The organism is Georgenia sp. Z2081 (genome assembly GCF_055326445.1).
In genome coordinates this window covers 1-56,931 of the sequence record NZ_JBUZNK010000011.1, presented here as the reverse complement: position 1 = coordinate 56,931, position 56,931 = coordinate 1, and the positions used below count along the sequence as shown (strand labels likewise).

Below are 56,931 nucleotides of genomic sequence, written 5' to 3'. Positions count from 1 at the left end.
GCCGACCGGCGCGGCCCCGCCCGGCAGCGGGCCACCGGCCGGTGCGGGACTGCCGACCGGCGAGCCCACCGGGCCGCCGACCTCGCCGCCGATCGGGCCGCCGGACGGTGATCCTGCGGCCGCGGGAGCGGCCGACGCACCCGCGGGAGGAGCCGCCGACCCACCCGCCGGGGGAGCGGCCGACGCACCCGCCGGGGGAGCGGCGGGATCGGCCCGTCGCAGCCCGACGAGGATCTCGACGTCGGTGCCCTCCGGCGTGTGCCGCACCGCGTTGCCGACGAGGTTGGCGAAGACCTGGCGCAGCTGGTCGGCGTCGGCCCGTGCGACCGTCGGTCCGGAGGCTCCCGGGAGCGGCAGGAGCGTGGCCCTGCGGGTCGGGTCGAGCGCACGCAGGTCGCGCACGGCGTCGCGGGCGAGGTCCGTGACGTCGACGTCGGACAGCGTGAGGCGCCGGTCCTCGTCGATCCGGGCGAGCGTGAGCAGATCCTCGACGAGGGTGCCCATGCGCCGCGCCTCCGCCTCGATCCGACCCATCGCCGCCGGCACCTCGCTCTCCGGCACGCCGCCCATCCGGTGGAGCTCGGCGTAGCCCCGGACCGTGGCAAGGGGGGTGCGCAGCTCGTGGGAGGCGTCGGCGACGAACCGGCGCATGCGCCGCTCGGACGCGGAGCGTGCCGAGAACGCCCGCTCGATCTGGGCGAGCATCGCGTTCAGCGACGCGGACAGGCTGCCGATCTCGGTGCCCGGCGCCCCGGGGGCCACGCGGCGCGTGAGATCGCCCGCCGCGATCGCTCCCGCCGTCCGCTCGATGGCCCGCAGGTCGCGCAGCTCGTGCCGGATGAGCAGGTACCCGCCGGTCGCGCCCAGCACCACGAGCGAGACGGAGATGAGCACGACGTACTTGCCCGTCTGCTGCACGGTGGCGGACAGCTCGTCCATCGGGGTGGAGATCGTCAGCACCCCGACCTGGTCGCCGGCGGTGTTGACGAGCGGCAGGGCGAGCGCCCGCCAGGTGACGTCCGGATCGGTGCCGCGCAGCGACGTCGGGTGGGTCGTGGGCTCGTCGGGCAGGACGGGCAGACCCACCACCGACGACGTGCGGGGGTGGGCGACCGTCTGCGTGCTCTCGCCCTCGAGGGCGATGCTGACGACGTACCGGGTGGGGACCACCTGGTCGCCGCCCGAGCGGAGGTCCTCGAGATCCTGCTGGGCGATCGTGTCCACCGTGTCGTGCAGGTTGTCGTCGAGCTGGTCGACGAGCTGGCTGCGCAGCACCGCGATCACGGTGGCGCCGGCGAGGCCGAGCCCGAGCCCGAGCAGGAGGACCGTGGCCACGACGAGCCGTGCCGACAGGGACAGGCCCTCCCTGGGCGTGGGCGTGCCCCGGCGCCGTCCGAGCGAGTGCATCAGCCGGCCGGGCGGCGCAGCACGTAGCCGAAGTTGCGCCGGGTGTGGATGAGCGGCACGAGATCCTCGGCCGCCTCACCCTCGAGCCCGAGGAACTCGGCCGAGTCGATCTTCCGCCGCAGGTAGGAGATGTAGGACTCGACGATCGTCGCCTCCCCGTGCCAGTCGTACTCCCAGACGTGGTCGAGGATCTGCGCCTTGGACACCACCCGCTCGGCGTTGACGAGGAGGTAGCGCAGCAGCTTGAACTCGGTGGGCGCGAGGTTGACGAGCACCCCGGCCCGGCGGACCTCGTAGGCGTCCTGGTCGATCTCGAGGTCCGCGTAGCGCAGCATCGGGTCCTGCTCGGGGCCCGTGATGCCGACCCGGCGCAGGACCGTGCGGATCCGTGCGACGACCTCCTCGAGGCTGAACGGCTTGGTGATGTAGTCGTCCCCGCCGACGGTCAGCCCGTGCACCTTGTCGGAGAGGTCGTCGCGAGCGGTGAGGAACAGCACGGGGAGGGACTCGTCGTGGGCGCGTAGCCGGCGCAGCACGGTGAACCCGTCCATGTCGGGGAGCATGACGTCGAGGACCACGAGGTCGGGCCGGTTCTCGCCCGCCCTGCGCAGCGCCTCGTTGCCGTCGGCAGCGGGAGTGACCTCGAAGCCGGCGAACCTCAGGGACGCCGTGAGGAGCTCGCGGATGTTCGGCTCGTCGTCGACGACGAGCAGGTGGGCCTCCGTCGGAGCGGGACCGGAGCCGGGCAGGGTGGGCATGCCACCCATGATCCCCCCTGAGCCTGGACGGCACCTGGGAACCCCGGCCCGCGGTGACGGGAGGAACTGCTGCGGTGCCTAGAGGAACTGGCTCGCGTCGAACGAGACGAGGGGGATGACCCGGACCCGGGGCAGCGCCGTCGTGAAGGCCCGGACGTCGTCCTCGAGGTCGAAGATCTCCAGTCCGCGGCCCGTCAGCGCGGTGAGCTCGTGGTTGAGGAACTCGCGGAAGGCCAGCACACCGACCCGGTGCCCGGCGTCGAGCAGGTCCGCCATCTGCGGGAGGAAGTCGCCGTCGTGGGAGACGAGCAGCACGTTGCCGTGCCCCTGGGCGAGGATCGCCTCGAGCATCCGCTGCACGCCGATGTCGACGACCTTCTCGGTGGTCGTTCCCGACAGCGGGATCGGCCGGTAGTCCATGGCGAGCAGCGCCTGGATGAACGAGGTCGGGAGGTTGCCCGACGTCGCGTTGAGGAAGAACAGGCCCTTGGTCTCGGCGCCCCACGCGTCCGTGGCGTGGGTGAGCACGCGGTCCCAGCGCGGCCGCTCCTCCGGGCTCGGCCGGTGGCCGAGGATGCTCACCCCCAGCGTGGCGTCGATGTTCTCGCCGTCGATGACGAGGTACGTGGTGGGGGCGTCGCTCATGAGGACAGGTTAAGCGGCCGGCGCGGTGCCCGGTCGCCCGACCCCTCCCGCCGCCGGGGCAGCGGTGCGGGAGGGGTCGGGCGGACCGGTGCGGCAGAGTCAGTGCACGAACACACGATCGTCGTCGTCGCGTCGGCCGTCGCCGTCGCCACCCCGGCGGTCACCGGCGTCCGACGCCGGATCCGGGGCCGAGCCGTCCGCGGAGTCCGCCCCGCCCCGGTCCTCGTCGTCGCGGAAGAGGTCCTCTGCGTCGGCGGCGTCGTACTGCGCGCGGTCGAGGATGCCCTCGCGGTGCGCGACGACGGTCGGGACGAGGGCCTGTCCGGCGACGTTGACGGCCGTGCGCCCCATGTCGAGGATCGGGTCGACGGCGAGCAGCAGGCCGACGCCCTCGAGCGGCAGGCCCACCGTGGACAGGGTGAGCGTGAGCATGACCGTCGCGCCGGTCATGCCGGCCGTGGCGGCCGAACCGACGACCGAGACGAACACGATGAGCAGGTAGTCGGTGATCCCGAGCGGGACGCCGAAGAACTGGGCGACGAAGATCGCCGAGATCGCCGGGTAGATCGCTGCGCAGCCGTCCATCTTCGTCGTTGCGCCCAGCGGGACGGCGAACGAGGAGTAGCCGCGGGGCACGCCGAGGTTGCGCTCGGTCACGCGCTGGGTGAGCGGCAGGGTGCCGATCGACGAGCGGGAGACGAACGCCAGCTGGATCGCCGGCCAGGCCCCGCGGAAGTAGCGCGAGACCGACAGGCCGTGGGACTTCAGCACGACCGGGTAGACGACGAGCAGGACGATCGCCAGCCCGATGTAGATGGCGAGCACGAAGGTGCCGAGCGAGGAGATCGAGCTCCAGCCGTACGTGGCGATCGCGTTGCCGATGAGTCCGACCGTGCCGATCGGGGCGAGGCGGATGACCCACCACAGCACCTTCTGGACGACGGCGAGCACGGAGGCGGACACCGACAGGAACGGGTCGGCCTTCTCGCCCACCTTGAGCGCCGCGATCCCGACCACGAGAGCGACGACGATGATCTGCAGGACGTTGAAGCCCGGCGACGCGCTCACGCCCTCGACCGCGCCGTCGGCGGCCGTCTGGACGCCGGCGTTGATCTCGAGGCCGAGGAAGTTCGCCGGGACGATGCCCTCGAGGAAGCCGAGCCAGCTGCCCTGGCGGCCGGGGGCCTCGGCCTGCGAGGCGTCGACGCCGGCGTTGCTGCCGGGCTGGAGCGCGAGGCCGAGGCCGATGGCGATGAGCACCGAGACCAGGGCGGTGATCGCGAACCAGACGAGGGTCTGGGCGGCGAGCCGGGCGGCGTTGGCGATGCCGCGCAGGTTGGCGATCGACGTGATGATCGCGAGGAAGACCAGCGGCGGGACGATCGCGCGCAGCAGCCCGATGAAGACCGAGCCGATCGTGTCGAGCGTCGTGGTCAGCGCGTTGGGCTCCTCCTCGGCGCCCGTGCCGATCTCGAGGGCGAGCCAGCCGAGCAGGACGCCGGCGACGAGGCCGATGAGGATCTGCGTGCCGAACGACGGCAGCCGGAGCCGGCGCCGGGCAGTCGTGGTGGAGGTGGTGGACACCGATGTGCCTTTCATGGGGAGTGGTGGCGCGACGTCGCGCGGGCGCACGCCGCCAGGGCGCTGCGTCGGAGGAGAGGGGGGCCGGGGTGGGCCCGGGCCCTCGGGCAGGTCTGCGGGTGGCCGCGCACCTGCGGGTCGGCGCCGTCGTGCGGCGCGGTGCGGTCAGCGGCGGGTCAGGCTACCGGCCGGGAGGGCGCGGGCCGACACGAGCAGGTCGAGCGTCGCACGAGGTCGACGTCGAGCCGCGACGTGAGGTGCCAGAGGTTGCCCACCGATGCTCCCGGGTCGGGCCCGCGAGGCGGACCGAGAAAGTTGACGTTTCAATAGGAGCACACATCCGCGCAGGTGGGAAGCGCTCCGTGGGCCGTCTCACATGGTGGGCGGCCCGTGCGGCCGTGTGCTGCGCGCGGCTCCCCGCCGACCGCAGCGGGCTACGTGGTGGTCGGGTCCTCGCCGCGCACGTCGGGCTCGGTAGCGCCTGGGTGGTCCGCGCCCCCGTCGCCGAGGTAGTAGGGGGAGAGCACCGAGGACCGCTCCTCGCGCAGCGCGGAGCAGTGCTCGGTCCGCACGATCCGGCCCCGGTGCATGACGTGGGCGACCGACCCCACGCCGAGGGCGATCTCGACGAACTGCTCGACGAGCAGGATCCCCATGCCGGAGACGGCGAGCTCGACGAGGGCATCCACGAGCGTGCGGACGGTCTGCGGGGCCAGGCCGAGCGAGAGCTCGTCGACCATGAGGATCGTCGGGCGGGTCGCGAGGGCCCGAGCGACGACGAGCATCTGCTGCTCGCCGCCGGAGAGCTGGCCGGCCCGGACGTCGCGCCGTCGCGCGAGCCGGGGGAACAGGTCGAAGGCCCGCTCGAGGGTGCGCCTCGACCGGTCCGCGACGACGAGGTTCTGCGTCACCGTGAGCCGGGAGAACACGCTGCGGCCCTGCTCGACGTAGGCGAGCCCCGCCGCCGCCCGGCGGTGGACCGGGAACGAGTCGATCCGCCGGCCGCCGAGCGAGATCGTGCCGGAGGCCGAGGGGAGCACGCCGGCGATCCCGTCGAGCAGGGTGGACCGGCCGGCGCCGTTCGGGCCGAGCAGCACGGTGATCTCGCCGCGGGGGACGACGAGGTCGACGTCCCGGCAGATGGTGAGGTCGCCGCGGCGCACGGTGAGCGACTCGATCCTCAGCTCGTCGGTCATGTCGTCGTCCCCAGGTAGGCGGCGACCACCCGCGGGTCGTCCAGCACGTCGGCCACTGGGCCTGAGGCGATGAGGCGCCCGTCGTCGAGCGCGGTGGCGGTGCTCGCCGCCGCCCGCACGAACCCCATGTCGTGCTCGATGAGCAGCGTGGCGCATCCGAGCTCGGCCGGGATGCGTCGTACCCGCTCGGCGAGCGCGCGGCTCTCGGTCTCGCCGAGGCCGGCGGCGGGCTCGTCCAGGAGCAGCACGCGGGGGCCGGAGGCCAGCGCCCCGCCGATCTCGAGGATGCGGCGCGAGCCGGCGTCCATCAGCCGGATGGGCACCGCGGCATCGGGAAGTCCGAGGAGTTCCGCGACGTCGGAGATCCGGTCCGTGGCCCGCCCCCGGGCGGCGAGCCGCAGGTACTCGCCGACCGTGAGACCGTCGATCGCGTGGCCGTGCTGGAAGGTTCGCCGGATGCCGAGCCGCGCCCGGGCGCGGGCCGACGCGTCGTCGACCCGCTCGCCGTCGAGGCGGACCTCGCCCCGGTAGGCGGCCAGGAAGCCGGTGACGGCGTCGACGAGCGTGGATTTCCCCGCGCCGTTCGAACCGATGAGCGCGTGGACGCCGGCGCCGGCGCCGGCGCCGGCGACTTCGAGGTCGACGTCGTCGAGGACCCGGGCCGTACCGAGGGTGACGGTGAGCCCCCGGACCTCCAGGTGGGGGGCGACGTCGGCCGCGGTGGGCACGCGGGGCGCCGGGGAGGTGGCGTCGTCGGTCGGGCCGGCCGTGTGCGCAGAGGCGTCGGGAGTCGGCGCATCCTCCCCGGCAGCGGGCGCGGGATCGTCTGCAGGCGGGAGGTCGCACGTGAGGCGCATGCCGCGCACGGCGCGGGCGCCGAGGCGGTCGTCCAGCTGCTCCATCAGGCCGCCGCCGCCCTTGCGCAGGACCTCGAAGGCGCCGAGCGCGAGGAGGGCGTTCGCGGTGTCGAGCGGGAGGCCCGCGCGCCGAAGGAGCTCGGGGATGAACACCGAGAACACCCCCGCGAGGACCGCGCCGCCGAAGATCGACGCGCCGCAGAGCACGGCGGTCACCAGGTGGACCATCGAGGTCATCGGCGAGAAGACGGCCGTGGTCAGCAGCCCGTACTGCCCGGCGAGCAGCCCGCCCGCCAGGCCCGCGAGCAGGGCGGCCCACATGAAGGCGCTCGCCTTCGCAGCGCCGACCCGCACCCCGAGGGCCGCGGCCGCGCGCTCGCTCTCCCGGACCGCGGACCACCCAAGAGCGTGGGCCGTGCGCCCCACCGCCGAGAGGGCCACCTGCGCGAGGACGAGCAGGGCCCAGCACAGGGCGTAGAACCAGATCGGGTCGTCGAAGGGTGCGGAGGGGAGCACGGGCGTGCCCGAGCCGACGCCGGGGAAGCTCCCCTGCCGCAGCACCAGGTCGAGCGCGGTGGCGAACCCGAGGGTGACGACCGCGAGCTCGACCCCGCGGATGCGGGTGGTGGCCAGCCCGACGACCAGCCCGACCGGCGCGGCGGTGAGGCCGCCGGCGAGCACGAGGAGCGGGAACGGGAGGCCTGGCCAGGACAGGGCGAGCCAGGACGTCACCCAGCCGCCGATCGCCGCGAACGACATCTGGCACAGCGTGAGGAGCCCCGCCTGGTTGGTGAGCACCCCGACGCTGCGCGCGACGAGCGCGGTGATCGCAACGGTGCTCAGCAGGTAGACCCAGTACACGGGCAGGATCAGACCGAGCGTGAACAGGGTGAGGACGAAACCGATCACGGTGAGGGCCCGCGGCTCAGCGAGGCGCATCCCAGACCTCCCTCCTGCGCAGCCACACGAGCGCGACGGCGATGACGACGAACGGGATCGCGCCGCGGTACTCCGCGAGCGCGTCGATCCGGGCGCCGGCCCCCTCGACCGCCCCGACGGCGAGCCCGCCGGCGACGGCGACCCACACCCGGCTGAACGCGCCGAGCAGCGCGGCTGCCAGCGCGGGAACGACGAGGAAGGACATCGACTCGAACGTGGGGTTGCGGGTCGGGGCGACGAGCAGGAGGGCGAGGGTGGAGAGCACCCCGGTGGTGGCCCACACGATCACGGCGAGCCGGCGCGAGTTCACGCCGAGCAGCTGCACGGTCGTCGGGCGTTCGGACATGGCCTCGAGGCGCAGCCCGATCTGCGAGTGGCGCAGCAGCAGGGAGAGCGCCCCGGCGACGAGCACGGTGAGCACCAGCGCGACCACCGTGGTGAGGGAGATCCGCACCCCGGCGACGTCGAACGTGGCGGCCGGGACGATGCTCGGCATCACGCGGGGCGAGTCACCGAACATCCGGAAGCCCGCCGTGAGGAGCACGACGAGGAGCACCACGGTGACGACGGACCGCACGGTCTGGGAGGGCTCGGCGAACCAGCGCGCCATCACCCAGCCGGCGAGACCGGCCACGACGCCCGAGACCGTGAGGCCGCCGAGCGCCGCGAGTGGGAGCGGCACGCCGGTGCCCAGGAGCCCGTAGCAGAGGTAGGCCCCGACGGCGCCGAGGGCCGCCTGCCCGAAGTTCAGCACCCCGACCAGTCGGTACAGCACCACCACGCAGACCGCGAGGATCGCGTAGGCGGAGCCGGACACCAGCCCCGAGACGACGCCGTCGAGCATCAGGCGTTCCGGACCGCCACGGTCTCCCGTGGCCGGGGCGCCGCTGTCACCGGACGCGCACCCAGTCGCTGACGGTCTCCCAGCCCTCCTCGGTGGCCTGGACCATCATGCTCGAGCGGTTGGGGTTGTGCGCGGTCGCGTCGCCGAACGTGAAGGGCATACCCATGAGCGGGTGCTCCACCTCGTCGAGGTCGCGGAAGGCGGCCGTGACCGACTCGTTGGTGATGTCGCCGTCGATGCCCTCGAGCACCTCGACGAGGATCTCCGCGGCCACGTACCCGCCCATGGACAGGGACGTGAGGGGGACGTCGGCGTCGGTGAGCGTCGTGCGCCAGCCCTCGAGGCCCGGGTCGTCGCTCGTGAACGGCAGGAACTCGGAGTTCGCGTAGAGGCCGAGCGTGCCCTGCTCCGCCAGTGCGTCGTGCACGTCCTCGCTGTAGGCCGAGGTCAGCGTCAGCCAGTCGATCTCGTCGAGCAGCCCCTGCTGGTCGACGGTGTTCATGAAGGCGACCGCGACGGGCTCGTTCGAGTTGAACACGACCGCCTCGCAGCCCGCGTCCCGCACGGCGAGGATCGCCGGCGTCGGGTCGTCGCCGAGCACCACCGAGGTGTCGATGTGGGGCGCCTCGGAGCCGGTCTCCTGCTCCCACCGGTCGATGAGCTCGAGGTAGGGCTCGGTCAGTCCGGCGCTCTCCTGGATGACCGGGCAGACGCTGTCGTGCCCGAGGTCCTCGGACGCGAAGTGGAGGAGCGCCTCGTAGCCGCGGATGGTGCCGTTGTTGACCGGCGCGATGTGGGACGACTCGAAGCACGAGGGCTCCACGCCGGTCCCCGAGAGGGCGACGACGTCGCGCTGCGCGTAGAACGCGGCGTTCGCGCTGCACTCGACGAGGCTCGCCGAGCCGGCGAAGGCCACGACCCCGCTCTCGTCGACGAGACGCCTCGCGGCCTGGCTCGCCTGGGCGGGGTCGGCGCCGTCGTCCTCCGAGACGAGCTCGATCATGCGTCCGTCGATGCCGCCCTCGGCGTTGACGCGCTCGAAGACGGCAGCGGCCGCTGCGGGCACCTCCGGGAACGGTGCGGGACCGGTGATCGAGCTGACCGCTCCGACCCGGATCGGGTCCGCCTCGTCGTCGCCGCCCGAGCAGCCGGCCAGCGTGAGCGTCACCGCCGCCGCGACCGTGAGTACCTGGGTGAGTCGGGGCGTGCGGGTCTTCATCGTGCGTCGATCTCCTCGTCGGTCGTCCGTGACTGCGACGGACGGGCCCGCCGCCGAGCGACCGCGCCGGACGGATGCGCACCCCGCGCGCCACTTACGGCGACAGTGTCACAAGAATGAGGACGGTCGACAACCGTTTCGACGATCGGACGCTCCGGCGCCCTCGGACGCCGGAGCGCCCGTGACCATCGCGGTCACGGGCGCTCCGGGAGATCTCGGCCCGCGGTCGAGCGGGAGCAGGATCAGTAGGCCGTGCGGTCCTCGGCGTGCGGGTCCGCGGACGTCTGGCCCGGGACGTACTCGCCGGCGTCGTCGGACTCCGCCGTGATCGCCTGCGGCGACCGGCCGGCCTTGAGTGCGGCGAGGCGCGCGTCGATCTCCATGTCCTTGCTGTGGTCGGCCAGCTCGGCGAACTGGTCCTCCATCGAGCCGGCGTTGATCTCGGCCTGACCGGCGACGTACGCCTCCTCGCGGCGGACCTGGTCCTCGAAGCGGGAGATCTCGCTGGTCGGGTCGAGCACGTTGATCGAGGAGATCGCGCCCTGGACCTGCTTCTGCGCGGCCGCGGACTTCTGGCGCGCCACGAGCTGGTCGCGCTTGCCCTTGAGCTCGTCGAGCTTGCCGCGCATCTGCACGAGGCCCGCCTTGAGCTTCTCGACGACCTCGTTCTGCGAGTCGATCATCGGCTTCGCGGACTGGGCCTCGCCCTCGGCCGTGATCTGCTTGTTGAGCGCGATCTTGGCGAGGTTGTCGAACTTCGCCGCGCCCGCGGAGTCGCCGGAGGACCGCAGCTCCTCGGCCTTGTTCGAGGCGGCCATGGCCTTCTGGCCCCAGTCGCGGGCGTCGCGCACGTCCTCGTCGTAGTCGCGCTCGGCGAGGCGCAGGTTGCCGATGGTCACGGCGACGGCGTCCTCGGCCTCCTTGATGGAGCTCGTGTAGTCGCGCACCATCTGGTCCAGCATCTTCTGCGGGTCCTCGGCGCGGTCCAGCAGCGCGTTGACGTTCGCGCGGGTGAGCTGGGCGATGCGCCCGAGGATGCTTTGCTTCTCAGCCATGTGAACTCCTCAGTTCCTGGTTCTCGCGGTTGTCGTCGTGCCACGCCGCGTGCGCGACGTCGTCTCTTCGGCCGGCCGGGTGCCCGGCTGGCCGTCCATGTGGTCCCGGCGGATCGGTCACGGGCGGGTCAGAAGCGGCCGCCGAAGCTGCCGCCACCACCGCCGCCTCCGCCGAAGCCGCCACCGAAGCCGCCTCCGCCGAAACCGCCCCCGCCCCAGCCGCCGTGGTGATCGTTGCCGCCGCCGAGCAGGCCGCCGATGATCCCGCCGATGACCAGCGAGCCGACGTCGACACCGCCGCGCCGGGGGTGGTAGCCGCGGCCGTACGGGTTGTGCCCGCCGAGGCCGGAGCCCATCTGCAGAGACGCGAGGTCGCGCTCGACGTCCTGCTGCGCCTCGCGCAGCATCGACTGCGCGCGGGCGGCTGCCCGGACCGACTCGTCGGGCGCGGAGTCGAGCAGCGAGCGGGCATGCGCGATCTCGTCCTCCGCGCCGTGCAGCTGGCTGCGGGCGTGCTGACCGACGGCGCCGCGCCGGGTGCTGATCAGCTGGTCGACCGAGCGCCTCAGGTGCTCCGCGGCCTCGATCCGCCCCTCGGCGGTCGCACGGTTGCGGCGGACCACCTCGGCGCGCTCGCGCATCGGGGCGAGCACCTCGTCGATGGCGTTCTCGGCGGTCGAGAGCCGGTCGAGCGCCGCCAGCGGGTCGCCGCCCTGCCGGGCCGCCTCGCCCTGCGCGATCGCGGCGACCGCCTCCTCCCGGGCGGAGCGGACCCCGGGGTTGTCGGGGGCGAGCCGGTCGGCGTCCTCGACGTCGGAGGAGATCGAGGACAGGGCCTTGGCGAGGTTCGCGGACGCGTGCTCGAGCTCCTTGCCGGCACCGATCACGCGGTCGGCGAGCTCGGCGGCCTGGTGGACGGCCTCCTCGGCGACCCGGGCGTGCGTGACGGCCGCCCGGCGGTTGCGCGCGGCGGTCGCGAGCCCCTCGTCGACGCTGCGCAGCGCGGAGTCGATGAGCTGCTCGGCCTGCTCCGGGTCCTCCCTGACCGAGGCCAGGGCGCTCGCCGGGTACCGGTCGGTGAGCGCCCGCAGGTGGATGCGGGAGTTCTCCACGTCGGCCCGGACCTCCTCCGCACGCGTGCGGGTCTCCTCGAGGACCTGCTCGACTCGGGACTCGATGTTGCGCAGCCGCTCGAACTCCTCCTGCTGGGCGCTGAGCGTGGTGCGCACGAGGTCGGTGCGGTCGAGGATGCGCAGCAGCAGCCGACGCTCCTCGCTCTCGGTCTCCGGGTGCTCGTCGTCGAGGGTGCGCCGGGCCTGGAACGCCTGGTCGACGGCCTTCTGCGCGGCGGCGAGCGCCTCGGTGAACTCGTCGGTGCGGCGCAGGCCGAACTGGGCCTTGGCGAACTCGAGCTCCGCGGCGGACGAGCGCACGGCGTCGTCCGCGCCCACCAGCGCGGACCCGGCCTCGTTGCGCAGCTCGGGCAGGGGCAGGCGGGCCGGGTGGCCCTCGGGCAGGTTCTCGAGGGGGTCCTTGACGCCGCTCTTCCCGGTCTTCCGGCGCCAGGCGGCGAACCCGACCGCACCGACGGCCACGACGACGATGCCCCCGACGAGGACGGTCCCGATCCCGATCCCGCCCGTGGCGTCGCCGAGACCCTCGCCCCAGGCGGTGCCGAGCTCGGACCACTGGCCGGCGTTGAAGTGGTCGGCGACGTCGCCGTCGACGACCTGCCGCGCGTCACCCTCGGAGACGGGAGCGTTCGGTCCGACGACGACCCCGTACGCGGACTCGTCGACGGCGACCGCGAGGAGGACCTCGTCGTCGCCCATGTTCGACATCTGCGCGGTCTCCTCCGCCCACCTCTGCGCCTCCAGCCCGCCGAAGTCGGACACGTAGGCGATGAACGGCTGGACGTCGTGCTCGGCCTCGATCTCCTGGTACAGCGCCTCGAGCTCGGCCTCCTCGCCGTCGCTGAGGACGTCCGCCTCGTCGAGCACGCCGTCGGGGAGGTTCGACGGGTCGGTCGCCCCGGCGGGGCTCGCGAGCAGCACGGGGCCGAGGGTGAGCGCGGCGACGCCGAGCGCGGCGGCGAGGGGACGGGGGCGACGAGAGGCAGGTCTCACCAGTCGATCTTGTCGTGCTGCGGCCGCCGTCGCAACGAGCGGACTCCCCGGTCCGCCGCGGGCGGACGGACCCGCGCCGTGACGCGTACCGCTCGGCGCGGCGAAAGGTCGGGGGCCACGGGTATCATCACCACGCCGGGCCGAGGCAGGCCCGACCCCCCGCACGCCGACGCGATCGGCCCCGAGCGACGAATGAGGTTCCGCGGTGCCCACCGGCAAGGTCAAGTTCTACGACCCCGACAAGGGGTTCGGCTTCATCGCCGGAGACGACGGCTCCGAGGTCTTCCTGCATGCCTCCGCCATGCCCGCCGGCGCCAGCCCGCGCGCGGGCGCGCGCGTCGACTACGGCGTGGCCGACGGACGGCGCGGCCCGCAGGCCCTGTCGGTGACGGTTCTCGAGGCGCCGCCGTCGGTCGCCAAGGCGCACCGCCGTCCGGCCGAGGACATGGCGACGATCGTCGAGGACCTCATCCGGACCCTCGACCGGGCCTCGAGCTCGCTCAACCGTGGCCGCTACCCGGACAACGGCGCGAAGCTCGCCGCGATGCTCCGCGCGGTGGCCGACCAGTTCGACGCCTGACGGCGCCGCTCCTGCTCGCCGCCGGACCGGGACCGTCCGGGCTCGTGGCGGCCCGCCGCCGGGCCGGGGGACTCGGCCCCGGTGCTCCGGGGTGACCGACCCCATGCCGGCGGGGCCCGGTCTGCCGGGCCGCGAACCGTGCGCGCGCGGTACGACGCCTAGACTGTCGGGGTGTCTGCTGCCCGCGCGACCCGCGCCCCCGTGAAGGATCAGGTCCTCGCCGGAGCCGTCGAGGTCGCACGATCGGCGGCCGAGGACGTCGCCGTCGGCGGTCACGTGGGCGACCATCTGGGCTTCGAGCTGCTCGCCGACCGGGTGGGCACCCACTACTTCGCCTCCGCCGTCCCGGGCTACCTCGGTTGGCGCTGGTCCGTGACCGTCGCACGCGTGCCGCGCGGTCGTACCCCGAGCGTGAGCGAGGTCGAGCTCGTGCCCGGCGAGGGCGCCCTGCTCGCCCCCGAGTGGGTGCCGTGGGCCGACCGGCTGCGCCCGGGGGACCTCGGGACGAACGACGTCCTGCCGTACGTGGCCGAGGACGACCGTCTCGTCCAGGGCTACGAGTTCACCGGTGACGAGGACGACGCCGACCGGCAGGCCGTCCACGAGCTGGGGCTGGGGCGGGCCAGGGTGCTGTCCCCGCGCGGCCGCGAGGAGGCCATGCAGCGCTGGTACGACGGCGCGTCCGGCCCGAACGCCGCCCCGGCGAAGAACGCCGCGGCGTCGTGCTCCTCGTGCGGGTTCTTCCTGCACCTCGCCGGCTCCGCCCGGACGATGTTCGGCGTCTGCGCGAACGAGTGGTCCCCCGACGACGGCCGGGTCGTCTCCCTCGACCACGGCTGCGGCGCCCACTCCGAGACCACCGAGCAGGCGCCCGCCGCGCTGTGGGACGCGACCCCGCCGGTGCGCGACGAGATGGACCTCATCGTCCTTCCGCCGCTCAACCCGCTCCCCGAGGAGCCGGCGGACGACGCCGAGCCGACGGACGACGACGAGACGGATCCCGACGGCGGGCAGGCGGGGCCGGACCCCCGGTGACGGACTCCCAGGACTGGCAGGCCCAGGAGCAGGAGCGCCAGCGCCTCGCGCTGAAGAACGTCGCCGGCTGGGCCGGCGGCTTCATCCGGCACCGCTGGACCGCCACCGGGCACGAGATCCGCCTCGGCCTGCGCAACGTCGTCGACCGAGACGAGCCGGCGGTGGGCTCCGTACCCGTCGTCGTGTCGATGACCAGCTACGGCAAGCGCCTGCGCCGCACCGCCTACCTCGCCCTGGAGTCCATCGCCCGCGGCTCCGTGCGCCCCGCCCGACTCATCCTGTGGGTCGACGAGCCCGAGGTGCTCCAGGACCCGCCGCAGGCCCTGCGGCGCCTCGTGGCGCGCGGCGTCGAGCTCCTCCCGTGCGAGGACTACGGGCCGCACAAGAAGTACTACCCGTACGTCGCGAGCCGGGAGAGCCACGACCTCCCGCTCGTCACGGCCGACGACGACGTCATCTACCCCTACCGGTGGCTCGAGCAGATCTGGGGCGTCCACTCCCAGCACCCGGACGACGTCATCGCCATGCGCGCCCACCGCGTGCGTCTCCAGGGCCGCATCCTCACGCCGTACCTCACCTGGCACCCGGTGCGCTCCACCCAGGCCTCGCACCGCCACTTCGCCACGGGTGTCTCGGGGGTCCTGCACCCGCCGGCCATGCTGGCCGCGCTCAGGGCCTCGGGCACCGAGTTCACCGAGCGCTGCCCCAAGGCCGACGACATCTGGCTGCACTGGCACTCGCTGCGCACCGGTGTCCGAGTGCGGCAGGTTCACAACCGGCCCCGGGACTTCCGGGAGATCGAGCGGCCGTGGCAGACCGGGCTGTTCGAGTCCAACGGGTACGGCGGCGCCAACGACGCGCAGATCAACGAGCTGTACACGGCGGACGACATCGCCGTCATGGTCGACGACTTCCCGCGGTGAGCACGCCCGCGGCACCGGCCGCCGCGGACGGCCCGATGTTCCCGTTCCGCCCGATCGTCCTCGGCGCGATGGTGCCCACCTTCCTCCTCGAGGTGGGCGTGGGCGCCGCACTGCCGATCATCGTCACGCGCGCCACCGACCTCGGCGCCTCGCTCGGCGTCGCGAGCCTGCTGGCCGCGCTCGTGCCGGTCGGGCAGATCCTCGCCGACCTGCCCGCCGGCGGGCTCACCGCCCGCGTCGGCGACCGGTGGGCGATGGTCGTCGCCGGGCTCGTCGCCGTCGTCGGGTTCGTCCTCGGGGTGGCCGCCGGGTCGGTGGTCGTCCTCGGCGCGGCGGCCCTCCTCCTCGGCGGGGCGCAGTCCGTGTTCGCGATCGCCCGCCACGCGTACCTCACGTCCACGACGGCGCCGCAGCGCCGCGCACGCGTCCTGTCCACGATCGCCGGGGTCTTCCGGGCCGGCCTGTTCGTCGGTCCGTTCGTCGGCGCTGCCGTGCTGCTGGCCGCCTCGACCCGCTGGGCGTTCGCGGTCGGTGCCGTGACGTCGTTGCTCGCCGTCGTCGTCGTCCTCGCCGCCGGCGGGAGCGCCGCCGACCGCCCGAGCCCGGCACCGCACGGCGCCGGACGGCAGTCGATGCGTGCGGTCGTCGGCCGGCACCGGGCGGTGCTGGTCCGCCTCGGCGCGGTCGCGGTGACCATCGCGGCGGTGCGCGGGGCACGGCAGACGGTCCTGCCGATCTGGGCGGAGCACATCGGCCTCGACGGCGCGACCACGTCGGTGATCTTCGGCGTCGCCGCCGGCATGGACATGCTGCTGTTCTACCCGTGCGGGCAGGTGATGGACCGCTTCGGGCGCCTGTGGGTCGGCGTGCCCGGCATGGCGATCATGGGGCTCGCGCTCGCGGCGATCCCGCTGACGGGCACGGCGGGCCAGCTCGGCGCGGCCGGTCTGGTGCTCGGCATCGGTAACGGGATCACGTCGGGGATCCTCATGACCATCGGGTCCGACGCCGCGCCCGCCGACGGCCAGGCCCAGTTCCTCGCGGCGTGGCGGCTCCAGGGCGACCTCGGCGCGGCCGCCAGCCCGCTCGTGCTCGCCGCCGGCCCTGCGCTCGGCTCGCTCGCGGTCGCCGTGTGGGTCACCTCCGCCGTGGCCGCCGTGTCGATCGGTGTGCAGCGGCGGTGGCTGCCGCGCTACTCCGTGCACGCGAACCGGTCGACCCGGCGCGCGGCGGGCCTGCGCCCGGACGGCTCGCTGCCGACCCGCCTCGACGAGTGAGCGGGATTCTGCCGGACGAGTGAGCGGTGGGGGAGGTCAGCGCTCGACGAGGTTGCGCATCCCGCCGAGGTCACCGGCCAGCAGCGCGCCCAGATTGTGCTCGATGAGCTCCTTGCCGCCGTGCGCGCGGTAGCCGGCCACGTGCGGCGTGTAGACGAGGTTCGGCGCGGTCCACAGCCGGGAGTCCGCGGGCAGGGGCTCCTCGGCGCTGACGTCGAGCCCGGCGCCGGCGAGCCTGCCGGCCTCGAGGGCATCGACGAGGGCGTCCTCGTCGAGCGTCGAGCCGCGGCCCACGTTGACGACGATCGCCCGGTCGGGCAGCTGGTCGATCCGACGCGCGTCGAGCGCGCGGTCCGTCGCGTCTGTCGAGGGCAGGATCATCACCAGGACGTCGGTCTCTGTGAGCGCCTCGTCCAGCCCGTCCTCGTCGACCACCGGGAACCCGGCGCGCACGCCCGCCGTGCGCGCCACGCCGCGCACCCGCGCCCCCAGCGCCGCGAGGATGCCGGCGAGGTGCTGACCGATCGACCCGAAGCCCCAGATGAGGACGTGCGCGTCGATGAGGGAGGCGACCCGCTCGGGCGGCTGGATCGCGCGCGGGCGCCTCAGCTCGTCCGCCCAGCGCGACTCCCGCTGGGCCGCGAGCAGCTGCGGCATCCGCCGGACCAGCGTGAGCGCGAGGGTGACGGCGTGCTCGGAGACGGTGGCGTCGTGCAGCCCGCGCCCGGAGGTGAGCGCGACGTCGTCGGGCAGCCCGGCGGCCTCGAACATGTCGGTGCCGGCCGCGAGCGACTGCACCCAGCGCAGCCGCGGCAGGTCGGCGGCGACCGAGGCGAGCAGCGTCGGCGTCCCCCAGGCGACGACCGCCTCGGCGTCCCGGTCCTCGGCCGGGACCTCGCGGCCCTCCCGCAGGGGGACCACGGTGACCCCGTCCGGGACCTCCAGGTCGAGGTCGGAACGGTTCGTGACCAGCATCTTCACGTCGACATCCTCCGTCGGGCTACGGGTGGCCGGGCACCGGACGGCGCCACTCCTGGCACCCACTGTGGGCATGGGCTATGGGGAACGGCCCGCGGCGTCCATAATGACCGACTGTGACCCCCGACGCAGACGCGACCGCCCCGGAGCCCACCTCCGGCCGCGCAGACCCAGTACCGGCGGACAACCTGCTCGAGCGCCTCTTCAGGATCCGGGAGCGTGGCTCGACCCCCTGGCGCGAGGTCCGCGGTGGCCTCGTCACCTTCTTCGCGATGTGCTACATCATCGTGCTCAACCCGATCATCCTGTCGACGCCGGACTCCACCGGCCAGTACCTCGGCGGCGGGACCGAGGGCGCGAACTTCGCCGCGATCGCCGCGGGCACCGCACTGGTGGCCGGCGTGATGTCGATCCTCATGGGGTCGGTCGCGAACTTCCCGCTCGCCGTCGCCGCCGGGCTGGGCATCAACGCGCTGCTCGCCTACACGATCGTCGGCATGGAGGGCATGACCTGGGGCGACGCGATGGGCCTCATCGTCCTCGAGGGCATCGTCATCCTCATCCTCGTGCTCACCGGGTTGCGCGAGGCGATCTTCCGCGCCGTCCCGCCCTCGCTCAAGACCGGCATCTCGGTCGGCATCGGCCTGTTCATCGCGCTCATCGGCGTGGTCAACGCGGGCATCGTCCGACCCGGCGCCGGGACGCCCCTGGAGTTCGGCATCGGCGGCTCGATCGCCTCCTGGCCGCTGGTGGTCTTCGTCCTCGGGCTCGTCCTCATCCTCGTCCTCATGGCTCGCAAGGTGCGCGGCGCGCTCCTCATCGGCATCGTGGTCGCCACCGCGGTGGCAGCGATCGTCGAGGCGATCTCGAGCCAGGGCACGCAGACGCCCGACGGCGCCAACCCCGGCGGCTGGGGACTGACGGTCCCGTCGATCGAGGGCAGCATCGTCCAGGTCCCCGACTTCGCCACGCTCGGCGAGTTCTCCCTGTTCGGCGCCTTCGAGAAGATCGGCATCGTCGCCGTCCTCGTCCTCATCTTCTCGATCATGCTCGCCGACTTCTTCGACACGATGGGCACGATGGTCGCCGTCGCGGCCGAGGGCGACCTGCTCGACGAGCAGGGCAACCCGCCCGCCACGCGCCGGATCCTCGTCATCGACTCGATCGCCGCCGCGGCCGGCGGCGCGGGCGGCGTCTCCTCGAACACCTCGTTCGTCGAGTCCGCGGCGGGCGTCGGCGACGGTGCCCGCACCGGCCTGGCCTCGGTCGTCACGGGTGTGTGCTTCTTGCTGGCCACGTTCCTGTCGCCGCTCGCCGAGGCGGTCCCGTACGAGGCGGCCACCCCGGCGCTCGTCGTCGTCGGCTTCCTCATGATGCAGCAGGTCGTCGAGATCCCCTGGAAGAACCTGTCGCTCGCGATCCCGGCGTTCCTCACGATCATCTTCATGCCGTTCTCCTACTCGATCGCGGTCGGCATCGGCGTCGGCGTCGTCGCGTACGCGATCCTCATGACGACCACGGGGCAGGTGCGGAAGGTGCACCCGCTCATGTGGGGCGTCGTCGTCGCGTTCGCGATCTACTTCGCCCTCGGCCCCATCCAGGACGCGCTGGGGATCTGATCGATAGATGACGGCAGCGTCCACGGGCCCGAGGCGCGGGTTCCTCGGCTCGACGTTCCACTCGCTCGGCTACTTCAACTACCGGCTGTGGTTCTTCGGGTCGATGGTCGCCAACACGGGCACGTGGGCGCAGCGCGTCGCGCAGGGCTGGCTCGTCCTCACCGAGCTGACCGACGACTCCGGCATCGCCATGGGCATCGTTACCGGGCTGCAGTTCCTCCCGGCGCTCCTGCTCAGCCCGATCGCGGGGGTGACCGCCGACCGGGTCGACCGGCGCCGGATGCTCATGGTCACGCAGGGCTCGATGGGCATCCTCGCGCTCTGTCTCGGCGCTCTCGTCCTCACCGGGGCGGTCGAGCTGTGGATGGTGTACGGGTTCGCGTTCGCGCTCGGCTGTGCCTCGGCGTTCGACGGCCCCGTGCGGCAGACGTTCGTCTCGGACATGGTCCAGCCGGCGGACCTGCCGAACGCGGTGGGCCTGAACTCGACGTCGTTCAACCTCGCCCGCATGGCCGGCCCCGCCCTCGCGGGACTCGCGATCGCGTGGGTCGGGACCGGCTGGGTGTTCATCGCGAACGGCGTGCTCTTCGGCGCGACCATCCTCGCGCTGACGTTCATGAGGGTCGACGAGCTCGTGCCGCGCGTGGTGGTGCCGCGGGCGCGCGGCCAGTTCCGCGAGGGCCTGGCCTACGTCCGGCACCGATCCGACCTCGTCATCGTGCTCGTCACGGTCGGCGTCGTGTCCAGCCTCGGCATGAACCAGGCGGTCACCCAGGGGGTGATGGCCCGGCAGATCTTCGGCCGGGGCCCCGAGGAGTTCGGCGTCCTCGGCTCGATCATGGCCGTGGGGTCCTTGCTGGGGGCCCTCATGGCCACGAGGCGCCGCAACCCCCGGGTGCGGACGGTCATCCTCGCCGCGTTCGCGTTCGGCGTCGCCTCGTTCCTCTCCGCGCTCGCACCCACCTTCTGGTGGTTCGCCGCCTCGCTCGTGCCGGTCGGGTTCACGGTGCTGACGATGCTCACCTCCGCCAACGCCACGGTGCAGACGTCGACCGACCCCGCCTACCGGGGGCGCGTGATGAGCCTGTACATGATGGTGCTGCTCGGCACGGGGCCGTTCGGGGCACCGCTCGTGGGCTGGATCGCGGAGGTGCTCGGCGCCCGTGAGTCGATCCTCGTCGGCGCCGTGCCCTCGATCCTCGTGGCAGCGATCGCCGCGCTGTGGGTGCGGCGCGCGTGGGACGTGCGGGTGGGCTACGACCGCGCGGCGCCCCGCCACCTCACCTACGAGGGGCCGCGCGAGCGCGCGGCCCGGGCCGCCGAGGAGGGACGCGAGTCCAGCTAGCCCCCTGGTCACCGAGAGTGCGGTCGGTGGTCACCGAGAGTGCGGTCGGGGCCTTCCCGACCGCACTCTGGGCGGGCCCGAACCGCACTCTCGACGGGTTCGAACCGCACTCTCGGCGGGTTCGAACCGCACTCCGGGTGGGTCCGAACCGCACTCTCGGCGGGGAGAACCGGCGGGCTGCTCAGGCGAGGGCCTCGACCACGTGGTCGACGCAGGCCGTCAGCGCCTCGACGTCGGCGAGCGGCACCGCCGGGAAGAGCCCGAACCGCAGCTGGTTCCGACCGAGCTTCCGGTACGGCTCCACGTCGACCACGCCGTGCTCGCGCAGCACGCGCGCGACCTCGCCCGCGTCCACGCCCGCCAGGTCGATCGTCGCGACGACGGGGGAGCGGTAGGGCTCCTCGACGAACGGGGCCGCCCACTCCCGCTGCGCCGCCCACCCGTACACGTGCGTCGCGTTCTCGGCCGAGCGTCCGGCCGACCAGGCGAGGCCGCCGCGCTCGTTCAGCCACTCGATCTGCTCGGCGAGCAGGACGAGCGTGGCCACGGCGGGGGTGTTGACCGTCTGGTCCTTCCGGGAGCTCGCCAGGGCCGCTCCCAGGTCGAGGAAGGCGGGCACCCAGCGGTCTGCGGTCAGCTCCTCGATGCGATCGACCGCGGCGGGGGACAAGGTGGAGACCCACAGCCCGCCGTCGGCGCCGAACACCTTCTGCGGCGCGAAGTAGTAGGCGTCGGTCGCCGCGAGGTCCACCTCGACCGCGCCGGCCGCCGAGGTGGCGTCCACGAGGGTGAGCGCGTCCGGGCCGCCGATCCGCTCGACGGGTGACAGCGCGCCCGTGGAGGTCTCGTTGTGCGGGTACGCGTGGACGTCGGCGCCCTCGACGGCGGACAGGCGGGCGACCGAGCCGGGCTCCGCCTCCACCCGCAGGCTCGGCGCGAGGAACGGAGCCCGGTCGGTGACCGTGGCGAACTTGGCCGAGAACTCGCCGTGCACGGCGTGCTGGGCCCGCTCGCGCACCAGGCAGAAGGCGGCGGCGTCCCAGAACGCCGTGGAGCCGCCGTTGCCGAGGGCGACCTCGTAGCCGTCGGGCAGGTCGAACAGCTCGGCGGTCCCCGCGCGCACGCGCGAGACGAGGTGCTCGACGGGCGCCTGCCGGTGGGAGGTCCCCAGCACGCCGGCGCCGGCCGCGGTCAGCGCCGCCAGCTGGCCCGGCCGCACCCGCGTGGGACCCGAACCGAACCGTCCGTCGGCGGGCAGGAGGTGGGAGGGGATCGTCAGGTCGGCCACCGACCGATCATCGCACCGCCGCCGCGGCCGCCGGGAGGACGTCCGCACCCGCCGCCCGCCGCTCGGCGGCACGCCTCCCGCCTCCGGCCCAGCAGGTAGGCTCGACGTCGTGCCCGGACCGGGCACGCGGGGCAGCGTTCCGCCCCGTCCTCGTGCAGCGGAGAGACCATGAGCGACCTCATCGACACCACCGAGATGTACCTCAAGGCTGTCGTCGAGATGGAGGAGGAGGGCGTCCCGCCGCTCCGGGCGCGCATCGCCGAGCGCCTCGGCCACTCGGGGCCGACCGTCTCCCAGACCGTGGGCCGCATGGAGCGCGACGGTCTGCTCCACCTCAGCCCCTCCCGCGAGGTCGAGCTCACCGAGGTGGGCCGGGACGCCGCCGTGCAGGTCATGCGCCGGCACCGCCTCGCCGAGCGTCTCCTCGTCGACGTCGTCGGGCTCGACTGGGCCTTCGTCCACGAGGAGGCCTGCCGCTGGGAGCACGTGATGTCGGGCCGGGTCGAGGAGCGCCTCGTCGACCTCCTCGGCGACCCGACGACCGACCCGTACGGCAACCCGATCCCCGGGTCCGACGCCCCCGAGCCCCGGCACGGGATGACGTCGCTCGCCGAGGCCACGGCCGAACTCGCGGAGGGCCAGAGCAGCGAGCTCGAGATCGTGCGGATCGGGGAGCCGCTCCAGGTGCACACCGGTCTGCTCGCGGACATGCGCCGCGGCGGGCTCCTGCCCGGCGCACGGATCACCGTGACCCGGCGCGACGACGTGCTCGAGCTCGACGCCGGCCAGGAGCTGGTCCTCGAGATGTCCCCGGCCGACGGCCGGCACCTCGCCGTCGTCGCCTGACCTTTCCCGGCGCGCGCCGCGGCCGGCACGGCCCGGTGGCCGCGCGACGTGCGGACGTCAGGTCACGGGCCGTGCCCGGTTCGTGACCGAACGAGGATCGGCAACAGCAAGGTCACGACCGATGTGGTTCCGTGACCTTCCGGTCCACCCCAAGGGCGGGTCAAGTCCCGCGGCCACGGGCCTGTGGAGAACTCGTGCTCCCGTCGTCTGCCGCGAGATGCTGCGGGAGAGGCCGCCCCACGGCGCGGGGCGTGTCCCGGTCGTGACCTTCCACACAGAGTCGTTACCCAGGTGTGACTTTTGGTCTCGGAATGGTTACTGTCCTACGCGTGCCTCCCGCTGGGGGCGCACCCGGACGGACATCGAGCCCTGTCGCCGCCCCGGGTAGGTGCGAACCACCGCGACAGGGGCGGGGGAACCAGGTAGTACGGCCGGGAGACCGGCCTAGGGGTGAAGTGCGGCCGTCATGGTCGCGCCGGACGCTCTCCGTGTCCGAACCCGACAGCTCACCCCGTAGATGACACCGGAGAGGTCCCCCATCGTGCAGAGCTCCACCCGCCGCGGAACGCTCGCCGCCGTCTCGGCGTCGATCGTCGTCGCGGTCGCCGCGTCGTCGGCGTCAGCATCCCCCGCCCCGGACACCGCCACGGACAAGACCCAGGGCGGCATCGCCACGGTCTCCGACCGCGTGGCCCCGACGAACGCGGCCCTGACGGTCGCCGCCGACGCCGCGTACGACGTCGAGACCGCCAGCGTCTTCGGCACCGCCGAGGCCGCCCCGGCCCCCGAGCCGGAGCCGGCCCCCGAGCCCGAGCCCGAGCCCGTCGTCCGCGAGGACGAGGCCGCCGCCCGCGACACCGAGCGCGAGGCCGTGGCCGAGCAGCCCGCCGAGACCGCCCCGGCCGTCGAGCAGGCGCCCGCCGCCGAGCCGGCCCCGGAGGCCGCCGCCGAGCCCGCGCCGCGGCCCGAGGCCGCGCCGTCGGCCGCCGGCAGCTCGATCGTGGCGATCGCCCGCCAGTACACGGGCGTCCCCTACGTCTGGGGAGGCACCTCGCCGTCGGGCTGGGACTGCTCCGGCTTCACGTCCTACGTCTTCGCCCAGGCCGGTATCACGATCCCGCGCTCCTCGGCCGCCCAGCTCGGCGCCGGCCAGGTCGTCTCGGCCGCCGAGGCCCGCCCCGGCGACCTCGTCTGGTGGCCCGGCCACGTCGGTATCTACACCGGCGACGGCAACCACATCGCGGCCCGCAACCCGGGCACGCCGACCCACGAGTCGCCGATCTACCGCGCGAACCCCACCTACATCCGAGTGGCGGGCTGATCCATGACCACCACGTTCCAGGGTCTCCCCGCGCGCCGCACCGCCCTCGCGGCCGTCTCCGCCTCGATGATCGTCGCGGTCGCCGCGACCTCCGCCGCCGCCGACCCCGCGGTCGAGGCCGGCTCCAAGTCCACCGAGCGCATCTCGCAGGTCTCCGACCGCGTGGTCCCGACGAACGCCGCCCTGACGGTCGCCGCCGACGCCACGTACGACGTCGAGACCGCCAGCGTCTTCGGCACCGCCGACGCTGCCCCGGCCCCCGAGCCGGAGCCGGAGCCGGAGCCGGAGCCGGCCCCCGAGCCGGAGCCGGAGCCCGTCGAGCGCGAGGCGGCCGCGGCCTCCCGGACCGACGAGCGCGCGGAGGCGCCGGAGCCCGCCGTCGAGGAGGCGGCGCCGCAGGCCGAGACCCAGACCGAGGCGGCCACGCAGGCCGCCGCCGAGCCGGCCCCGGCCCCCGCGGCCAGCGCCTCGGGCAGCGCCGCGGTCTCGATCGCCCTCCAGTACCAGGGTGCCCCCTACGTCTGGGGCGGCACGAGCCCGTCCGGCTGGGACTGCATCGGTTTCGTCAGCTACGTCTACCGCCAGCTCGGCCACGAGGTCGGCAGCACGCCCGCCGCCGTGCTCTCCGCCGGCACCCGCGTGCCCGCCTCGCAGGCGCGTCCGGGCGACATCATCTACACGCCCGGCCACGTCGCCATCTACATCGGCGACGGACAGAACATCGGGGCCTGGAACGAGGGCATGGGTACCCGCATCGGGCCGAACTCCTGGCTCGGCGCTCCGACCTACATCCGCGTGGGCTGACGCCCGACGCGAGCCCGACGCTTCGCCCCGTCCCGCCTCGAGCGGGGCGGGGCGCCGTCGTTCCCGGCGTGGCCGCCGGATCGTGACCTTCGTCCGTCCCCCTCGGCCCCGCTGCGCGGCACAATGGGGCCACGCACGCGTCGAGGAAGGGTGAGCGTCATGACACAGGACGTCGTCGTCGGGGTCGACGGTTCGGAGATCAGCCTCGGGGCCCTCGAGTGGGCCGCCGCGGTGGCCAAGGTCCGCGGGCTCGGGCTGCACATCGTCTGCGCCTACCGCCTGCCCAGCTACATCGCGAGCGGCCGGGCAGGGACGGTCGTCATCGACGAGGCGACGGTGCGGGAGGGCGCGCAGGCCGTGGTCGAGGACGCCGCCGCCCGCGTGGCACACCACGGTGTCCCGGTGCGCACGACGGTGGACCCGGGCGACCCCTCGGGCGTGCTCATCGAGCTGTCCAAGGGCGCCCGGGCCGTCGTGTGCGGCACGCGCGGTGGTGGCGGGTTCACCGACCGGCTGCTCGGCGCGGTGCCGTCCGCCGTGCCGGCGCACGCCCACAGCCCGGCCGTGGTCGTCCCCTCGGCCCGGGACGAGCCGTTCGTCCCGATCCGGCGGATCGCCGTCGGGGTCGACGGCTCGCCCGCCGCCCGCCTCGCCGTGACGGTCGCCCTCAACCTGGCGGAGTCCTTCGGCGCCGAGGTGCACGCCGTCGCAGCGGTCCCGCTCACGGCGGGTGCCTCGGCGATGGCCTGGCTGCCCTCGACCGTGGACCACGAGGAGATCCTCGCGGACGTGCGGATGTCGATCGACGAGGTCGTCGACCCGCTGCTCGACGGCCGGGACATCACCGTGCACCGCCGCGCGGTGGACGGGAACCCCGGCGTGGTCCTCGCCGAGATCTCCGAGCAGGTCGACCTCCTCGCGGTCGGCAGCCGGGGCCGCGGCGGTCTCGCCGGTCTCGTGCTGGGCTCCACCTCGCAGGGGGTGCTCTCGCACGCGACCTGCCCGGTGATCGTCACCCCGGCCCGCGTCACGGACGCCGGGCTGACGGCGGACGCCACCTGACCCCGGGCCGCGGTCAGCCGGCGGCCAGCTCGGCGCGGGTCAGCCGGCGGCCAGCTCGCCCAGGGCGCTCTCGAGCGCGTCGAGCGCGGTCTCGAGGTCCGCCGCGTCGATCGTCAGCGGCGGCGAGAGACGCACGGTCCTGCCGTGCGTGTCCTTCGCCAGGACGCCGTGCCGGGCGAGCGCGACGCTCAGGTCGTGGCCGTCCGCCCCCAGGGCCTCCGGGACGTCGATCCCGGCCCACAGGCCGATGCGACGGGCGCCGGCCAGGAGGCCGGTGCCCACCATCGCGTCGAGCCGGGCGCCCATCACCTCGCCGAGCTCGGCCGCCCGCGCCTGGATGCTGCCGTCCTGCAGCAGGTCCACCACGGCGAGCCCCACCGCGCACGCCAACGGGTTGCCGCCGAACGTGGACCCGTGGCTCCCGGGCGTGAGCACGCCGAGCACGTCCGACCGCCCGACGACGGCGCTCACGGGCAGGATCCCGCCGCCGAGCGCCTTGCCGAGCGTGGTGAGGTCCGCCCGCACGCCCTCCAGGTCCTGGGCGAGCGTCGCGCCCGTGCGCCCGAGGCCGGACTGGATCTCGTCGAGCACGAGGAGGGCGCCCGCCCGCTCGGTGATCTCGCGCGCGGCGGTGAGGTAGCCGCGCGGCGGCACGATCACGCCGGCCTCGCCCTGGACGGGCTCGAGGAGCACCGCGACGGTGTCCTCGTCCACGGCGCCGGCCAGCGCGTCGGCGTCGCCGAACGGCACGTGCCGGAACCCCGGGGTCCACGGCCCGTACCCGTCGCGGGCGACCGGGTCCGTGGAGAAGGAGACGATCGTCGTCGTCCGACCGTGGAAGTTGTTCTCGGCGACGACGATGGTCGCGCGGTCCGGCGGCACGCCGCGTACGTGGGCGCCCCACCGCCGTGCCACCTTGATCGCCGACTCCACCGCCTCGGCGCCGGTGTTCATCGGCAGCATCATCTCGGTGCCGGTCAGCGCGGTCAGGGCCGCCGCGAACGGCTCGAGCAGGTCGTGGTCGAAGGCGCGCGAGACCAGCGTGGAGCGGTCGAGCTGCGCCTGTGCCGCGGCGACGAGCGCGGGGTGCCGGTGGCCGAAGTTGAGGGCCGAGTAGCCGGCGAGGAGGTCGAGGTAGCGGCGGCCGTCGTCGCCCTGGACCCACGCCCCCTCGGCCCGGACAAGGCGAACGTCGAGCGGGGCGTAGTTCCGCGCGAGCCGGGAGGCGTCACGGGACACGGCGATCAGCGCTCGGGCGGCCGAGCAGGCACCGGCGCGTCCGGCCGGGAGCCGGTGGCAAGCAGGGCGGCCTCCGGCCCGTCGTCGGGTGGGGGCGTGAGCGCGGCCTCGACCTCGAGCAGCTCGAGGCTGCGCGCGAGCACCTCGGCGGGGATGACCGGCATCGGGGAGCCGATCGACGCCAGGGCGTCGGGGTCGGCGTCGCCCCAGTGGTACGTCAGGCGCGTCAGTGTGCGCGACGACGCCGGGCCCACCGCGGTGAGGTCGTAGCGCCAGCCCCAGCCCAGGGGGCGGTCCGGGGCGTTGACGATCCAGCCGATCGTCCGGCCGGGCACGAAGTCGCTCACGGTGTTGACCGTGACGTAGTGGGGGCCCTCCTGGCCCTGCTGCATGTCCATCGTGAACCGGTCGCCGAGCGCCTCGATCCGTCGCGGGGACCGCGCGCCCCGGAGCATGTCGGTCGCGTCCGCGGCCACGTGCAGTGCCGGGACCGACAGGATCCGCCAGATCGCGTCGATGGGCGCGTCGAGGACGCGTTCGACCACGAGTGCGGTCGCCGTGGTGCGGACGGTTGCGCTCATCGGACCCCCCGATCGTCGTGGCGCGACGTTGCGCCTGTCGTGAACCCTGCCACACGGGTGCGGCTCCCGTCAGTCCGGGCCGCGATGTGGGCGGCGCAGCGGCGGGCCGCCGCGGGGCCGCAACGGACACCCGTGGCGGACCCCGGCGGCGCCGGGCCCGGACCGTCCCGGCGTCGTCCGACTCACAGGAGCGTCGCCGGGGGCGGCGCGGACCCGCGATAAACTGACCGCCACCTCCCCGCCTTCGTAGCTCAGGGGATAGAGCACCGCTCTCCTAAAGCGGGTGTCGGCGGTTCGAATCCGCCCGAGGGCACCGACCCGGTACGCAGCTCGTGCATGCGCCGGGCACGCTCATGTGCGCGCCACCGGAGGCGCCTACCCGAGCGTGCGCGCCGCCGGCGTGCCGGCCTCGCCGGCCGACCCCGCGGTGGGCGTGCGGCCCGCACCCGTCCGCCGTCGGTCCGCAGCCGCTGACGTCGCGGCGCCGACGAGCACGAGGACCACGGTCGTCACGATCAGCCACCGGTAGTCGATCGCGCCGATGATCGCCGCACCGGCCATGGTGGCCAGGGTCTGCGGCAGGTTGAGCACGACGCCGGTCGCGACGGCGACACGCCCCTGCATGCGCGGCGGCGTGAGGCGCTGGCGCAGCGTGACGAAGGCGACGATCTGCCACGGGAGGTTGAGACCGACGACGACGAGACCCGCGCCGACGACGACGAGACCGAGGGCCTGCCCGAGGTGCTCGACGAGCGTGCCGGCGAACACGAGCGCCGACATGCCGACCGCCAGCCCGAGCATGCCGAGGGTGATGGTGCGGCGCTCGCCCAGGCGCTTGATGAGCAGCGCCGCGGTGGTTCCGCCGACGAGGGCGCCGACGCCCTGGATGCTGACGAGCGCGCCGAGCATCTCGGGGTCGACCCGCAGACCCTGCTCCATGACGGGGAAGACAACGACGTTGGACAGGCCGGTGGCCCCGATCGTGATCGCCATGGCGATGGTCAGTGGGCCGAGGGGAGCCGTCCGGGCCACGTGCCGGAAGCCCGCGGTCAGCTCGGCGACGTAGCTCTCCTTCGCCTGCTCGGTCGGCGTCTCGGTGACCTCGAGGCGGGCGAGGAGGACGGCGCTCACCGCGAAGCCGGCCGCGGTGACGGCGACGACCGCCTGCGGTCCCGCTGCCACGTACAGCCCCGTGCCCAGGAGCGGCGAGATCAGGCGGAAGGCCTGGTCCACGGTGCTCAGCAGGGCGTTCCCGCCGGGCAGCTCCTCGTCGTCGAGGAGGTCGCGGACGAGGCCGGACTGCGCGGCTCCCGTGACGTAGCCGGTCGCCCCGTAGAGGAAGGTCACGACGTAGACGAGCCAGACGTCGCGCGGCCCGCCGACGAGCAGAAGACTGAGGATGATCGGGACCATGACGACGTTGGTGAACGCGAGGAGCCGCCTGCGGGAGAAGCGGTCGACGAGCTGGCCGAGCAGCGGTGCGACGAGGGCCGGCAGCCCGAGCGCGGCGAACACGGCGGCCGCCGCGCCGTCGGACCCGGTGAGCTCCTTCACCCAGACGGCGATCATGAGGTAGAGGGCGCTGTCGGCGAGGTTGGTGAACACCCACGCGACGCTCAGCCGGCGGAAGCCGCGGTGGGCCAGGGCGGCCGGCCCTCGGCCCGTTCGAGGTGCGGTGCGCGGCCCGGTCACGACGTCTCCCGGGGTGGGTCGGAGTGGATGGTGGTCGTCAGGTGCACGCGGCGCGCGCCCGCGGGGCGCGTCGCGGGGTCGGTCGTGCGCTCCTCGTACCGGTCGATCAGCGCCATGAGCTGCGTGCGGAGCTCGACCGTCTCCGCGGCGGTGAGCCACACGTCCGCGGTCGACAGGCTCGTCGCGTCGACCCACTCGTCCGGCTCGTGGGGGAGCCGCTCGATCACGGCGGCGAACTGACTGATCCGGCGCCGGAGATTCATGGTGGCCAGCTCGGTGGTGGCGTGCAGGGAGCCGGGGACGTCCGGGCTGGCCTCGGTGCTCAACGAGCGGTGGACGGCTCGCCACGGCTTCTCCCGGCCCCGGGGCTCGGCGCGCTCGACGTAGCCGTACTTCTCGAGCGTGCGCAGGTGGAAGGAGCAGCTCGCCACCGACTCGTCCACGCGTCGGGCGCACTCGGTGGCCGTCGCCTCGCCCAGCTCGTGCAGCACGTCGAGGAGCTCGAGGCGCAGCGGGTGCGCCATGCCTCGGATGCGCTCGGGGTCATGGATCCGCTCGTTGTTCGTGGAGGTCATGAGCCCGAGCCTAGGTGTTAAAGAACTCTTGCGCAAGACATCTTGCGAAATATGTCTTGCGCATTCGTCGGAGGGGTGTGACGCTGGTCCTGCGGAGGGGTGTGATGCCGGTCCTGCAATGGAGGCTTGCGTGGAGCCGTCGGTATCGGCACAATGGGTGTCTGACGGAGCGTGACGCCTGCCCCCCCTGCGCGTCACGCTCCGTTCTTGTGTCCGCACCCGACGCCGTCGTCCGGCAGCCCGCGACACCACCACCTCCCGGCGCCCGTGCTGCGCTCCCCGCGGCGGTGCCCCGCCTACCCTGGAGGAATGACGCCTCCGCCGATCCCGCCCTTCCGCCGCGGCCGGGACAGCGACCGCTCGCGCACGCGGGACGCGGCCCGGGCCGGCGCCGACGACGCGTCCCGCGCGACCCCGGGTCCCGACCGCGTCGACGCGGGCCCGGACGGGGCCCCGGCGACCACCGAGCAGCGCTCCGCCGGCGCCCCGGCCGGTGGGGAGGGGACGGGGACCGGGCCCGGGTACGCGCAGGCCGGGACGCGCAGGTCGAGCAGGACCGCCACCGTGGCCCGCGCCGTCGAGCAGTGGGTCGCCGACCTCACCGCGCTCGGTGCCGAGGGGCTGGGCGACGACGACGACCTCGGCGAGGCCGTCCTCGATCTCACCCACGCGCACCCCGGAGGTACCGCGCAGCTCTACGCCGGCCGGCCCACGCGCCTGTCGAACCTCGTGCGGGAGCGACAGGCCTCCGCGGCGGCCCACCAGCACGCGCGGGGCGTGCGCGCCCGCGCGGAGGACCTCGCCCAGCGGTTCGGCGTGGCCCCGACCTACCTCGCCACCGGCGTCGCCACCTGGTCGGCGCTCCCGCCGCCGGTCGTCGACGGCGTTGAGCACGACGCCGACCTCGACCCGGCGGCGTCGCCGGCCGGTCGACGCCCCGACGAGAGCGTCGAGGCCCCCCTGGCCCGCACGATCCGCACGCCCGTCTTCCTTCGGGGCGTCCGCCTCCAGCCCGTCTCCGCCGACGGCGAGGTCGAGCTGACCCTCGAGCGCACCGTCGAGCTCAACCCGGTGCTCGCCCGCGCCCTGACCGAGGCCGGGCTGCCCGGCGACGTCGCCGACCACCTCGCGCCCCTCGGTCCGGCCTCCAGCCAGCGCGAGGCGCTCCCCGGCCTCACCGAGCTCGCCGCGCAGTACCTGCCCGGTCTCGAGATCGAGGACCGCGTCGTCGTCGGGACGTTCCTGCATCCCGGGCAGGTCGCCGTCGAGGACCTCAAGGCGATGGTCCCCCACCTGGCGGCGTCCGACGTCGTGGCGGCCCTGGCGGGCGACCTCGAGGCGCGCGACCGGCTGGCGATCTTCCCACCGCCGGACGACGGCACCGACCCCGACCCGGACGAGGAGCGCGCCGTCGGCGACGTCGAGGTGGCGGGGGAGCGCGCCGTCCGGCTCGTCACGCAGGGCTACCAGCTCGTCGTCGACGCGCCCCCCGGGTCCGACGACGTCGGGGTGGTCGCCGCGATCCTCGCCGCCTCGGCGGCCGACGGCCGGACCGTCACCTACGTCCCGGGCGACCGCCGCACGGGCCGGTCGACCGTCGCCCACCTCCACGAGCTCGGCCTCGGCGAGCTCGTGCTCGACCTGCGTGCCGACGGGGGGTGGCGGGAGGAGGCCTCCCGGTCGGTCCGGCGCGGGATGGAGGCGCCCGCGGTCGTCGTCGACGAGACGTCGGTCGCCCGCACCCGTGAGGAGCTGCGCGCCACGCGCGCGGTCGTGCGCGAGCAGCTCGACTCCCTGCACCGCCGCCACGAGGGCTGGGGCGTCTCCCTGTTCGACGCTCTGCAGGCGCTCGCCCGCCTCACCGCACGCACCCCGGGGCCGCGCACGGGTGCCCGCATCTCCGGCGAGGACCTGCGTGCCCTGCGCGGCGACGCCCGGTCCGGCGCCGCCGCCCGGCTCTCGAGGGCCGCGGCGCTGGGGGCGTTCACGCTGCGACCCTCGAGCACCCCCTGGTACGGCTCGCGGCTGACGACCAACAAGCAGGCGGCCGACGCCCTCGAGCGCGTTCAGCGTCTCACTCGTGTGGAGCTGCCCGCGGTGGACGACCTCGTCCAGAGCACCGCCGTGCAGACCGGGCTCAGGCAGGCCACCACCCTGCGGGAATGGCGCGAGCAGCTCGCGATGCTCGACGGCGTCGCCGACGCGCTCGACGTGTTCCTCCCGCAGATCTTCGAGCACTCGGCCGCCGACATGGTGGCGGCGACCGCGCCGCGGCAGGCGCGGCGCACCCAGGAGATCGAGATGTCGGCCGGGATGCGTCGCCGCCTCGCGCGGCAGGCGCGCGACCTCGTCCGGCCCGGTCGGTCGGTCGCGGACCTGCACGCCGAGCTGCTGCGCGTGCAGGAGCAGCGCGAGATCTGGCGCCGGCACTCCACCGGCGGCGGCTGGCCCCGGCTGCCGGACGGCCTCGCGGACGTCCGCGAGCTCGAGCGTGAGACGAGCGAGGACGTGGCCGCGCTCGGCTCGCTGCTCGCACGCCACGAGGAGGACGAGGCGCTCGAGGACCTGCCGCTGGCCGAGCTGCGCCGCCGCGTCGATGCGCTGGAGGCCGACACGACGGCGCTGCGCACCCTGCCGGAGCGGACCCGACTGATCGACGAGCTGCGGGCCGAGGGCCTCGGCGAGCTCGTCGACGACCTCGCCGAGCGTGCCGTGCCGGACGACCTCGTCGCCGACGAGCTCGACCTCGCCTGGTGGAGCTCCGTCCTCGAGCAGGTGCTCGCCGACGAGCCGGCGCTCGCGGGCCGGGACCCCGCCGCGCTCACGGCGGACCTCGCCGATCTCGAACGGCGCGAGGCCGAGCAGCGCGCCACGCTGGTGCCCGCCGTGCGCTCCGCCGCGGCCACGCGCCTGCGCCGCGCCGTGCGCACCCACCGCACCCAGGCCGCCCACCTGTGGGAGCAGCTCGCCGCGGACCGCGGCGCCACGCTCGGGCGCGCCCTCGCGGAGCACCCCGAGGTCGCGCCGACGATCCGTCCCGTCCGGGCCGCAGCTCCGCTCCTGGTCGCCCAGACCATCCCGCCGGGGCCCACGGTCGACCTCGTCGTCCTCCACGGCACCGAGCAGCTGCCGCTCGCCCAGGCCGTCTCCGTGGCCGGGCGCGCCCGGCAGGTCGTCGTTGTGGGCGACACCCGGCGCTACGAGGGCGGCGCCACGCACGCGCTGGCCGAGGTGCTGCCCGCCGTGGAGCTGCCCGCCGTGCGCGGCCCGCTGGTCCCCGGAGCGGCCCTGCTGCTCGCCGCCCACGGGTACGAGTCGGTGGTTGCCCCCGTCCCGTCCGTGCGCACGGACGGGGGTGTCCGGCTCGAGCTCGTCGAGGGGTACGGCACGCCCGCGCCCGGCTCCGAGGTGGTCGAGAGCGTCGACGCCGAGGTCCGTGGCGTCGTCGACGTCGTCCGCCGCGAGGTGCACGCCGCGCCGCTGGCATCGGTCGCGGTGGTCACGCCCTCCCCGCGCCACGCCTCCCGCCTGCGCGAGGCGCTCGCCCACGCCGCCGCCGACGACCCGGCGCTGGAGGCAGCCCTGGACCCTCGGCTCGTCGAGCCGCTCGTCGTCGCGGACCTGGCCGACGCGGGCGGGCTGCGCCGCGACGTCGTGGTGCTCTCGGTCGGGTTCGGTGCGAACGCACACGGCCGGTTCATCCACCGCTTCGGCGACCTCTCGGGCCCGGACGGGCGTACCCGCATGGTGACCGCGCTCGCCGCGCCCCGCGAGTCCCTCGTGGTGGTCTCGACGATCGCTCCCGGAGCGATCGACCGCGCGCGCGTGCACCACGAGGGCGCGCACATGCTCGCCGAGCTGCTCGAGCTCGCGGGCGGCGACGCCCAGGGGCCGGACCCTGCTGCGACGGGCGACGCCTCGGTAGGCGACGTCGCGGAGGTCGACGCCTCGTCGGGCGATGCCGCGGTGGACGACGCCTCGGTGGACGACGCCTCGGGGGGTGGCGACGACGAGATCCTCGGTGACCTCGTGCGGCGGCTGCGCACGCTCGGCATCGTCGTCGAGGAGGGCCTCCGCGGTGCGGTGGACGTCCCCGTCGCGCTCGGTCACCCGGACCTGCCCGGCCAGCGCCTCGTCGCCGTGCTCACCGACGCCGGCGAGGACGCGGGGGAGCACAGCCTGCGCCGCCGGCTCGACCGCGGGGCGGTGCTCGCACGCGCGGGGTGGCGGGTCGAGCGCGCGTTCACCGTGTCCGTCTTCCTCGACCCCCAGGCCGAGGCTCACCGGCTCCGTCGCGTCGTGCTCGACGAGGTCGAGGCTCGTCGCGGCGCGTCGGGCGTCCAGCCGCCGGTCCCCGACGACGCCCACCTCCCGCCCGCCACCGAGGCGGAGTCGGGACCGGTGGTCCGCCCGCACGAGGAGCCGGACGCGGCGACGGGCGAAGCAACAGGCGAGGCGCCGGACGGAGTGCCGGACGCCGCGCCGGACGGGACCGGGCGGTGAGCGGACGCCGGCGGCGCGTCATCGCGCTCTCGGCGGCGGACCGGCGTCGCCTGGAGTCCGGGGAGATCGCGCACGCGGAGGACGCGCTCGGCGCGCCCGAGCCGGACCTCGACGACGCGCCCTCCGCGGGTACGGCATCGCCGGGCCCGTCGCGCGCGGACGCCGATCTCCTGCGGGAGATCCCCCCGCACTTCGGCCGGATCTGAGCGCCGACGCGAACGGCCCACCAGCCCGGGCGGCGGGGCGGTGGGCCGTTCGTCGGTGCGGCCGGTGGGCGGCCGCGACCGAGCAGGTCAGGCGCTGCGGGTGCGCAGGAGGTCGCGGATCTCCTCGAGGACGAGCACGTCGTCGGCCTTCTCCTCCGGCTCCTCCTCGTCGGTCTTGCGGCGCTCGGCGAGCTTGTTCATCGGCATGACCACCGCGAAGTACAGCGCGGCGGCGATGAGCAGGAAGTTGACGAGCGCGGTGACGATCGTGCCGGGCGAGATGGTGGCGCCGTTGACGACGAACTGGCCGATGGTGTCGAAGTTCGGCTCGCCGAAGATCGCGCCGATGAGCGGCAGGAGCACGCTGTCGGTGATGGCCGTGACGATCGGCGTGAACGCACCGCCGATGATGATGCCGACCGCCATGTCGATGGCGTTGCCGCGGGAGATGAACTCCTTGAATCCGTTGAGCATGCTGACCTCCGAGGATCTGCGCTGGTAGGGCTGGGGGGAACGCGAACGTGGCGGCGGGTGGCGCCAGGCCCACGCAGGCCCCCTGGTCAGCTCGGTCCGAGCACGACGCTCAACGGGGTCCACGCACTTGAGCCAACGAGGACAGTAGCGGCGTCAGGGCTTGCAGAAACATACATTCGGGTGATGTCGGTCTCGCCGGACGCCAGAAGACCGCTCTCCTCCTCCTCGACGGCGCCCAGGACGAGCACCTGCTCGGCGACGGTCCGTGCCGGTCCGCCGTCGGCGGGCGGGGCGAGGAGCGAGACCCGTAGCCCGGCCTCGGCGAGATGCGCGCTGCCGTCGTCGGCGATCCGGACCGCGACCACGACCTCGCCGGGCGCCGCCGAGACGCTCGCGCCGGCGAGCATGCCCTCCCCCAGGACGGTGCCCTCGGCCAGGCGCACGGCGAGCGGTCGGCCGACGACCACGTCGGGATCGTGCAGCGCGTCGGCCGGGATGTCCCCGTCGGGCAGGTCCAGGGCCTCGAGGTCGCCCGCCTCGACCACGTGACCGGCGGGCAGGTCGGTGCCCAGGGCGACCACGGAGGTGGTGGGGGGCGGCTCGGGCCTCAGCTCCCCGACGACGACGGAGACGGCGCCGGCCAGGCAGACGGCGGCGACGGCGTGGCGCCAGCGCCACGCACCCCGCCGCAGTCGGGCCCCGGCGCTGCGCGAGGGTGGGGAGGCGGCTCTCGGCATGCCCCGACGCTAGGAGCCGCCCGCCGCGCCGCGAGCGCGCACGATCAGGACCTGTGGACGGCCGGTCCTGGCGCGCGGCTGTGCGCCGGGGGAGTGGTCAGGCGGCGGAGCCCGACGAGGCCGAGCTCGTGGCGGACGCCTTGGCCCCCGAGCCGCTGCCGGCGGAGGTCGAGGCCGACGCGGCGGGCGCCGCCGTCGAGGGCGCGGACCCGGTGTCGGACGAGCCGGAGGTGGCCGCGGCCGACGAGGACGTCCCGGAGGCGGACGAGCCGGAGCCGGAACGGGAGTCGGTGCGGTAGAAGCCCGAGCCCTTGAACACGACGCCCACCGAGCTGAAGAGCTTGCGGAGGTTCCCGCCGCACTCGGGGCAGATGGTCAGGGCGTCGTCCGAGAAGGACTGCTTCGCCTCGAGCTCGTGGCTGCACATCGTGCAGCGGTAGGCGTACGTGGGCACCTGCTGGACCTCCGGTCTCGTGGGGCGTGGTTAGCAGTCCGCCCGATCGAGTGCCAATGCTAGCGCCGGGGGTCGACTCGCGCAGTGACCTGCGTCGCCGAAGGAGGGGCGCACCATACGCTCGTGCGGTGGCAGCACGATCCTCGACCTCCCGGTGGCGCACGGCGCTCGTCAGCATCCTCGTCGTCGCGCTCGTGCTGTCCGTGGCGCTGGTCGCGGTCGTGACGTTCCTCGTCCGTCGCCCGCTGCCGGACCACGGGGGCGAGCAGCGCGTCCCCGGCCTGACCGGCGAGGTGGAGGTCCTGCGGGACGAGCGCGGTGTGCCGCACCTGTACGCCGAGACCGACGCCGACCTGATGGCCGGGCTCGGGTTCGTCCACGCCCAGGACCGGTTCTTCGAGATGGACTACCGACGGCACGTGACGTCGGGCCGCCTGGCGGAGCTGGTGGGGGACGTGCCCGCCGCCGTCGACGCCGACATGGTCGTGCGCACGATGGGCTGGCGCGACGTCGCGGAGCAGGAGTGGGAGCTGCTGAGCGAGGAGTCCCGGGCCCTGTACTCCGCCTACGCCGACGGCGTGAACGCCTACGTCGAGGACCGTGAGGCCTCCCGGCTCGGCCTGGAGTACACCGTGCTGTCCCTGAGCACCGACGTCGAGGACGTCGAGCCCTGGAGCGGCGTCGACTCCCTCGCCTGGCTCAAGGCCATGGCGTGGGACCTGCGCGGGAACTACGACGACGAGGTCGCCCGCGCCTCCGCCCTGCGCCCGATGTTCGGCGACGTCGAGGTGGTCGACGGCCTGTTCCCGGACTACCCCGCCGACGAGCACACGCCGATCCTTCCCGAGGGCGGCGACGCCACCGAGTCTGCGTCCGACGCACCGGGGGCGGGGGAGAGCCCGTCCGACGCGCCCGCCGACGAGGCACCCACCGACGGCGCCGACGCGACCGACGCAGACACCGACGCCGATACTGACGCGTCCGGCCGGTCCGGCAGCGACCTTCCGCCCGGCAGCGACCTTCCGCCCGGCACCGTCGGCGCGGACCCGCTGGCCGGCACGACCGGCCCGTCGACGCCGCTGTCGGCGTACCGGGCCGGTGCCGCCGTCGTCAGCGCCGGGTCCGCCCTGGACGCGGTGCCCGTGCTGCTCGGGGAGGGCGACGGCATCGGGTCGAACTCGTTCGTCGTGTCCGGCGAGCACACGGCCACCGGCGAGCCGATCCTCGCCAACGACCCGCACCTGGGCCTCGAGCAGCCCAACCTCTGGTACCAGGTCGGCCTGCACTGCGTGGAGCTCACCGCCGACTGCACGTTCGACGTCACCGGCTTCTCGTTCGCCGGGATGCCCGGCGTCATCATCGGCCACAACGACCAGCTCGCCTGGGGCCTGACGAACCTCGGCGCCGACGTCATGGACCTCACCCTCGAGCGGACGTTCTCCGACGGCACGTACCTGCGCGGCGAGGATCGCCTGGCGCTGGAGCGGCGCACCGAGACGATCCTCGTCGACGGCGGAGACCCGGTGACCCTCGAGGTCCTGTCCACCGAGGCGGGCCCGATCGTCTCCGACGTGCTGGGCGAGGCACGTGCCGCCGCCGGGGTCCCCGTGCCCGAGGGCTCCCCCGAGGCGCACTTCGAGGGCTACTCGGTGGCCCTGCAGTGGACCGCGCTCACCCCGGGCCGGACGGGCGACGCGGTGTTCGCCCTCAACCGGGCGCAGGACGCCGAGGACGTGGCCGCGGCCGCCGAGCTGTTCGAGGTCCCGAGCCAGAACATCGTCTTCGCCACCGCCGACGGGGACATCGGCTACCAGGCGCCCGGACGGATCCCCGTGCGCGGAGAGGTTCCCGAGGGCGACCTGCCGGCCGACGGCTCCTGGCCGCGCCCCGGCTGGGACGAGCGCTACGACTGGCAGGGATACGTGGACCCGGCGGACATGCCGGCGGCCCTCAACCCCGAGGAGGGGTTCGTCGTCGCGGCGAACCAGGCCGTCCAGCCTCTCGAGGCGGACCCGTTCCTCACCGGCGACTACGACGCCGGCTACCGGTCCGAGCGCATCCGCACCCTCCTCGAGGAACGGATCGCGCAGGGGGAGCCGCTCACCGTGGACGGGGCGAACGAGATCATGCTCGACGACGCCAGCCCGTTCGGCGAGGTCGTCGTGCCCTACCTCCTCGAGGTCGACGTCACCGACCCGTTCGTGCTCGAGGCCATCGACCTCCTCGAGAGCTGGGCGGAGGAGGGGTACCCGAACGACGTCGACTCCGCCGGGGCGGCCTACTTCAACGCCGTGTGGGTCGAGATCCTGTCGATGACGCTCGGGGACGAGCTCCCCGACGCCCAGGCGCCGGACGGCGGAGCGCGGTGGCTCCTGGTGCTCGAGCAGATGCTCGCCGAGCCCTCCGCCCGGCACTGGGACGACCGCACGACCGTCAACGTCGTCGAGACCCGGGACGAGATCCTCGGCGAGGCGCTCGTCGAGGGCCGCCACCAGCTGACCGCGCGCCTCGGCAAGGACCCGACGACGTGGCGGTGGGGCGACCTGCACACGTTCGCCCCGCAGCACCCCGTGCTCGGCGGCGACGGCGTGCCCGGGCTCGTGCGCCGGTACGTCAACCCCGAACCGGTCGGCGTGCCGGGCGGCTCGGCGGTCGTCAACGCGACGAGCTACAGCGCCTCCGCGCGCGACGAGTACGGCCGCCCCAGCTACCAGGTGACCGCGGGGCCGTCCATGCGGATGGTCGTCGACATGGCCGACCTCGACGCCTCGACGTGGGTGACGACCTCCGGGACGAGCGGTCACCCGGCCTCGGGCCACTACACGGACCAGGCGCAGGCGTGGGCCGAGGGAGAGACGTTCCCGTGGGCGTTCAGCCGGGCCGCGGTCGAGGACGCCCAGGAGGAGCGCCTCGTCCTGACCCCGGGCGGCTGAGGGGCCCCGCGCGGGCAGCCGCCGCGGGGGTGGCGGCGATGGCCGGCGGCGTCAGGCGCCGCGGGCGGGAGCCGTGCCGCCGCTGGCCGTCGCCTCGTACGGGTCGTCGGGCGGCAGGAGGCTCGTCGTGCCGGACGGCTGGACCACGCCGGTCACGCGCACATCCTGCGGCCCGTGCGGCAGGGTCGTCTCGACCAGCTCGTCGTCGAAGAGGACCGCCCACACCGCCGTCTCGGGCCCGATGAGCTTGAGGACGCGGTCGTACCAGCCGCCGCCCTGACCAAGCCGGTTGCCGTGCCGGTCGACGGCCAGGGCGGGCACGATGACGATGTCGGCCTCCGCGATCGTCTCCGACGGCAGCGGGGCGCCCGACGGCTCGAGGGGGCGCCCGGGGGCGCGCTCGGCGAGGTCGTCGGTGCCGCGGTAGACGGCCCAGGCGCGGGCGAGCCCCGGACCGAGGGCGGGCAGCAGGATGCGCACGCCCGTCTCGTGGAGGGTCTCGATCGTCGGGAGCGAGGGGGGCTCGGAGGGCCGTGCGACGTGGTGCGCGACCGTCCGTGCGCCGTCGAGCAGGGGGAGGACGCGTCGGGCGATGTCGAGCCCCGCGCGTGCGCGCCCGGTGTCCGGCTGCCGACCACGGTGCTCCCGGACGGCCTCGCGAAGCAGCTGCTTCGCGTCGTCGACCTCGAGGTGGTCCACGCGCGGAAGGTCAAGGATGCGCCGGTGCATGGCCACCATGATGCCAAGGATCGGCTGGTCCGGCGCGGGCTGGGGACGGGAAGTTCGGTCCGTTTCGCCCCCGGCGGACGCGGTGGCGGACCGTGCGCGAAGGTGCCTGCGGAACCGGTGCCGCGGTCGGATCCCCGCACGCCCGGGCCTACGCTCGGTGCGTGCCCGATCCCGCCACCTGGCCCGTCCGGCTGGTCGACGACGACCTCGTGCTGCGCGGCCTGCGTCGTCGGGACCGCCGCCGGTGGCAGGCCCTGCTCGGTGCCAACCACGAGTGGCTGTCGCCGTGGATGGCCGGATCACCCGCGCCCGGGCGGACCATGGGCGTGGGTGAGCAGATCGTCGCCCACCGGCGGGCCGCGCGGGCCGGGGACGCGCTGCCGTTCGTCGTCGAGGTGGCGGGCGAGCTCGTCGGGGCCGTGACCGCCCAGCCGATCACGCGCGGGTCCTCCTGGTCGGCGTCGATCGGCTACTGGGTCTCGAGGCACGTCGCCGGTCGGGGGGTCGCGCCCCGCGCCGTCGCACTGGTCGCCGACCACCTCGTCGACGAGCTCGGCATGCACCGCGTGGAGATCGACGTGCGGCCCGAGAACGATGCGAGCCTGCGCGTCGTGGCCAAGCTCGGGTTCCCCGAGGAGGGGCGGCGCCGCGGACTGATGTTCGTCGACGGCGACTGGCGCGACCATCGCTCCTTCGCGCTCCTGGCGGGCGACCTCGGCCCGGGCCCGGGCGCCGTGCTGCGCCACGTGCACCGGGGCGGGTCCGGCCCCGCAACGGGTCCGGCCCCGCCCCGCGGGAGCGGGACGGGGCCGGAGGTGGTCGGCGCCTGACGGGCGCCGGGACCGACTACTCGACGGTGCCGGTGAGCTCGCCCTCGAAGTCCTCGCCGAGGCGCTCGCCGGCGTCGTCGCGGGGCTCGAAGGAGACCTCGATCGTGAAGGCCTCGCCGGGCTGGTAGAGCATGACCTCGCCGACCGAGTACTGCTCGCCGCTGCCGAGGGTGTAAACGTCCTCGCCGAGGGAGTCGCTGTTGACGCCGTTGTCGTTGACGCCGTTCTCCTCCAGGAGGTCGCTGTCCGCGACGGACGGCTGCTGCATGTAGGGCCAGGTGTCATAGGACAGGCCGGCGTCGACGAGGCCGTAGGTGAGGTTGATCGGGTCGCCGTTGTTCGTCACCACGTAGTTGAGGATGAGGACCTCGTCGCCCTCAGCCACGATGGGCTCCTCGGTGTCCGGGTCCGCCCACACGCTCGAGCGCGTCGCCTGGCCGGTGCCGACCTGGTAGACGTCGACGGTCACGTCGCCGGCCTCGATCGTGCCGAGCAGCTCGCCGTCCTCGGTGACCTCGTTGGCCCAGGGCGCCGCGGAACCGGCACCGCCGGACGCGTCGGCGCCGTCGGACGGGGCCTCGTCGCTCTCGGACTCGCTCGGGGACTCCGCGGCGGCGTCGTCGGACGGGGTCTCGTCGGACTCCGACTCCTCGTCCTCGGACGGGGCCTCCTCGGTGGTCTCCTCCTCGGGCGCCTCCTCGCTGGTGGGCTCCTCGACGGGGGTCGTCTCCTCGGCGTCGTCGCCGCCGCAGGCCGCGAGCGTGAGGGCCGTGGCCGCGGCGAGCGCGACGGTCGCGGTCATCCTCCTGGTGGTACTGCGCATGTGGGGGTGCTCCTCGGTTCGTCGATCGGGTCGGCGAGGGGCGGGGGCGCCTCGCTCGTCGCCCCATGAGGGGCCTTCGGCAGGATAGCGACGCGAGGTGGTGCATCCGGCGGAAATGAACGGATTGCGGTCCCCCTCACGTCCGCGCGCCTCCCCGGACTCCGGCGCGGCCCGACCTAGCGTGGGATCCGTGGATCTTCAGGGCTACGTCCTCGCTGCGGCGGTGATCATGCTCCTGGTCTACGCGCTGCCCGCGGTCGCGGACCGTCGGCGCCTCATGGCCGCGACGCGGCTGGAGGACCGGCACTCGGACCGGCTGCGGGTGCTGGCGACCGTCGGCGACGGCGGCCGTCGCGGCCGGGCCTCGCCCGGCCACCCCGGTCGGCTCGCGCGCAGCGCGACCGATCGCCCCACCGCCCCGCCACTGCTGCCCATCGGACCGGAGTCACGCGCCATGAGCACGATCAAGCCCCGCCTCTCGGAGCCGGCCCGGCGTGCACGCGACCTCGCGCACGCCAGGTCGCAGCGGGCCGCCCGGATGAGCAGGCGCGACGCCGCGCGCAACCGCCGCACGATGTACCAGGTGGTCCTCGGGCTGCTGACCGTCGCGGCCTGGGCCCTCGTGCACTACGCCGGTTGGAACCTCGCCGCCGCGATCGTGCCGAGCGTGCTGCTCGCCGGCGTCGTGGCGCTGTCCGTGCGCGCTGCGGGGGAGCGTCGGACGCTCAACTCGATCGACCGCGCGGAGATCCGACGCATCGACGGCGAGCTCAAGGAGCTGGCCCGCCGTCCGCGCGAGGTCGGGCTGCTCGAGCAGGCCGCCGCCGAGCCCGCCTCCGGGGATCGCCCGGGCGAGCTCACCGCGGCTCCGCTCGAGGACGAGGACGTCGCGGGCGTGCCGGGGAGCGTCACCGGCGGCGCGGCGGCGCACGCCGTCGGAGCACCGGCGCGTGCCGGCCAGGCTCCGGCGCCTGCCCGCCTCGACGACGTCGCCTCGCGGACCTGGGCGACCGTCGCCGCCGCCCGGCTCACCGCCGACAGCGACGAGCACACCGGCTCGGCCGACCGGGCCGAGGATGGGCCGGCAGGCGCGGATGCGAGGGACGACGCCGACGAGCCGACCGAGGCGCCCGAGGGCGACCAGCACCCGGCTCGCCCGTTCCTGGCGAACGAGGCGCCCGACGCCTGGACCCCGGTGCCGGTGCCCGCCTCGCGGTGGGCCGACGACGGCGCCGGGCTCCAGCGCCGCACCGCTCCCTCCTTCTCCCCGCCGGCGGCCCCGTCCGCCCGGGTGCCGCTGCGCCCGACCCGGCCGGCCTCGTCCGGGAGCGTCGTCGCCGGGTCCGGCGCCGACGCCCCTCCCGTGGGGACGCCGCGCGCACCCGTGCTCGACCTCGACGCGGCACTTGCACGCCGTCGCGCGAAGGGCGCCTGACCGCCGCGAGACGTGCGTCGGCCGGGCTCCGGTCGCTCCCGGGGAGTGTTCGGGCAGCGCCCGCGGCCGGGTGCCGGACCTGCCTCGACGGCCGTGCGGCCATGACGCAGGACACGGATCGAGGCGCTGGCCCGGGGTCCGCGCGATGCTAGACTTTTCTTCGCTCACCGGCCCGCCGGGGAGCATGGGGCTATGGCGCAGTTGGTAGCGCGTCTCGTTCGCAATGAGAAGGTCGGGGGTTCGAATCCCCCTAGCTCCACTCGAGGAACTCGTGAGACAGCGACTCGTGAACGGCTGGATCCCCGGATGCGGGGGTCCGGCCGTTTCTCCGTCGGTAGGAGTGCGCGGGCGTCAGGGCGGTTGAGCTCGGACATTGATCTCGCTCCCGTCCGGAGCCTGCCAGGCTGTCGCGCGTCTGGCAGAGGAGGTCGCGCCGATTCTGATCCGCATGGTCAATCGCTTCGGGCCGACCGGACTGCCCTGCCGGGTCCGTTCGCGGTCGAGAGGTGCGACTCAGACGTCCGGTTCGGCTTGCGCGCTGCTCCTCTTGAGTTGGGCCGCAACGGCGATGGTCACGAGTGCCACGGCCGTGGCTACCGTGTTGGGGATGACGAGCGGCCAGTCGTGCCGGGCCAGTCCGTAGAAGGCCCACAGCAGGAAGCCCGGGATGAGCAGGGCGAAATAGCCGAGTGATACATCGTCGGCGGACCGAGTTCGCAGCATCCTGTGAATCTGCAGAGTCGGGGCGATCGCCGTGACGACTCCCCACCCCGCCGCCGCCAGGCCAAGAACGTCGCTGAGCACCACGGGAGCCTCCTGCTGCTGACCCTGGCTCTGGTCCTCGTCCATAGTGCACGGGGGGCGACACGAAGATGCATCAAGACTATGTGAAGCAGCGCCCTCAACGTCGACATCGCCACCATCCTCCATCCGGCACTAACCGCATACACATACGCACATCTGATGACGAATCGTGTCTCGAGAAGTGACCGAGTATCACCACGCCTGCGTAGATTTGCAGCCAGCATCTCTTCGCCACGGCCGATGTTAGAAGGTCATGAGACGTGTGCATGCCCTGCGAAGGACACATTGCGCACAGTTGAGTCCCGGATAGTGGTGCAGCGCGGTGACCTCGTGGTCGTCTCAGATATGGGCGCGGTCGCCAGCGGCAAGATCAGTCTCAGGGGCACCACTTTGTCAGCATTGAGCTTCGGCTGTTTCCGCGCGAAACCGAGCCGCTCGAACCGCCGCCAGATGTTCGGTCCGAGTCCACCTGCGTCCATTCGAGGAACTCGTGAGACAGCGACTCGTGAACGGCTGAACCCCCGGGCGCCGGGAGTTCAGCCGTATTTCGTTGGTGGGCGTGCGCAGGCTTCAGGGCGGTTCGTGTTGCCACATCACGCCCACCGGTACGGTCGCCGGCATATTCCGCAGGGCTCGCAGCTGGCGGCCACGGCTAGGAGTGACGACGCCGTAGGTTGGGCACCCCATCAGCTGCCGCGGCGAGGAGACTGTGACCGTCACCAGTTCCTCGGTGCACTCGGGAGCCTCGACGTGCGCCCCGGGCTGTCCCACGAGGTCGTCCCGCCGTTGGCGTAGTTCAGTCGTAGAAGGGTGCACCAGGGCACTGAGTAGCGTGGCACAACGTCGAGGTCCCCGAGGGTGATCAGCATGACTCGTCACTGCTGGTCATCCAGGGGACCCCGACGCCTACCCCCGCAACCTCAACCCGGCGCGCCCCGCTCCCGACCGCTCACCCGAGCAGCCCCCGATGTCCGAAGAGCCTGTACTCGCCGCCGCGCTGTCGAACCTGTTATCTGATGGTCAGGTAACTCGCAGGGTGGTGATGCACGTCGGGTCATCCTCGTTCAGCGTGGTGATTGCCACTGTCCCTTCCTGTCCTTCATGCGCGATCGTGAGGGTTCCCTCGATGTCGCGAGGCACCCACAACCCGACGAAGCCGTTGTCGAACGTCTCGCGCGTCTCGTTGATGAGAACTTCACCGTCGGCGTCGGTGAGCACGACTTGAACGTCCGCATTGCCGAGTTCACCGATACAGGTGGTCAGGCTGTGGAAATAGCAGTCGTGCGTCTGCTCGCGATAGGGCGCGACGGAGACGTATACCTCGTCCTCGGGCATCGGCAGTTGTGCCTCGCGGCCCTGGTCATCGGTGAGCACGAGAGCGTCAGGCTGAACGGATGCGAGCAGATCAGATGGGCGATCGGCAACGGGCATCGTGTCGAGCCGCTCGATGACCTGCGCGGCGTCGAGTCCCGCCAGGTCGTGCGTGGAGAAGAACTCGCTGTCGGAAGCTTGGTTGCTGGATGGCGGCGTTGCTGATTCGGGGGTGGAGTTTGCGCAACCGGCGAGCACGAGGCCAGAGATGAGCGCCATGGTGGCTGCGGTGAGCAGACTCCCTCGTCGGGTCCTGGTGGGGTTGGTCATAGTTTGATCCTTTGAGACGTGGGGGCAAGCCGGTGTCGGAACGCTCGAGCGTTCCGACACCGGCCCGGACGGAGCGTTAGAGGGAGGCCAAGAGGTCTTCCATCTCCTGGATTTCTGCGGTCTGGTCGTCGATGATCGTTTGTGCGAGCTCGATCGCAGCCGGGTCGCTTCCGTCCTCGACCTGGGTCTGGGCCATCTCGACCGCTCCTTCGTGATGGACGATCATCTGCTCCAGGAACAGGCGCGACGCCTCGGTGCCACTGGCCGCTTCGAGGGCGGCGAGATCCTCCTCGGACATCATTCCGTCGCCGTGGTCCATCCCGTCCATCTCGCGTTCGTCCGGGTCGACGCCCCAGTCATCGAGCCAACCATTGAGCTGGTTGATCTCGGGGCCCTGGGCCGCCTTGATCTCCTCGGCCAACGTCGCCACCTCCGGGTCGACGTCGTCCTTGGCGAGGACGATGTTGCTCATCTCGATGGCCTGCTCGTGGTGGACGATCATCATCGATGCGAACATCACGTCCGCATCGTTGACGCCTGCTGCTTGCTCGGTCGAGTCGTCTTCCGTGACCGGCGTCGAGTCGTCCTCGCTCCCGGCGGAGCAGCCGGCCAGTACCAAGGCAGCGGCGAGGGCGAGCGCAGCGGTCGCCGCAGTTCGGGTAGTCATCAGTGTTCTCCAATATCAACAGTCGCTTGGATGGCACGCGAACCTCGATGGCATCGCGTGAGTGAGGTGGGGAACCCTGGGCGTTCTGGGACGCGCCGGGTTCACCGGCCCCTCACGTGCGACTGATGCAGAGAACGTGTAAGGACGGTGCCCTCAGTGGCACTCGGACGGTGAGGCGGACCTGGGGATGATCTGATCGTGGGTTGCTGTGCATCCATCCAGGGAGGAGACGCGGCGGCATCAGGACGAGCAGCGCGAGCAGAAGCGCGAGCACACACGCCATCGCCATCTCTAGATGGTCGCTGGCGCCGCAGTCCGCACACGCACCCTCGTGGTTCTTGGCCGTGTCGCTGGATGTCTGCTGCCCTACTGCCGCGTGGTGGGCCTCTCCGGCCTCAGGGGCGGAAACTGAGATGGCTGCGGGCGCCTGGGCAGTCGGAGTGCCATGCAGGTTCAGCGTATGCATGGCGACCAGGCCCACGATGATCCCGGCAACAAGCAGACCACCCCAGAGGAGGCGCCGGAAGATGCCCCGAGGGGCTCTCTCGGATCGCGTCGCCGGCACGGACACCATCGGGCCAGGTTACCGACCGCCCCTGTGGTCGACCACAAGCCGCCCGGACACCTGACTCATGTGCAGGAGCACCACTGGCGGTGTCGGCCCCGGTCAGCGCAACCGGGGTATCGCCGAGGTGACGGACGGTGAACAGCGGGTCGATGGAGACAGGCCGGGTGTTGTTACCGGGCGTGCGGTGACCCTCGCCGGTGATCGCGATCGCGGAGCTGCTCACCGCGTTCCTTCCTGAGTCGCGGAGGCAGTGAACGCCGGCAACAGGATCGCCTAGATGAACCGCGGCGCGTCATCGGGGTCGAGGCAGAACGTGGCGGCTCCAACAATTGATTGATACCCGCTAGGGGTATAGGGTGACGGTCGTCGTACACAGATGAAGGAGTAGGAAGCCATGGCAACCACGACCGAGTACCAGGTGACTGGCATGAGCTGCGGACACTGCGAGAGCGCGGTCCGCGCCGAGGTAGGCGAGGTCCCCGGCGTCACCGGCATCGACGTCAGCGCGGCCACCGGCCACCTGGCTGTGACGGCCGATGGGCCGGTAGATGATGCCGCGGTGATCGCCGCAGTCGATGAGGCTGGTTACGCCGCCGTCAGGAGCTGACATGAAGGCGCCTGCGCGGCTCGGCCTGTACGGGCTGCTCCTGGTGGCTGTGTTCGCTGTGGCTGGATTCGTAGCGAACGCGGTGGTTTCCGAGGAGACCGTGCAGGGCTGGACGCACGACACCGACGACACCGCCCACCACGACGGAGAAGGTCTGATGAACGCCGTCGAGCAGGACGGTCGCGAGGCCGGAGTGTCGTCACTGGGCCTGAGCCTGGCCCAGGGGGGTTACCGGCTGGCCGCCGTGATCGCGCCGACCGACACGACCAGCGAGGGCGAGCTGTCCTTGACCGTGACCGGCCCGGACGGCATGGCGGTGACGGACTTCGAGGTGGAGCACGAGCAGGAGCTGCACCTGATCGCCGTCCGTGCTGACGGGCAGCACTTCCGCCACGTGCACCCCGAGATGGATGACGAGGGCACCTGGTCGATCCCCTGGCAGTGGGACGGAGCTGGCTCCTACCGGGTCTTCGCGGACTTTGTCCCCGCAGACACCGGAGAGGGCCTCGCACTCTCGACCTCGGTCCAGGTGGCCGGCGATTACAACCCGGGACCGGCGACCGAGCCGGTTACCGAGACGACCGTGGGCGGCTTCGACGTCAGCGTGGAGGGCAGCCTCACCGCAGGTGAGGCGTCCGAGCTGACCATGACCATCACTCGTGACGGCGAGCCGGTCACCGAACTGGAGCCCTACCTGGGCGCATTCGGTCACCTGGTTGCCCTTCGTAACGGGGACCTGGCCTACCTGCACGTCCACCCGCACGGGGACGAACCCCAGGCTGGGGAGACCTCCGGACCCGAGATCGTGTTCGAGGCCACCGCGCCCACGCCTGGGAGTTACCTGCTTTATCTCGACTTCCAGATCGACGGCGAGGTCCACACCGCGCCGCTGGTGATCGACACGACCACCGACCCAGGCGAAGGCCCCGGCGGCGGGGAGCGCTCCGAGGACGGGCGTCCCGGCCAGGAGCCGGGAAACGCTGACGAGAATGAGGGCGGAGACGGCCATGACCACTGAGAACACCAGCACGGGCATCGCCAGCATCGAGCTGCAGATCGGTGGCATGACCTGCGCCTCGTGCGCGAACCGGATCGAGAAGAAGCTCAACAAGCTCGACGGCGTCACCGCCAGCGTGAACTACGCGACCGAGAAGGCCAGCGTCACGGGCCCCGACGATCTCGATCCGATGCTGTTGGTCGCCGCAGTCGAGAAGACCGGGTACACGGCCGCACTCCCGACCCCTACCAAGGGTTCCGATCAGAGCCCGGGCGAGGAGGGTGAGTCTGCCGCGGACGCCGAGCTGCGTTCGCTGCGCCAGCGGCTCATCGGCTCTGCCATCCTCGCGGTGCCGGTGATCGCCATGGCGATGATTCCCGCCCTGCAGTTCGACTACTGGGGCTTCGCGTCACTGGTGCTCGCCGCTCCGGTCGTGGTGTGGGCCGGCTGGCCCTTCCACAAGGCGGCGTGGATGAACCTGCGCCATGGCGCGGCGACGATGGACACCCTCATCTCGGTGGGCACGACCGCGGCGATGCTCTGGTCGATCGTGGCCCTGTTCTTCGGCACCGCCGGCCAGCCCGGCACGGTTCACCCCTTCGAGCTGACCATCTCTCGCTCCGACGGGCTCGGACACATCTATCTCGAGGTGGCAGCCGGGGTGATCACGTTCATCCTGCTCGGCCGCTACTTCGAGAAGCGCTCCAAGCGCCGCGCCGGTGCCGCCCTGCGCGCCCTGCTGGAGCTTGGGGCGAAAGAAGTATCGGTGCTGCGCGATGGAAGGGAGCAGCGGGTCTCCGTCGAGGAGCTGGCCGTAGGCGAGGAGTTTGTCGTCCGGCCCGGGGAGAAGATCGCCACCGACGGAACGATCAGCTCCGGCAAGTCCGCGATCGACGCCTCCATGCTCACCGGCGAATCCGTTCCCGTCGAGGTCGGCGAAGGCGACACCGTGGCCGGGGCGACCGTCAACGCCGGCGGCCGGCTCGTGGTGAAGGCCACTCGGGTGGGCTCGGACACGCAGCTGGCGCAGATGGCAAAGATGGTCGAGGACGCTCAATCGGGCAAGGCCGAGATCCAGCGCCTCGCCGACCGCGTCTCCGGGGTGTTCGTGCCGATCGCGATCGCGATCGCCGTTGCAGCCCTGGGCGCGTGGATCGGCGCCGGGTTCCCCCTGTCGGCAGGTTTCACCGCCGCCGTGGCGGTGCTCATCATCGCCTGCCCCTGCGCCCTGGGCCTCGCCACTCCGACGGCACTGCTGGTCGGCACCGGTCGCGGTGCGCAGATGGGGGTGCTCATCAAGGGCCCCGAGACCCTCGAATCGACCCGCAAGGTCGACACGATCGTGCTCGACAAGACCGGCACCGTCACGACCGGGAAGATGACCCTCACCGATGTCATCACCGCCGACGGGGGCGATCGAGCCGAGCTGCTGCGCCTGGCCGGTGGCTTGGAGGACTACTCCGAGCACCCGATCGCCCAAGCCATCGCGGCCGCCGCCACCAGCGAGGTCGGGGACCTGCCTGCGCCGGAGTCCTTCGACAATGTCGAGGGGCAAGGTGTGCAGGGCGTCATCGACGGCCACGCAGTGGTCGCTGGCCGGGAGTCGCTCCTGGCCGATTGGTCGATGCACGTGGACGAGAGCCTGCGTTCGGCCAAGCGGGCCGCCGAGGCCCAGGGCAAGACCGCGATCACGGTCGGATGGGACGGCGCCGCCCGTGGGGTCCTGGTCGTCTCCGATCAGATCAAGCCCACCAGTGCCCGGGCCGTAGCCCAGTTCAAGGAACTCGGACTGACGCCGGTGCTGCTGACCGGCGACAACCAGTCCGTGGCCGAGCAGGTCGCCTCCGAGGTCGGCATCGAGCAAGTCATCGCCGAAGTCCTACCCAAGGACAAGGTCGGTGTCGTCGCCCGGCTCCAGGACGAGGGCAAGGTTGTCGCGATGGTCGGCGACGGCGTCAACGATGCCCCCGCCCTGGCCCAGGCCGACCTGGGTCTAGCGATGGGCACCGGCACCGACGTGGCGATCGAGGCCGCCGACATCACCCTGGTGCGCGGGGACCTGCGCGCCGCTGCGGACGCCATCCGGCTGGCTAGGCGGACGCTGCGCACGATCAAGACCAACCTGTTCTGGGCCTTCGCCTACAACACCGCCGCGATCCCACTGGCCGCCTTCGGTCTGCTCAACCCGATGCTCGCCGGAGCGGCCATGGCCCTGTCGTCGGTGTTCGTCGTGTCGAACAGCCTGCGGCTGCGGACCTTCACGGCCCGCGCGGACGACGAGAGCGCGGCGGCTCCTGCTGGCACGGCACCGGCCCGTGAGCCGGTGAACGTCTGACCGTCGTCATCACGCAACAGGAAGGGACACCCGATGACTGCACACGAGAACCTGAACCTGACCGACGTTTCGTCGAGTGGAGGCAGCTGCTGTGGACACGCGCCGAGCGCCGACGCCGTCGCACAGACCTCCGCTGAGGAGATGGCCGAGTGCCCCGTGATGGCCGGCACCCCGGTCGTCAAGGCAGAAGCTGAGAACGCCGGTCTGGTCCGCGATCACAACGGCCAGCGGTACTGGCTGTGCTGCGCGTCCTGCGGCCCATTGTTCGACGCCGACCCCGATCGATACGCGACGGTGGGCTGAGGCCGCATCCGTTCCCGCGCTCCTTCGACGCACGTCCTCGCAGAGCGCGGGCCCTTCGCTCAGGCTCCATTCCCAGCCTGGAGGACACACGAAAGAGGCGACCATGAGCCACCACGACCACTCAACACGATCACCCTCGACGCCCGACGACACGCGGCACCACGGGTCCGATCCGCATGCTGGCCACCACTCCCACACCCAGGGACATGACGAGGCCTCGGATCACTCCGAGGCGCACGGGAACCACGGTGGACACGGCGATCACGGACATGGCGGGCACGCGGGTCACGGAGACCATGTCGCGCAGTTCCGACGCCTGTTCTGGATCATGCTGGTCCTCGCCGTGCCCGTGGTGGGGTTCAACGACATGTTCGCCGATCTCATCGGGTACCCGTTGCCCGAGGCAGGATGGGTCCGTTGGGTGTCGCCGGTCCTGGGAACCGTGATGTACGTCTGGGGCGGCCAGCCGTTCCTCACCGGCGCGGTCTCGGAGCTCCGCGCCCGCAAGCCCGGGATGATGCTGCTGATCGGCCTAGCCATCACCGTGGCGTTCCTCGCCTCTTGGGGTGCGAGCCTGGGCGTCCTGGACCATGAGCTGAACTTCTGGTGGGAACTGGCGCTGCTGGTGGTCATCATGCTGCTCGGCCACTGGATCGAGATGCGTTCCCTGGCGCAGACCACCTCCGCCCTCGACTCCCTGGCAGCGCTCCTCCCGGACGAGGCCGAGAAGGTTGACGGCGACGAGGTCGTGACGGTCTCCCCCGGCGATCTCGTGGTCGGCGACGTCGTCGTCGTCCGTCCCGGCTCTTCGGTACCCGCCGATGGAAAGATCGTCGACGGGTCGGCCTCCATGGATGAGTCGATGGTCACCGGAGAATCGAAGACGGTACGCCGCGAGATCGGTGAGCAGGTCGTCGCCGGCACTGTCGCCACCGACTCCGGGCTGCGGGTCGAGGTCACTGCCACCGGTGACGACACCGCCCTGGCGGGCATCCAGAAACTTGTCTCCGACGCGCAGGCCTCGTCCTCGCGCGCACAGAGGATCGCCGACACCGCCGCTGCCTGGCTGTTCTGGTTCGCCCTCGGCGCCGCATTGATCACCGCGGTCATCTGGTCGCTGATCGGGCTGCCGGACGCCGCGGTGGTGCGCACCATCACCGTCCTGGTCATCGCCTGTCCGCACGCACTCGGTCTGGCGATCCCCCTCGTGGTGTCCATCGCCACCGAGCGCGCAGCCCGCGGGGGCGTGCTGGTCAAGGACAGGCTCGCCCTGGAATCGATGCGCACCGTCGATTCCGTGCTGTTCGACAAGACCGGAACGCTGACCAAGGGCGAGCCCACCGTCACCGCCATCGAACCGGTCGGGAACCGCAGTGCCGAGGACGTTCTGGCGCTGGCCGCGGCTGCGGAGTCCGACAGCGAGCACCCCCTGGCCAGGGCCATCGTCGGCGCAGCCAGTGCCCGCGAGGTTCCAGTCGCGAAGGCTCAGGATTTCTCCTCCTCGCCGGCGGTCGGGGTCAAGGCAACCGTCGACAGCTCCGTGGTCGAGGTCGGTGGCCCCTACCTGCTCGACCAGCACGGGCTGGACGAACTGCCGGTCGCCGACCAGTGGCGGAACGAGGGGGCGATCATCCTCCACGTCCTGGCCGACGGCGAGGTCATCGGGGCGCTACGTCTGGCCGATGAGATCCGCCCCGAATCCCACGATGCTGTCGACGCCCTTCACGCCGCCGGCGCCCAGGTCGTGATGATCACCGGGGACGCCCAGGCCGTCGCCGACACCGTCGCGCGCGAGCTGGGCATCGACCGGGTCTTCGCCGGCGTGCGGCCAGAGGACAAGGCTGCCAAGGTCGCCGAGCTCCAGGACGAAGGCAGGAAGGTCGCCATGGTCGGTGACGGCGTCAACGACGCCCCTGCGCTCGCCCAGGCCGATGTCGGCATCGCCATCGGTGCCGGTACCGACGTAGCCATCGGGTCCGCCGGAGTCATCCTGGCCTCCTCCGACCCGCGCTCGGTGCTGTCCGTCATCGACCTCTCCCGCGCCAGCTACCGCAAGATGAAGCAGAACCTGTGGTGGGCCGCCGGGTACAACCTGATGTCGGTACCCCTGGCCGCCGGTGTGCTCGCACCGATCGGGTTCGTACTGCCGATGAGCATCGGCGCAATCCTGATGTCGGCCTCCACCGTCGTCGTTGCACTCAATGCCCAGCTGCTGCGGCGCCTCGATCTCACCCCCGCGTCCAGCACGGCGAAGATCATTGACCAGGCCACGACCGAATGAGCACCCGTCTGCTGTCGTAGCAGAGACCGCACGAATCCGGAGAAGACACGATGGACACCACCACCGCGACAGCAACCGAAGCTGACCACGGATACATCAGCGATAAGGACCGCTACCTGGCTCGTCTCAAGCGCATCGAGGGACAAGCCCGTGGAATCCACCGCATGATCGACGAGGACACCTACTGCATCGACATCCTCACCCAGATCAGCGCCGTCACCTCCGCGTTGGAGAACGTCGCCCTGGCCCTCCTCGACGACCACCTCAAGCACTGCGTAGTCCGGGCTGCCAAGGCCGGCGGCGCCGACGCTGACGAGAAGCTCAAGGAAGCCTCCGAAGCCATCAGTCGCCTCGTGAAGTCCTGAGGCGCGGCATGGATACGACCCGCGCGGTTGTGGGTGCACGGTCGTGGGGTCCTTCGCCGCTGCGTCATCGTGCTCATCACAACGCCGGGCTCCGGCACACCGACCACGCCCAACGCTCGTCTGCGCTCAGTTCTGGACGCCCGGGCAGACCTCGCTGCCCTGTCCCATGTCAACCGTGAAAGAGACGTTCCGGATAATGCCTGCCCCTCGTCCACACCCAGATCCCGACCACCAGGCTCGTCGCGGCCCGGGACGGCTGCGCGCTGTCGTAGCGACCGTGTTCGCCCTTGCCATCACGCTGGCCGGATGCGCACCCGGCAGCGGCGGCAGTCCCGCCGAGGTGGCCGGCGCAGGCTACGTGTCCGGTGACGGGTCCCTGTCGCTGTGGACGCCCGACGAGCGCGGTGCACCGGTCGAGATGACGGGCACGAGCTACACCGGGGAGAGCATCGACCTGACCGACTGGCGCGGGGAGGTGGCGGTGGTCAACTTCTGGTATGCCGCATGTCCGCCGTGCCGGGCCGAGGCGCCAGCCCTCGAGGCCATCGCCGAGGACTACCAGGACCAAGGGGTCCGCCTGCTCGGAGTCAACCCACGCGATGACACGGCCACCGCCCAGGCCTTCGAACGTACCTTCCAGATCCCCTACCCCTCCATCCATGACCAGAGCGCACGTGCCGTGGCCGCCTTCCAGGGCCTCGTGCCCCTGCAGGCCATGCCCACGACCGTGGTTCTGGACCGCCAGGGGCGGGTCGCGGCCCGCATCATGGGCGAGTTCGACCCCACCAGCCTGCGCGGCCTCATCGACGACACGCTCGCCGAGAGGGCCGAAGACGCATGAGCTGGGACCAGGTCGGCTCGTTCTTCGCCAGCACCGTGCTCACCGGCCCCATGCTCGCCGCGCTGCCCGTAGCCGCGCTGGCCGGATTCATCTCCTTCGCCTCCCCGTGCGTGCTGCCGCTGCTGCCCGGCTACGTCGGCTACCTCGGCGGCATGGCCGGAGCCACCACCCCGGGTGCGCAGCTGGCCGGCGGGCAGCAGACCAAGGTTCGTGACCGGCGCCTGCTGACCGGGGTACTGCTGTTCGTCGCCGGCTTCACCGCCGTGTTCGTCCTGCTCGGCGTCATCTTCGCCTGGCTGGGGATCCTGCTCGCTCCCTGGCTGGACATGATCACCCGCATCCTGGGTGTCCTCGTGGTGCTCATGGGCCTGGCCTTCATGGGCTACGTCCCCCTCATGCAGCGCGAGCGGCGCCTGCACCTGACCCCCCGGCAGGGCCTCTGGGGCGCGCCGCTGCTCGGCGTCGTCTTCGGGCTGGGCTGGGCCCCCTGCATGGGACCGACCTTGGCCGCGGTGCTCAGCCTCGCCTTCAGCGAGGCCGATCCCGCCCGCGGCGGAATCCTCGTGTTCGCCTACAGTCTCGGGCTGGGGATCCCGTTCGTCGCCGGAGCGATGCTGCTGTCCCGTTCCACCCGGGCGCTGAAGTTCCTACGGCGCCACCGCCTCACCTTCCAGCGCCTCGGCGGCGGGCTCCTCGTCCTGCTCGGACTGGCGATGATCACCGGGCTCTGGAACTGGATCTCGGGCTACCTGCAGGGCCTCGCCGCCAACTTCCAGACCATCGTCTGACTGTCAGGAGTCCCTTCACCGCCTGCTGAGGATGGGATAGGAGCGTCGACCACAGTCAGGCCCCTTCGCCTCACTGACCTCGTGCCCGTGACAGGACCTTTCTCTCCGTGCTCACCGGCCCTGCCCACGCCGCAGCAGCTGACCCACCGGCGCCACCCGCAGCGCTCGTGCCGACACCTGCCCGCGGCGCCGGGACGACTCAGTCCCGTCAACGACGACGGGGTCACCAGTCCGATGGACCGGTGACCCCGTCGGGTCCCGCTGCTAAGGAGCGCTGGGCGGACCGACAGAGGACGGCCCGCCCAGCGTGGATCAGCGGGTCTGCTCGATGCGGACGACCCCGAGGCTGTCCGCGCCGTCGCCGTCCCAGTCGCCGAACGCGGCGACGTCGCCGTCGCGCCCGTAGCGGGTCTCGATCACCTCGGCGTCGGAGGCCATCTCGTTCGTCACGAAGAAGTCGGCGCCACGCTGGAGGGCGAGGCTGTCCGCGCCGTCGCCGTCCCAGTCGCCCACGAGGACGAGGTCACCGTCGCGGCCGAGCGAGATCTCGCCGTCCACGCCTGCGCCGGTCGGATCGTTCGTCCAGATGACGTCGGAGCCGCGTCGGATGCCGAACGTGTCCGTGCCGTCGCCGTCGAAGTCGCCCACGAGGAGCGTGTCCCCGTCGGCACCGAAGGCGGCGAGCTCGATCTCGCCCGGGTTCTCGAGGTCGTTGATGATCTGCAGGACGTTGCCGTCACGGACCGCGAACGTGTCCGTGCCGTCGCCGTCGAAGTCGCCCTGGACGATCTCGTCGCCCGGCTCCCCGAGCCGGACGACCTGCTCGGCGGGGCCGGTGCCGAGGGTGTTCGTCAGGTGGATCTCGTTCCCGCGGCGCACGGCGATCGAGTCGGACCCGTCGCCGTCCCAGTCGCCGACGAAGATCTCGTCGCCCTCGACGCCGTAGAGGAAGCTGTGCGCGGCGTCGCCGGCGAGCTCGTCCGAGAGCAGGAAGCGCGGCGTGCCGGGCAGCTGCTCGGGCTCGGGCTCGGGGGCCGGCTCCGGCTCGGTGCGCGCGGCGTCGCGGGAGGCGGCGTCCGCCTCGCGCGCGGCATCGGCGTCCGGGGCCACCTGGTCGTTCTGCGCCTCGGTCTCGTCCTGCGGCTGCGCCTCGGGCTGGGGCGCGGTCTCGGGCTCCGGGGCCGGCTCCGCGGGCGCGGGCTCGGCCGGCGCGGGGGTCGAGCCGCCGGGGCCGCCGCCCGGGTAGGTGGCGAAGTTCTGGGTGGCGAACACGCGTCCGTCCCCCGAGACCGCCACGCCGACGCCGAAGTGCGTGTAGGACCCCGTGAGCAGGATGTTGTTGTGCACCGGCGAGTTGCGCCACTGGCTCATGAAGTAGTCGGCCTGGTGGTCCGGGTAGATGCCCCAGGACAGGATCTCCGAGGTGCCGGTCGATCCGGCGGGCACGGCCGACCGGCCGTAGTCCCCGCGGTGGACCATCGAGCCGATGCTCGCCTGGTGGTTGGACCAGGACTGCGCGACCGAGTCGATGGACCCGGTGCGCGTGAGCTGGGACAGGCCGTTGGCGGCGCGGTAGGCGTTGGTCTGGGCGGCGATCGCGTTGGCGACCTGGTTCTGCCAGCCGGCGTCGGTGCGGATGACGGGGCTGACGGTGCGGACGCCCGAGGGCGCCTCGGCCGCCTGGGCGGTCGTGACGGTCGCGCTCGCGGCGGCGACGGTCAGGAGTGCGGTGGCGACCCGGGGGGCGAGGGTGCGGCGCCGGGCGTGGCGGCCGCGCGGGGGTGCAAACACGTCGGTCGGTTCTCCTTGTTATCGGAA

49 protein-coding genes, 2 tRNA genes and 1 riboswitch (1 of these 52 only partly in view) are annotated in these 56,931 nt (G+C 72.9%); of the genes, 25 read left to right on the top strand and 26 right to left on the bottom strand.

Going from position 1 to position 56,931, the window contains the following annotated elements:
• The 10 genes from ACZLKG_RS13755 to ACZLKG_RS13710 form a co-directional block, all read right to left on the bottom strand.
• Positions 1-1,407 carry the 5' portion of a sensor histidine kinase gene (locus ACZLKG_RS13755; RefSeq protein ID WP_463649063.1) on the bottom strand. The gene continues 717 nt to the left of window position 1, outside the view, so 1,407 of the gene's 2,124 nt are visible here — the first part of the coding sequence; it begins with the start codon at positions 1,405-1,407; the stop codon falls past the left edge of the window.
• A complete protein-coding gene (locus ACZLKG_RS13750) occupies positions 1,407-2,165 on the bottom strand; it encodes a response regulator transcription factor (protein WP_425708108.1) in 759 nt (252 codons plus the stop codon). Before ACZLKG_RS13750 ends, ACZLKG_RS13755 begins: the two co-directional genes overlap by 1 nt.
• A gap of 78 nt (positions 2,166-2,243) precedes the next feature.
• On the bottom strand, positions 2,244-2,810 hold the full coding sequence (locus ACZLKG_RS13745; RefSeq protein ID WP_425708109.1) for an NYN domain-containing protein: 567 nt from the start codon (positions 2,808-2,810) through the stop codon (positions 2,244-2,246).
• Positions 2,811-2,909: 99 nt separating this feature from the next.
• Positions 2,910-4,409 (bottom strand): dicarboxylate/amino acid:cation symporter, encoded by a 1,500-nt coding sequence (locus ACZLKG_RS13740; RefSeq protein ID WP_463649062.1) that lies wholly within the window; start codon positions 4,407-4,409, stop codon positions 2,910-2,912.
• Positions 4,410-4,825: 416 nt separating this feature from the next.
• A complete protein-coding gene (locus ACZLKG_RS13735; RefSeq protein WP_463649061.1) occupies positions 4,826-5,587 on the bottom strand; it encodes an ABC transporter ATP-binding protein in 762 nt (253 codons plus the stop codon).
• Positions 5,584-7,383: a branched-chain amino acid ABC transporter ATP-binding protein/permease gene (locus ACZLKG_RS13730; protein WP_463649060.1), complete on the bottom strand. Its 1,800-nt coding sequence runs from the start codon at positions 7,381-7,383 to the stop codon at positions 5,584-5,586. The genes ACZLKG_RS13735 and ACZLKG_RS13730 overlap by 4 nt, the downstream gene beginning before the upstream one ends.
• Positions 7,370-8,227 (bottom strand): branched-chain amino acid ABC transporter permease, encoded by an 858-nt coding sequence (locus ACZLKG_RS13725; RefSeq protein ID WP_463649059.1) that lies wholly within the window; start codon positions 8,225-8,227, stop codon positions 7,370-7,372. Before ACZLKG_RS13725 ends, ACZLKG_RS13730 begins: the two co-directional genes overlap by 14 nt.
• A gap of 46 nt (positions 8,228-8,273) precedes the next feature.
• Entirely contained in the window at positions 8,274-9,446 is a 1,173-nt protein-coding gene (locus ACZLKG_RS13720) for an ABC transporter substrate-binding protein (protein ID WP_463649058.1), read from the bottom strand.
• A 242-nt stretch (positions 9,447-9,688) separates the two neighbouring features.
• Positions 9,689-10,501, bottom strand: a complete 813-nt coding sequence (locus ACZLKG_RS13715) for a PspA/IM30 family protein (protein ID WP_463649057.1) — start codon at positions 10,499-10,501, stop codon at positions 9,689-9,691.
• 128 nt (positions 10,502-10,629) lie between these two features.
• The gene (locus ACZLKG_RS13710) at positions 10,630-12,627 is read right to left on the bottom strand and encodes a TPM domain-containing protein (protein ID WP_463649056.1); all 1,998 of its coding nucleotides are present in this window, start codon (positions 12,625-12,627) and stop codon (positions 10,630-10,632) included.
• Between the two features lie 205 nt (positions 12,628-12,832).
• Here ACZLKG_RS13710 and ACZLKG_RS13705 point away from each other — a divergent pair, with 205 nt between their 5' ends.
• From ACZLKG_RS13705 to ACZLKG_RS13690, 4 genes are all read left to right on the top strand, one after another.
• Positions 12,833-13,207 carry a cold-shock protein gene (locus tag ACZLKG_RS13705; RefSeq protein ID WP_425708117.1) on the top strand — a complete coding sequence of 125 codons (375 nt, stop codon included), beginning with the start codon at positions 12,833-12,835 and terminating at the stop codon, positions 13,205-13,207.
• A 171-nt stretch (positions 13,208-13,378) separates the two neighbouring features.
• On the top strand, positions 13,379-14,242 hold the full coding sequence (locus tag ACZLKG_RS13700; protein ID WP_463649055.1) for a DUF3027 domain-containing protein: 864 nt from the start codon (positions 13,379-13,381) through the stop codon (positions 14,240-14,242).
• The gene (locus ACZLKG_RS13695; protein ID WP_425708119.1) at positions 14,239-15,165 is read left to right on the top strand and encodes a hypothetical protein; all 927 of its coding nucleotides are present in this window, start codon (positions 14,239-14,241) and stop codon (positions 15,163-15,165) included. The genes ACZLKG_RS13700 and ACZLKG_RS13695 overlap by 4 nt, the downstream gene beginning before the upstream one ends.
• Positions 15,162-16,442 carry an MFS transporter gene (locus tag ACZLKG_RS13690; RefSeq protein ID WP_463649054.1) on the top strand — a complete coding sequence of 427 codons (1,281 nt, stop codon included), beginning with the start codon at positions 15,162-15,164 and terminating at the stop codon, positions 16,440-16,442. The genes ACZLKG_RS13695 and ACZLKG_RS13690 overlap by 4 nt, the downstream gene beginning before the upstream one ends.
• A 36-nt stretch (positions 16,443-16,478) precedes the next feature.
• Here the strand turns inward: ACZLKG_RS13690 and ACZLKG_RS13685 are convergent, their stop codons facing one another.
• Positions 16,479-17,417 carry an NAD(P)-dependent oxidoreductase gene (locus ACZLKG_RS13685; RefSeq protein WP_463649104.1) on the bottom strand — a complete coding sequence of 313 codons (939 nt, stop codon included), beginning with the start codon at positions 17,415-17,417 and terminating at the stop codon, positions 16,479-16,481.
• A gap of 119 nt (positions 17,418-17,536) precedes the next feature.
• Here ACZLKG_RS13685 and ACZLKG_RS13680 point away from each other — a divergent pair, with 119 nt between their 5' ends.
• Both ACZLKG_RS13680 and ACZLKG_RS13675 read left to right on the top strand, forming a co-directional pair.
• Positions 17,537-19,039 carry an NCS2 family permease gene (locus ACZLKG_RS13680; protein WP_463649053.1) on the top strand — a complete coding sequence of 501 codons (1,503 nt, stop codon included), beginning with the start codon at positions 17,537-17,539 and terminating at the stop codon, positions 19,037-19,039.
• A 7-nt stretch (positions 19,040-19,046) separates the two neighbouring features.
• Complete coding sequence (locus tag ACZLKG_RS13675; protein WP_463649052.1) at positions 19,047-20,384, top strand: MFS transporter; 1,338 nt, start codon at positions 19,047-19,049, stop codon at positions 20,382-20,384.
• 181 nt (positions 20,385-20,565) lie between these two features.
• Here ACZLKG_RS13675 and serC read toward each other — a convergent pair whose 3' ends face one another.
• Positions 20,566-21,672, bottom strand: coding sequence for a phosphoserine transaminase (gene serC, locus ACZLKG_RS13670; protein ID WP_463649051.1), 1,107 nt, complete (start codon positions 21,670-21,672; stop codon positions 20,566-20,568).
• Between the two features lie 168 nt (positions 21,673-21,840).
• Here serC and ACZLKG_RS13665 point away from each other — a divergent pair, with 168 nt between their 5' ends.
• From ACZLKG_RS13665 to ACZLKG_RS13650, 4 genes are all read left to right on the top strand, one after another.
• Entirely contained in the window at positions 21,841-22,518 is a 678-nt protein-coding gene (locus tag ACZLKG_RS13665; RefSeq protein ID WP_425708123.1) for a metal-dependent transcriptional regulator, read from the top strand.
• A gap of 391 nt (positions 22,519-22,909) precedes the next feature.
• Positions 22,910-23,035, top strand: a riboswitch (cyclic di-AMP (ydaO/yuaA leader).
• Positions 23,036-23,059: 24 nt separating this feature from the next.
• Positions 23,060-23,839 (top strand): C40 family peptidase, encoded by a 780-nt coding sequence (locus ACZLKG_RS13660; RefSeq protein ID WP_425708124.1) that lies wholly within the window; start codon positions 23,060-23,062, stop codon positions 23,837-23,839.
• A 3-nt stretch (positions 23,840-23,842) separates the two neighbouring features.
• Positions 23,843-24,643, top strand: a complete 801-nt coding sequence (locus ACZLKG_RS13655; RefSeq protein ID WP_425708125.1) for a C40 family peptidase — start codon at positions 23,843-23,845, stop codon at positions 24,641-24,643.
• Between the two features lie 159 nt (positions 24,644-24,802).
• On the top strand, positions 24,803-25,705 hold the full coding sequence (locus tag ACZLKG_RS13650; RefSeq protein WP_425708126.1) for a universal stress protein: 903 nt from the start codon (positions 24,803-24,805) through the stop codon (positions 25,703-25,705).
• 39 nt (positions 25,706-25,744) lie between these two features.
• On the opposite strand, the gene rocD is transcribed toward ACZLKG_RS13650, so the two are convergent.
• Complete coding sequence (rocD, locus tag ACZLKG_RS13645) at positions 25,745-26,953, bottom strand: ornithine--oxo-acid transaminase (protein WP_425708143.1); 1,209 nt, start codon at positions 26,951-26,953, stop codon at positions 25,745-25,747.
• A complete protein-coding gene (locus ACZLKG_RS13640) occupies positions 26,950-27,525 on the bottom strand; it encodes an SRPBCC family protein (RefSeq protein WP_463649106.1) in 576 nt (191 codons plus the stop codon). Before ACZLKG_RS13640 ends, rocD begins: the two co-directional genes overlap by 4 nt.
• Positions 27,526-27,765: 240 nt before the next feature.
• Between ACZLKG_RS13640 and ACZLKG_RS13635 the strand changes: the two genes are divergently transcribed.
• Positions 27,766-27,838 (top strand) — tRNA-Arg (locus tag ACZLKG_RS13635).
• A gap of 62 nt (positions 27,839-27,900) precedes the next feature.
• Here ACZLKG_RS13635 and ACZLKG_RS13630 read toward each other — a convergent pair.
• Positions 27,901-29,217: an MFS transporter gene (locus ACZLKG_RS13630; RefSeq protein WP_463649050.1), complete on the bottom strand. Its 1,317-nt coding sequence runs from the start codon at positions 29,215-29,217 to the stop codon at positions 27,901-27,903.
• Positions 29,214-29,792 (bottom strand): ArsR/SmtB family transcription factor, encoded by a 579-nt coding sequence (locus ACZLKG_RS13625; protein ID WP_463649049.1) that lies wholly within the window; start codon positions 29,790-29,792, stop codon positions 29,214-29,216. The genes ACZLKG_RS13630 and ACZLKG_RS13625 overlap by 4 nt, the downstream gene beginning before the upstream one ends.
• 309 nt (positions 29,793-30,101) lie before the next feature.
• Here ACZLKG_RS13625 and ACZLKG_RS13620 point away from each other — a divergent pair, with 309 nt between their 5' ends.
• Positions 30,102-34,295: a DNA helicase gene (locus ACZLKG_RS13620; protein WP_463649048.1), complete on the top strand. Its 4,194-nt coding sequence runs from the start codon at positions 30,102-30,104 to the stop codon at positions 34,293-34,295.
• Entirely contained in the window at positions 34,292-34,501 is a 210-nt protein-coding gene (locus tag ACZLKG_RS13615; protein ID WP_463649047.1) for a transcriptional regulator, read from the top strand. The genes ACZLKG_RS13620 and ACZLKG_RS13615 overlap by 4 nt, the downstream gene beginning before the upstream one ends.
• An 87-nt stretch (positions 34,502-34,588) precedes the next feature.
• On the opposite strand, the gene mscL is transcribed toward ACZLKG_RS13615, so the two are convergent.
• The 3 genes from mscL to ACZLKG_RS13600 form a co-directional block, all read right to left on the bottom strand.
• Positions 34,589-34,975, bottom strand: coding sequence for a large conductance mechanosensitive channel protein MscL (gene mscL / locus ACZLKG_RS13610; protein ID WP_425708131.1), 387 nt, complete (start codon positions 34,973-34,975; stop codon positions 34,589-34,591).
• Between the two features lie 86 nt (positions 34,976-35,061).
• The gene (locus ACZLKG_RS13605) at positions 35,062-35,712 is read right to left on the bottom strand and encodes an SAF domain-containing protein (RefSeq protein WP_463649046.1); all 651 of its coding nucleotides are present in this window, start codon (positions 35,710-35,712) and stop codon (positions 35,062-35,064) included.
• Positions 35,713-35,809: 97 nt separating this feature from the next.
• Entirely contained in the window at positions 35,810-36,166 is a 357-nt protein-coding gene (locus ACZLKG_RS13600) for an FmdB family zinc ribbon protein (protein ID WP_425708133.1), read from the bottom strand.
• A gap of 128 nt (positions 36,167-36,294) precedes the next feature.
• On the opposite strand from ACZLKG_RS13600, the gene ACZLKG_RS13595 reads away from it, so the two are divergent.
• Complete coding sequence (locus ACZLKG_RS13595; protein ID WP_463649045.1) at positions 36,295-39,099, top strand: penicillin acylase family protein; 2,805 nt, start codon at positions 36,295-36,297, stop codon at positions 39,097-39,099.
• A gap of 51 nt (positions 39,100-39,150) precedes the next feature.
• Here the strand turns inward: ACZLKG_RS13595 and ACZLKG_RS13590 are convergent, their stop codons facing one another.
• The gene (locus ACZLKG_RS13590) at positions 39,151-39,837 is read right to left on the bottom strand and encodes a 5-formyltetrahydrofolate cyclo-ligase (RefSeq protein WP_425708135.1); all 687 of its coding nucleotides are present in this window, start codon (positions 39,835-39,837) and stop codon (positions 39,151-39,153) included.
• A gap of 152 nt (positions 39,838-39,989) precedes the next feature.
• On the opposite strand from ACZLKG_RS13590, the gene ACZLKG_RS13585 reads away from it, so the two are divergent.
• Positions 39,990-40,658 carry a GNAT family N-acetyltransferase gene (locus ACZLKG_RS13585; RefSeq protein WP_425708136.1) on the top strand — a complete coding sequence of 223 codons (669 nt, stop codon included), beginning with the start codon at positions 39,990-39,992 and terminating at the stop codon, positions 40,656-40,658.
• A gap of 16 nt (positions 40,659-40,674) precedes the next feature.
• On the opposite strand, the gene ACZLKG_RS13580 is transcribed toward ACZLKG_RS13585, so the two are convergent.
• Positions 40,675-41,460 (bottom strand): hypothetical protein, encoded by a 786-nt coding sequence (locus ACZLKG_RS13580; RefSeq protein WP_425708137.1) that lies wholly within the window; start codon positions 41,458-41,460, stop codon positions 40,675-40,677.
• A gap of 211 nt (positions 41,461-41,671) precedes the next feature.
• On the opposite strand from ACZLKG_RS13580, the gene ACZLKG_RS13575 reads away from it, so the two are divergent.
• Both ACZLKG_RS13575 and ACZLKG_RS13570 read left to right on the top strand, forming a co-directional pair.
• Positions 41,672-42,916, top strand: a complete 1,245-nt coding sequence (locus tag ACZLKG_RS13575; protein WP_425708138.1) for a hypothetical protein — start codon at positions 41,672-41,674, stop codon at positions 42,914-42,916.
• Positions 42,917-43,102: 186 nt separating this feature from the next.
• Positions 43,103-43,175, top strand: a tRNA-Ala gene (locus ACZLKG_RS13570).
• Between the two features lie 254 nt (positions 43,176-43,429).
• Here ACZLKG_RS13570 and ACZLKG_RS13565 read toward each other — a convergent pair.
• The 4 genes from ACZLKG_RS13565 to ACZLKG_RS13550 all read right to left on the bottom strand — a co-directional run bounded on the left by ACZLKG_RS13565 (position 43,430) and on the right by ACZLKG_RS13550 (position 46,602).
• The gene (locus ACZLKG_RS13565; RefSeq protein WP_463649044.1) at positions 43,430-43,723 is read right to left on the bottom strand and encodes a SemiSWEET family sugar transporter; all 294 of its coding nucleotides are present in this window, start codon (positions 43,721-43,723) and stop codon (positions 43,430-43,432) included.
• A 1,017-nt stretch (positions 43,724-44,740) separates the two neighbouring features.
• Positions 44,741-45,361 carry a CueP family metal-binding protein gene (locus ACZLKG_RS13560; RefSeq protein WP_463649043.1) on the bottom strand — a complete coding sequence of 207 codons (621 nt, stop codon included), beginning with the start codon at positions 45,359-45,361 and terminating at the stop codon, positions 44,741-44,743.
• A 76-nt stretch (positions 45,362-45,437) separates the two neighbouring features.
• On the bottom strand, positions 45,438-46,028 hold the full coding sequence (locus ACZLKG_RS13555) for a DUF305 domain-containing protein (protein WP_425714669.1): 591 nt from the start codon (positions 46,026-46,028) through the stop codon (positions 45,438-45,440).
• A gap of 112 nt (positions 46,029-46,140) precedes the next feature.
• Positions 46,141-46,602, bottom strand: coding sequence for a DUF6153 family protein (locus ACZLKG_RS13550; protein WP_425710265.1), 462 nt, complete (start codon positions 46,600-46,602; stop codon positions 46,141-46,143).
• A 388-nt stretch (positions 46,603-46,990) separates the two neighbouring features.
• Here ACZLKG_RS13550 and ACZLKG_RS13545 point away from each other — a divergent pair, with 388 nt between their 5' ends.
• The 8 genes from ACZLKG_RS13545 (at position 46,991) to ACZLKG_RS13510 (ending at position 55,113) form a co-directional block, all read left to right on the top strand.
• Entirely contained in the window at positions 46,991-47,203 is a 213-nt protein-coding gene (locus ACZLKG_RS13545) for a heavy-metal-associated domain-containing protein (RefSeq protein WP_425710264.1), read from the top strand.
• A 1-nt stretch (position 47,204) separates the two neighbouring features.
• Positions 47,205-48,221, top strand: coding sequence for a heavy-metal-associated domain-containing protein (locus tag ACZLKG_RS13540; protein WP_463649042.1), 1,017 nt, complete (start codon positions 47,205-47,207; stop codon positions 48,219-48,221).
• The gene (locus ACZLKG_RS13535; RefSeq protein WP_463649041.1) at positions 48,211-50,535 is read left to right on the top strand and encodes a heavy metal translocating P-type ATPase; all 2,325 of its coding nucleotides are present in this window, start codon (positions 48,211-48,213) and stop codon (positions 50,533-50,535) included. Before ACZLKG_RS13540 ends, ACZLKG_RS13535 begins: the two co-directional genes overlap by 11 nt.
• Before the next feature lie 33 nt (positions 50,536-50,568).
• A complete protein-coding gene (locus ACZLKG_RS13530; protein WP_425710261.1) occupies positions 50,569-50,838 on the top strand; it encodes a hypothetical protein in 270 nt (89 codons plus the stop codon).
• A gap of 328 nt (positions 50,839-51,166) precedes the next feature.
• Positions 51,167-53,119, top strand: coding sequence for a heavy metal translocating P-type ATPase (locus ACZLKG_RS13525; RefSeq protein ID WP_463649040.1), 1,953 nt, complete (start codon positions 51,167-51,169; stop codon positions 53,117-53,119).
• A gap of 50 nt (positions 53,120-53,169) precedes the next feature.
• The gene (locus tag ACZLKG_RS13520; RefSeq protein WP_425710259.1) at positions 53,170-53,484 is read left to right on the top strand and encodes a metal-sensitive transcriptional regulator; all 315 of its coding nucleotides are present in this window, start codon (positions 53,170-53,172) and stop codon (positions 53,482-53,484) included.
• 277 nt (positions 53,485-53,761) lie between these two features.
• Entirely contained in the window at positions 53,762-54,325 is a 564-nt protein-coding gene (locus tag ACZLKG_RS13515; RefSeq protein ID WP_425710258.1) for a TlpA family protein disulfide reductase, read from the top strand.
• The gene (locus tag ACZLKG_RS13510) at positions 54,322-55,113 is read left to right on the top strand and encodes a cytochrome c biogenesis CcdA family protein (protein WP_463649039.1); all 792 of its coding nucleotides are present in this window, start codon (positions 54,322-54,324) and stop codon (positions 55,111-55,113) included. Before ACZLKG_RS13515 ends, ACZLKG_RS13510 begins: the two co-directional genes overlap by 4 nt.
• Before the next feature lie 312 nt (positions 55,114-55,425).
• Here ACZLKG_RS13510 and ACZLKG_RS13505 read toward each other — a convergent pair whose 3' ends face one another.
• Positions 55,426-56,904, bottom strand: coding sequence for a CAP domain-containing protein (locus tag ACZLKG_RS13505; protein ID WP_463648577.1), 1,479 nt, complete (start codon positions 56,902-56,904; stop codon positions 55,426-55,428).
• Between the last annotated feature and the right edge of the window lie 27 nt (positions 56,905-56,931).

Coding starts and splice junctions, on each gene's coding strand:
- ACZLKG_RS13590 (WP_425708135.1), bottom strand. CDS start 39,837: ATGGTGGCCATGCACCGGCGCATCCTTGACCTTCCGCGCGTGGACCAC.
- ACZLKG_RS13620 (WP_463649048.1), top strand. CDS start 30,102: ATGACGCCTCCGCCGATCCCGCCCTTCCGCCGCGGCCGGGACAGCGAC.
- ACZLKG_RS13650 (WP_425708126.1), top strand. CDS start 24,803: ATGACACAGGACGTCGTCGTCGGGGTCGACGGTTCGGAGATCAGCCTC.
- ACZLKG_RS13685 (WP_463649104.1), bottom strand. CDS start 17,417: ATGCTGGTCACGAACCGTTCCGACCTCGACCTGGAGGTCCCGGACGGG.
- ACZLKG_RS13530 (WP_425710261.1), top strand. CDS start 50,569: ATGACTGCACACGAGAACCTGAACCTGACCGACGTTTCGTCGAGTGGA.
- ACZLKG_RS13555 (WP_425714669.1), bottom strand. CDS start 46,028: ATGACTACCCGAACTGCGGCGACCGCTGCGCTCGCCCTCGCCGCTGCC.
- ACZLKG_RS13605 (WP_463649046.1), bottom strand. CDS start 35,712: ATGCCGAGAGCCGCCTCCCCACCCTCGCGCAGCGCCGGGGCCCGACTG.
- ACZLKG_RS13625 (WP_463649049.1), bottom strand. CDS start 29,792: ATGACCTCCACGAACAACGAGCGGATCCATGACCCCGAGCGCATCCGA.
- ACZLKG_RS13640 (WP_463649106.1), bottom strand. CDS start 27,525: ATGAGCGCAACCGTCCGCACCACGGCGACCGCACTCGTGGTCGAACGC.
- ACZLKG_RS13535 (WP_463649041.1), top strand. CDS start 48,211: ATGACCACTGAGAACACCAGCACGGGCATCGCCAGCATCGAGCTGCAG.
- ACZLKG_RS13725 (WP_463649059.1), bottom strand. CDS start 8,227: ATGCTCGACGGCGTCGTCTCGGGGCTGGTGTCCGGCTCCGCCTACGCG.
- ACZLKG_RS13750 (WP_425708108.1), bottom strand. CDS start 2,165: ATGCCCACCCTGCCCGGCTCCGGTCCCGCTCCGACGGAGGCCCACCTG.
- ACZLKG_RS13715 (WP_463649057.1), bottom strand. CDS start 10,501: ATGGCTGAGAAGCAAAGCATCCTCGGGCGCATCGCCCAGCTCACCCGC.
- ACZLKG_RS13510 (WP_463649039.1), top strand. CDS start 54,322: ATGAGCTGGGACCAGGTCGGCTCGTTCTTCGCCAGCACCGTGCTCACC.
- ACZLKG_RS13740 (WP_463649062.1), bottom strand. CDS start 4,409: ATGAAAGGCACATCGGTGTCCACCACCTCCACCACGACTGCCCGGCGC.
- ACZLKG_RS13665 (WP_425708123.1), top strand. CDS start 21,841: ATGAGCGACCTCATCGACACCACCGAGATGTACCTCAAGGCTGTCGTC.
- ACZLKG_RS13525 (WP_463649040.1), top strand. CDS start 51,167: ATGCTGGTCCTCGCCGTGCCCGTGGTGGGGTTCAACGACATGTTCGCC.
- ACZLKG_RS13540 (WP_463649042.1), top strand. CDS start 47,205: ATGAAGGCGCCTGCGCGGCTCGGCCTGTACGGGCTGCTCCTGGTGGCT.
- ACZLKG_RS13675 (WP_463649052.1), top strand. CDS start 19,047: ATGACGGCAGCGTCCACGGGCCCGAGGCGCGGGTTCCTCGGCTCGACG.
- ACZLKG_RS13655 (WP_425708125.1), top strand. CDS start 23,843: ATGACCACCACGTTCCAGGGTCTCCCCGCGCGCCGCACCGCCCTCGCG.
- ACZLKG_RS13745 (WP_425708109.1), bottom strand. CDS start 2,810: ATGAGCGACGCCCCCACCACGTACCTCGTCATCGACGGCGAGAACATC.
- ACZLKG_RS13560 (WP_463649043.1), bottom strand. CDS start 45,361: ATGACCAACCCCACCAGGACCCGACGAGGGAGTCTGCTCACCGCAGCC.
- ACZLKG_RS13520 (WP_425710259.1), top strand. CDS start 53,170: ATGGACACCACCACCGCGACAGCAACCGAAGCTGACCACGGATACATC.
- mscL (WP_425708131.1), bottom strand. CDS start 34,975: ATGCTCAACGGATTCAAGGAGTTCATCTCCCGCGGCAACGCCATCGAC.
- ACZLKG_RS13720 (WP_463649058.1), bottom strand. CDS start 9,446: ATGAAGACCCGCACGCCCCGACTCACCCAGGTACTCACGGTCGCGGCG.
- ACZLKG_RS13545 (WP_425710264.1), top strand. CDS start 46,991: ATGGCAACCACGACCGAGTACCAGGTGACTGGCATGAGCTGCGGACAC.
- ACZLKG_RS13550 (WP_425710265.1), bottom strand. CDS start 46,602: ATGGTGTCCGTGCCGGCGACGCGATCCGAGAGAGCCCCTCGGGGCATC.
- ACZLKG_RS13735 (WP_463649061.1), bottom strand. CDS start 5,587: ATGACCGACGAGCTGAGGATCGAGTCGCTCACCGTGCGCCGCGGCGAC.
- ACZLKG_RS13730 (WP_463649060.1), bottom strand. CDS start 7,383: ATGCGCCTCGCTGAGCCGCGGGCCCTCACCGTGATCGGTTTCGTCCTC.
- ACZLKG_RS13580 (WP_425708137.1), bottom strand. CDS start 41,460: ATGACCGCGACCGTCGCGCTCGCCGCGGCCACGGCCCTCACGCTCGCG.